This is a genomic window from Collinsella aerofaciens (genome assembly GCF_019131995.1).
GTDB lineage: Bacteria > Actinomycetota > Coriobacteriia > Coriobacteriales > Coriobacteriaceae > Collinsella > Collinsella aerofaciens_S.
The window spans coordinates 1-49,568 of the sequence record NZ_JAHONA010000015.1 but is presented as its reverse complement, the minus strand read 5'-3'; the positions used below and the strand labels follow the sequence as shown (position 1 = coordinate 49,568).

Here is a 49,568-nt window from a genome sequence, read left to right as displayed (position 1 = left end):
ACGCGCATAAAGAAAGCCTCCCATTTCTCATGTCCAAGAAATGGGAGGCAGTTCATTGCGCCCGGGAGGGCCGCATATGAAGTTTCCTGCTCTACAGTCCTGCGCAAGACGGAAAGCACATTAAGTGCTTTCCTTTGCGTGCGGAACTCGCGATAAACTTCATATGCGGCCCTCCCGGGCGCAAGCAAAAGGGCTGGTTAGTGCCGCTCGCTATTTAGTTAGACAGTCTATTCAGTAGTCAGATTTCAGATCAGTAGATAGACACAGCAGTATTTCCCCTGATAAAACCTACCAAAATAAACCTATCTCATATTGGCAGGTCAGGGCTCAGCGGCCCCGGCACGGGCTAAGTTTATCGCGAGTTCCGCACGAACAGGAGGCCACTTATGTGGCCTCCGTCGTGAGCAGGACTGTAGAGCAGGAAACTTAGCCCGCGCCGGGGCCGCTGAGCCCTGACCGGCGGGATACACAGGTTCAGATGGGGCTTTGATGCATGGGTGGTCTGTTGTTGTGCAAATGGGTATCATACTGTGGTTATTGCATCGACTCTGTGATGCATGTTTGTACGTTCCCGGCGGTCGGTTTGCCAGAAGCGCCCCGTCGGTTGTTTCAGACCCGTTTCGAAGAAAGGAAACAACACTAACCTATGGCAGCTAAAAAATCATCTCCCTTGAAGATCATCCCGCTCGGCGGCCTTGACGGCATCGGCAAGAACATGACGGTCTTCGAATGCGGCGACGACATGGTGCTCGTTGACGCTGGCCTCATGTTCCCCGACGATTCCCAGCCCGGTATTGACCTGGTGCTTCCCGACTACACCTATGTTCTGGAGAACGAGGAGAAGCTCCGCGGTATCGTCGTCACCCACGGCCACGAGGACCACACCGGTTCGCTTCCGTACCTGCTGCAGGACCTCAACAACAAGGTGCCCATCTTCTCGAGCAAGCTGACGCTTGGCTTTATCGAGGGTAAGCTCTCCGAGTTTCGTATTCGTGCACCCAAGTTCCGTGAGGTCAAGGGCGGCAGCCACGTCAATCTGGGTGGCATTTCGCTCGACTTCTTCTCGATGACGCACTCAATCCCGGGCGCTCTGGGTGTGTTCATCCGCACCAACCAGGGCACTGTTATGCACACCGGCGACTTTAAGCTCGACCAGACGCCCATCGACGGCGTCACGCCCGACTATGCCGCTATCAGCCGCTTTGCCAAGCAGGGCATCGACCTGCTGCTGTCCGATTCCACCAACGCCACGGTCCCCGGTTTTACCAAGTCCGAGGCCGAGGTTGGCCCCAATCTGCTGCATGCCATCAAGAATGCTCCGGGCCGCGTGTTCGTCGCGTCGTTCTCGAGCCACATCCATCGTCTGCAGCAGATCTGCGACGCCGCCCGCAAGTGCGGCCGCAAGGTTGTCGTGACCGGTCGTTCCATGCTCACCAACACCCGCGTGGCGCGCGAGCTCGGTTATCTCAACATCGATGACGCCGATATCATCGATGCCTTCGATATTGACAACCTGCCCGACGACAAGATCGTCGTCATGTGCACCGGTTCGCAGGGCGAGCCTCTGTCGGCCCTTTCGCGCATGGCTAACGGCGAGCACAAGACGCTCTCCATCCACGAGGGCGATACCGTCATCCTCTCGGCAACGCCGGTCCCCGGTAACGAGAAGGCCGTTCAGCAGGTCGTCAACAGCCTTGCCAAGCTTGGCTGCGACGTGTGGGATAAGAACCGCGCCCTCGTTCACGTCTCGGGTCACGGCAGCCAGGAGGAGCTCAAGCTCCTGATGGCCATGGCCAAGCCTACGTACTTTATGCCGGTCCACGGCGAGGCCGTGCATCTACGCGCCCATGCTCAGCTTGCACGCAAGATGGGCCTCAAGGACGATCACATCTTTATCCTCGACAACGGAGATACGCTTGAGATGCGTGGCGGTATCGTCAAGCGCGGTACGCCTGTCGAGTCTGGCGTCGTCTATGTCGACGGACTGCGCATCGGTGATACCGACCCCATCGTCCTGCGCGATCGTCAGAAGCTTGCCAACGACGGTATGGTCACGGCTGTCGCTATCGTTTCGCTCAAGCACAAGAAGATCGAGGCTATCGAGTTCTCGGGCCGCGGCGTCTCCTTTGCCATCGACGATCAGTTCTCCGAGGATGCCTCCGCATCCATTATGAAGACGATCGAGAAGGGCAAGTTCAGCTTCACCAGCAGCGGTTCCGATGCCATTCGCAAGGCCGTGCGCGACTCACTCTCTAACTTTATCTGGAGCCGTACGCGCACTCGTCCGATGATCATCCCGGTCGTCATGGAGGTTTAGTTTGGCGCGCGGATCTGCACAAAACGCCAAAGGCAATAAAGCCAACAACCAACCGGCATCTGCTAAGGGTGCCGGTTCCCATCTTCGTGCCAATAAAGGTCACGAGGCCGACTTCGACGATTTTGAGCCCCTGGTCGAGCCTTCGGCCAACCGCGATATCGCCGGCGTGGTCATTGCCGTTTTGGCGATTGCGTCCTTCATTGCCGTGATTTCGCCGGCGACCGCACCCGTTACGGCTGCGGTTGCCGGTTTCTACCACCTGGGCTTTGGTCTGGGCGCCTACGTGCTGCCGATTGTCATTTTGCTGTTTGCCGCCACGCTCTTTTTAGGCGAGGATTCGCCGCTCAACGTGCGCTCTGTTGCGGGCGGTGCCGTGGTCTTTATCGCCGTCGTCTCCATTCTTTCGCTGATGGTGCCGGGTACGAGCGACTCGTGCGACCTTATGTTCACGCTGCAAAACCTGTCCGCCTCGGGTGGCTACATCGGTGCGTTTATTGCGAGTGCATTGCAGAATGCCCTGGGTAAGCCTATCGCAATGGTGGTCCTATTGGGTCTGGCCGTCGTTGGCTTTGTCATCATCGGCTTTTCGGTGGGCGGCGTTTTGCGCTCTGCCCGCGACCGTGCGGCCGATTTTGCCGAGCGCCGTCGTGCCGACGTCAACGCGAGTCCGTGGGGTGACGACGAAGCCCTGTCGGTGCCCGGCGTTGCCCGTCCGCACCTGAGCATTCTTCGTCAAAAGGGCTCCGATATCGCCGTGACCACGGTGATGGGCAACGATGATGACCTGGTTTTGGACGATGACGACGAGGACGAGGATCCGTTTGTCGACGTGTCCGATGCCGTGGAGGCCGAGCGCGCCAAGACGACGCTGCTGCCGCGCCGTCATGCCAAGAAGAGCAAGACGGCTCCCAAGCTCAATACGAGTGAACCCGACCCGTCTTGGTCCGAGAGCGAGATTGAGCTTACCGAGGGCGATGACGAGGACGACGAGGCTCCGATCGAGACTGCCAAGACGACCTTGCTGCCGCGTCGCCATGCCAGGCGCGGCCAGGTGACCGGCCAGCTTTCGATGGAGGACGATCCGGACAAGGTCGACGAGTCCGAGCCGCCGTTTGCCGTGAATCCCGTCTCGGCCGCCCCTCAAATTCCTGATTTCCTCAAGCATCCCAAGGTTGCCGATGCGTCTGTTGCGAGCGCTGCCGAGGCGTCTACTTCGAGCGATGGGGGAGCGGACAATGCCCCCGCGGATAACGAGGGCGAAGAAGAGGACGGCCTTAAGCTTCCGCCGCTCGAAATCCTGCATGCAAACCCTCAGTCCGCTTCTGCCGCATCTTCGGACAAGGAGCTGGAACAGACCGCCGAGTCGCTGCAGTCCACGCTGCTTGAGTTTGGCCGTAGCGCTCGCGTTGTCGGCTGGATTGCCGGTCCCACGGTGACGACCTTTAAGCTGCAGCCCGGCGAGGGCGAGCGCGTGAGCAAGATTTCGAGCCTTGAGGACGACATCGCGCTGTCGCTTGCTGCTCAGTCCGTGCGTATCTTTGCGCCGATTCCCGGCACCTCGCTCGTGGGTATCGAGATTCCCAATCGCAAGCGTCAGAACGTCAACTTGGGCGACGTGCTGCCCTATGTTAAGGGCGGTCCGCTCGAGCTTGCCATCGGCCGCGACGCAGAGGGCACGCCGGTCGTCGCTGACCTCGCCAAGATGCCCCACCTGCTGATCGCCGGTACCACGGGTTCCGGTAAGTCGGTCATGATCAACTCCATCATCACGACCCTGCTCATGCGCGCGCTCCCCGAGGACGTTCGCTTGATCATGGTCGACCCCAAGCGCGTCGAGCTCGCAGGTTATAACGGCCTGCCGCATCTTTACGTGCCCGTAGTGACCGAGCCCAAGCAGGCCGCGAGTGCCTTGCAGTGGGCGGTGTCCGAGATGGAGCGCCGCCTGAAGGTCTTCGAGCGCCTGAACGTGCGCAAGATCTCGACCTATAACGAAAAGCAGGCCGCCGGCGAGTTTGAGCATTACGATAACCCGCCGCAAAAGATGCCCTACCTGGTCATCATCATCGACGAGCTTTCGGACCTGATGATGGTTGCCGGCAAGGACGTCGAGGCGTCGATTGTGCGTATCGCCCAGCTGGGCCGTGCCGCCGGTATCCACCTTATCGTGGCGACCCAGCGTCCGAGCTCTAACGTGGTGACGGGTCTCATCAAGGCAAACATTACCAACCGTATCGCCTTCAACGTCGCAACGGGCATCGACTCCCGCGTCATCATCGACCAGATGGGTGCCGAAAAGCTCACCGGCTTGGGTGACATGCTGTTCTCAAAGGTCGACTGGGGCAAGCCCCGCCGTATCCAGGGCTGCTTTGTTTCGGATGACGAGATCAACGAGATTGTCGAGTTCGTCAAGTCGCAAAGCGAGCCCGACTACCATGAGGAGATTCTGTCGGCTGTGGCACCTGCCTCCATGTCCATGGCAGGTGGCGGCGGGATCGTGCGCACCGGCGTTGCCGAGCCTCAGGACGACGATCCGCTTATCTGGGAAGCCGCCCATATTGTGGTGGAATCGCAGCTGGGCTCCACATCTGGCCTGCAACGCCGCCTGAAGGTTGGCTATGCGCGCGCCGGGCGTATTATGGACATGCTGGAAGAAAAGGGTGTCGTCGGACCGCCCGACGGTTCCAAGCCGCGCGAGGTCCTACTGGATGAAGAAGGCCTTGCCGCGCTGGAATCCGTCGACGCCGAGATGGCACGTGAAGATCGTGAGTTTGGAGGATTCTGATGGCTGCACGCTTTGGTGACATGCTGCTCGAGCAGCGTCGCCGAATGGGCCTTTCCATTCAGCAGGTCGCCAACACCATCAAAATCAGGCCGCAGATCATCGAGTTTTTCGAGAATGGCAATTTTGCATCGATGCCTCCGCGCGGCTATGCGCAGGGCATGATTTCGAGCTATGCGCGCTTTTTGGGCCTCAATCCGCGGGAGGTCGTCAACGCTTATTTTGACGATCTGATGGCATATGAGCGCGAGACGTCGCAGCAGGGCGGTCGTTTTCAGGACGCCGCCGGCTACGTCAATTCGCGTTCCTCGGTCGACAACGGCCGCTTCCTGATGGTTCAGGGTGGGCGTTCGACACGTTATGGCCAGCGCCCTCAGCAGGCTGGCTATGTTACCGAGACGGGTTCGAGCGAGGAGATTCGTTCCCAGCGCGATCGCTTTCGCAGCACGCCGGCGCCCGAGGAGCGCGCACTCCCCGCTGCCCGCGGTGTCGCACGTGACCCTCGTGCCGGCTACGGCGATGGTGGTTATTCCGATCGCGGGTACCGTGGCGCTTCTTCCGTTCGTCCGCGCGGCTGCTATGCAGACGCCGATACTACGCAGGTGACGCCTCGCCTTCGCTCTCAGTCGCAGACCTTTAGCCAGCGCTCCTCGGCGCCTCGTTCGGGCCAGCGTGGCTATCAAGGCCGCGGTGAACTTGCGCCCCGCTCGGGTCAGCGCAGCCTTCAGGGCCAGGGTGGCTATCGCGGCCGTTCCGATAGCAATCGTGGTCGTATGCCTCAGGGAGGCGGCCGCAGCAGTTCCAATCGTGGACGCGGCGGATCACGTACTCCTCAAAACAACGGGCTCGATCCGCGTATCGTCTACGCCGGCATCGGTGCCGTTGCGCTGTTGTTGATTGTGCTCATCGTGGTGCTTCTGCGCGGCTGCGCATCTTCGGCGCCCGAGACCACGCCCGAGACGCCCACTGCTACCAAGACGACGACCAAGAAGTCTTCTAAGAAGACCGAAACGGTCGACGAGGACGAAGACACCGATGAGGCGACGGATGAGTCGACTGACTCGGACGCTACCAAGACGACGGCCAAGAAGGAAGAGAACGAGGTCACGAAGGTCAAAGTCTCCGTTGCCAAGGGAAAGACCGCGTGGATTGAGGTCAAGGTCGACGGCAAGTCGGTCTATGGCGCCCAAGCGACTGGCCCCTTTGAGCAGGAGTACTCGCCCGAGTCCTCGATCGAGATCACCACGTCCAAGCCTTCCGATGTCACCGTTACCAAGAACGGTGAAAAGGTTCGTTACGATACCAAGACCTCGGGCGTGGCGCGTGTGACGATCACCGTTCCCAAGAAGGAGACGACTGATTCCGAGAATGGTGAAAGTTCTGATGGTACCGACACCACCGATGGTACCGACACCACCGACGGCACCGATGCCCAGTCCACGGATGGCGCCGATACCGCATCTGACGGTCAGACGCCCACCGATTCTACCGACTATTCGTACGATAGCTATTAAGCAGCTCGTACGCGAAAGGAAACATCATGGCTAAAGATTCCAGCTTCGACGTCGTGTCCGAGGTCAACATGCAAGAGGTCGACAACGCCTTCCAGCAGACCACGCGCGAGATTTCCCAGCGCTATGACCTTAAGGATTCCGGCGCCACGATCGAGCTTTCGAAGGGCGACAAGCTCTTTACGATCAACGCCCCGGCCGACTTTGTCTCCAAACAGATTGTCGACGTGCTGAGCTCCAAGCTCATCAAGCGCGGCATCGACCTCAAGGCTGTCTCGTGGGATGCTCCGCAGGCGGCATCGGGCGGCACCGTGCGCGTGCTCGGCCATATCGTCGAGGGTATCGACCAGGCGACCGCCAAGAAGATCAACAAGGACATCAAGGATCAAAAGCTCAAGGTCAAGGTGACCATCGAGGCCGATAAGCTGCGTGTTTCCTCTGCTTCGAAGGACGCGTTGCAGACCGTGATCCAGTTCCTGCGCGACCAGGACTACGGCCAGCCGCTGCAGTTCACCAACTACCGCTAATATCAATCGAAAGGACTGCTCTCCAACATGGATACACCGTTGGGCTCCGTGCTCTACATCACCCTCGGGTGCGCTAAGAACGAGGTTGACACCGACCGCATGCGTTCTCTTTTGACCGCCGCGGGCTACGAGGAGGCATTCGACCCGCAGGATGCCGATATCGCCATCGTCAATACTTGCTCGTTCCTCGCCTCCGCAACGTCCGAGAGCATCGAGACCACGCTCGAGCTCGCCAACGAGGTTCAGGACGGCGTTCGTTCTTGCCCCATCGTTATGTGCGGCTGTGTGCCGTCGCGCTATGGCGACGACCTGCCTGACGAGCTGCCCGAGGTCGCTGCCTTTGTGAAGGCCGACGAGGAGGACGGCATCGTGGCGGTCATCGATGGCGTGCTGGGTGTCGTGCGTGAGATCGCAGCCTATATCCCTCAGGTCAAGCGTACCGTCGAGGGCGCCGTTGCTTACGTCAAGATTTCCGATGGCTGCAACCGCTTCTGCAGCTTCTGCATGATCCCCTATATTCGCGGTCGCTATCATTCGCGCAATGCCGAGAGCATTATCTCCGAGGTACGCGACCTGGTTGCCGGCGGTGTGCGCGAGATCGTGCTGATCGGCCAGGACACGGGTATTTGGGGCACCGACTTTACTGACGAGGATGTCGCCGAGGGCTCGCCGCGCAATCTGGCGCAGCTGCTGCGTGCCGTCGCCGAGGCCGTGCGCCCGCACAACGTCTGGGTCCGCGTGCTCTATCTGCAGCCCGAGGGCATGACCGATGAGCTTATCGATACGATTCGCGATACGCCCGAGGTGCTGCCCTATATCGATATCCCCGTGCAGCACTGCGACGCGCGCATCCTCAAGGCTATGCGCCGTTCCGGTTCGCGCCAGGAGCTCGAGGACCTGTTCCGCGATCTGCGTGAGCGTATCCCCGGCATCGTGATCCGTTCCACGGCTATGGTCGGCTTCCCGACCGAGACCGACGACGAGTTCCGCGACCTTATCGACTTTATGGACACCGTCGGCTTTGACTACACGAGCGTCTTTGCCTACTCGCAGGAGGAGGGCAGCCTGGCCGCTAAGATGGAGGGTCAGGTCGACGAAGAGGTCAAGCTCGAGCGCGCCCAGGAGGCCATGGACCTGGCCGAGTCGCTCGGTTTTGCCGCCACCGCCGCACATGTGGGCGAGCGCGCCCAGGTGATCGTCGACGGTATCGAAGAAACCGAGGACGGCGCCGAGCTGATCGGCCATGCCTGGTTCCAGGCGCCCGATTCCGATGGCGCGGTCCACTTGGACGCCAGCGAGGCGTCCGTGGGCGATATTCTGACTGTCGAGTTTACCGATAGCTTCTGCTATGAGCTTATCGGCCATGTTGTGGAGTAGGAGAGCATCGTGGCAAACGAGAGCAATAAGGAACTGACGAGTGTTTGGACGCCCGCCAACATCGTGACGTGCGTTCGCATCGTCTTTATCCCGGTGTTCATGATCGTGTCGGCGCTTTCTCACACGAGTGTTGCCGGTACGGATTGGAGCACCTTCGACGGCCCGCTCGCCGCCGCTGCCTTCATTCTGTATGTGATCCTGTCGTGCACCGATAAGGTCGACGGTTATCTGGCGCGTTCGCGCAACGAGATCACCGACTTCGGTAAGTTCTTGGACCCCATCGCCGATAAGCTGCTCGTGTTCTCGGCCCTGCTGCTGTTCTTGGATTTTGGCGCGGTGACCGTGTGGTCCGTGTTCATTATCCTGTTCCGTGAGCTTCTGGTGAGCGCCCTTCGCATGGTCGCGAGTGCGGCCGGTGTGGTCGTTGCGGCTGATAAGCTCGGTAAGTACAAGACGGCAACCACGATGGTCTCCATTTGCGGTTACCTGTGCGTTTTTGCTATGGCCGGCTTGCACCTTGGCCCGGTGGCGCTGACGCTCGGCATCTACTCGGTGTCGCGCTTCCTGTACGCCGTTGCCGTTGTCCTGACCGTTATCTCGGGCGCCCAGTACTTCTGGAACTGCCGCAAGATCGTCTTTTCGGTCTAGGTCCTGTTGGGTATGACGGACTCTTTTGAGCAGATTTCCGCACATAACGAGGAGCTGGCGCGCGATATTGTCGAGCGTGCAAGTTTACGTGGCGTGACGGTTTCGACGGCTGAATCTCTGACAGCTGGCATGATCGCCTCGACGATCGCCGATATCCCTGGTGCCTCGGCGGTGCTGCGCGGTGGTGCGGTGACGTACTGCGATGAGATTAAGCATCGCGTGCTGGGTGTTGAGCAGGAGACGCTCGACCGCTACACCGCGGTGTCGCACCAAACTGCGCGCGAGATGGCGTCGGGTTCGCTGGAGTTGTACCAGAGCGATATTGCAGTGAGCGCAACGGGTTATGCCGGCCCCGGCGGTGGTACTGAGGACGATCCGGCGGGCACTTTCTATATTGGCTGGGCGCATCGTTCTGCCGATGGGGGCGTGCCGGTTGTGGACTCCATTCGTTGTCGCTATGAGGGCGATCGTTCGTGTGTTCGTGCCCATGCGGTCGCGGAGGCACTGGGTCGCATTGTCTGCGTGCTCGATTCTATGGAATAGACGTGTTTTAAGGGGCCTCCGGGCCCCTTAATTGTGGAGATAGGGACCTTAGGCTCATTTGGCGTTTGTGCTGGTTGTAGATGTAATTTTGCCTGCCTTGTTCATATTTGGTCCTTTGTGGTCAAGCATTTGGTCAGTGTTTGGTCGGCGTTTGGTTGGTTTTTGGAAAGACCGCCTGCATATGATTTATTTGAACGGTTGACCACGAACAGCCGTTCGTTTATTATCGATGCAGGTTGTTAAGAGGAGGGCTATTCATGGCCAAGAATTCAGGTCCCGTACGTACCGTTCATGCTCGCACGACGGGTAAAGAGCGCGATGAGATGATCGCCACCACCAAGGCCGAGATCGAGAAGAAATTCGGCCAGGGTTCCATCATGAGGTACGGCGACGGTGGCCCCGAGCTCGAGGTCGAGGCCATCCCTACGGGCGCTCTGGCACTCGATGCCGCTCTGGGTATCGGCGGTGTGCCGCGCGGCCGAATCGTCGAGATCTACGGTCCCGAGTCCTCCGGTAAGACGACGCTTTCGCTCGAGATCTTGGCCGAGGCCCAGGCAATGGGTGGCGTTGTGGCATTTATCGATGCCGAGCACGCGCTCGATCCCACGTATGCCGCGCGCATCGGTGTGGATATCGACGAGGTGCTCATTTCCCAGCCCGATACGGGTGAGCAGGCGCTCGAAATCGTTGACATGCTTGTGCGTTCTGGTGCCATCGATGCCATCGTCGTCGACTCCGTCGCCGCGCTGACCCCGCGTGCCGAGATCGAGGGAGAAATCGGCGACACTACGGTCGGTCTTCAGGCTCGCCTGATGAGCCAGGCGCTCCGCAAGCTCGCCGGCTCGCTGTCCAAGTCCAACACGACGTGCATCTTCATTAACCAGCTGCGTGAGAAGATCGGCGTCATGTTCGGCAACCCCGAGACTACGACGGGCGGCCGCGCCCTTAAGTTCTTCTCTTCGGTTCGTATCGACATTCGCCGCATCGACAGCATTAAGCTTAAGGACGAGGTTATCGGTAACCGCGTGCGCGCCAAGGTCGTTAAGAACAAGGTGGCGGCTCCGTTCCGTTCTGCTGAGTTCGACATCATGTACGGTACGGGCATCTCTAAGGAGGGCTCGATTCTGGACATGGCTGTCGAGTGCGGCATCTGCAAGAAGATGGGCTCCTGGTTTGCCTATGGCGAGGACAAGCTCGGCAACGGTCGCGAGGCCGCCAAGGCGTTCCTGCGCGAACACCCCGATTGTGCCGACGAGATTGAGCATAAGGTCCGCCTTGCCTGCGGACTTGAGTTTGATGACGATGCTCCGTCCGAGGTCGAGCTGACCGATCAGCCTGCGCCTGAGGAGTTTGACGAGCTTTACGCCATCGATGGTTCCGCCATGCTCGATGATGACGACGAGTAGCGGTTACGCTCATGTCGTATACGGTGACCGAGGCCACGGTCGTCTTTCCCGACAAGAAGGCGGCCTCCTCGTTCTCGAGCGGGTATGCGTCCAAAAAGCCTTGCGCACATATCGATTGTGAGCTTGAGGGCGGTTTTGAGCGGTCCATTTGGATTCCCGTGCGGGTCGCGCGGCTGTATGTCAAAAACCGCCCCGATCTTCCCTGTGATTGGGACAACTTTCGTGAGGCGGTGCAGCTCATCGAGCGTAAATGTGCGCTTACCATGGTGACCGAGATGTTATCGCGCCGCGACCATGCGACGGGTGAGGTCCGTGACAAGCTGGCTCGCTACGGCTTTCACCAGCCCGCGATCGATTTCGCCGTCGAGCGCGCCACCGAATATCACTTTTTAGACGAGAACCGCTTTTGCTCGTACTTTATCGAGGAGCGCAAGCGGCGCGGTTGGGGACAGCGCAAAATCGAGACCGAGCTCAAGCGCCGTCATGTCGTGCTCGATGACATTCCCGGTTATCCCGAGGATTATTTTGCCGTCGAAGACGATTTGGCGCGTGCGTCAGCCCTACTCGCCAAGCGGCGTGTTCCAGAGACGCGCGGATTCGAAAAACTGGTTCGGTTTTTGATGGGCAAGGGCTTCTCGTATCACATCGCCGCCGATGCCGTTAAGGCACGCCTCGATGCCGAACGCGAGGAATGTGCGGTTTAGGCGTATGCGTTTTGTGGCCCTGCCGTTCACCGCGTTTTAGCCGCCGTGCCGGGGCCATTTATTTGACAGTTGTTGTGGTTCAACGTACGATAAACACTGTCATTTGCTTTGTGATATGTGCTCATCTGTGATGAGTTTGTTTATATGTTTATCTGTATCCGACCCGCATAAGCTGCGCCCATATTACTCAAATGTCGCGAGCCGTTCGTAAGGACGGTTCGCTTTGTTGTGTAACGAATCCATAAAAAGGAGTGAGCATGCCTATCATCGCAGCGCTCGTTGGCATCGTTTTGGGTGCCATCGCCGCCATCGCCTACATGCGCACCGCCAAGCAGGGTAGTCTTCACGAGGCCGACGAAAAGATCCAGTCGGCACACGCACAGGCTGAGTCCCTGATCGGTGATGCTAAGCGTCAGGCCGAGACCCTCAAAAAAGAGGCTCTGCTCGAGGCTAAAGAGGAGATCATCAAGAACAAGCAGGCCGCCGAGGCCGAGGACAAGCAGCGTAAGAGCGAGATTCGTACGCTCGAGAACCGTGTGATGCAGCGCGAGGAGTCCCTCGATCGCCGAAACGACGCTCTTGACAAGCGTGAGCACCAGCTGTCCAGCCAGGCCGGTCAGGTCGAGAAGCGCTCCCGTGAGCTCGAGGAGCTCTGCGCAAAGCAGACCTCCGAGCTCGAGCGTATCGCCGACCTTACCCGCGAGGATGCCCACAAGGAGCTCCTCGATAAGGTTCGCGGCGAGGTCACCCACGAGGCCGCCACGATCATTCGCGAGTCCGAGCAGCAGGTTCGCGCAGAGTGCCACAAGACCGCCCAGGAGATTCTGTCCCTGGCGATTCAGCGCTGCGCTGCCGACCACACTGCCGAGGTCACCGTTACCTCCGTGCACATTCCCTCTGATGACCTCAAGGGCCGTATCATCGGTCGCGAGGGTCGCAACATCCGCACCTTCGAGCAGGTTTCCGGCGTCAACCTCGTGATCGACGACACGCCCGAGACCGTCGTTCTTTCGAGCTTCGATCCGGTCCGTCGTGAGACCGCCCGTGTTGCCCTCGAGAACCTCATTGCTGACGGCCGCATTCATCCCGCCCGCATTGAGGAGATGTATCACAAGGCTGCCGACCTGGTTCAGCAGCGCGTGCGCGAGGCTGGCGAGCAGGCTGCCTTCGATACCGGCATCCACGACCTGCACCCCGAGATCGTCAAGACCCTTGGTGCCTTGCGCTACCGTACTTCGTTTGGTCAGAACGTGCTTCAGCACTCCCTCGAGGTCTCTGATCTCTGCGGCGTGATGGCTTCCGAGCTTGGCCTGGACGTTGTGACCGCCAAGCGCGCCGGCCTGCTTCATGACCTGGGCAAGGCAATCGACCATGACGTCGAGGGGCCGCATGCCGTCATCGGCGCTGAGCTTGCCCGCCGTTATGGCGAGAAGCCCGTTATCGTCCACGCTATCGAGGCTCACCATGCCGATGTCGACCCCAACACGGTGCTCGATGTCCTGGTGCAGGCCGCCGATGCTGTCTCTGCCTCTCGCCCCGGTGCCCGTCGCGAGTCTGCCGAGAACTACATCAAGCGTCTTGAGAAGCTCGAGGAGATCGCCAACTCTCATGACGGCGTCGAGCGTACCTATGCCATGCAGGCCGGTCGCGAGGTCCACGTCATGGTTCAGCCGGACAAGATCTCCGATGCCCAGTCCACGGTTCTGGCTCACGATATCGCCCATCAGATCGAGGAAGAGATGGAGTATCCCGGTCAGGTGCGCGTCGTCGTGATTCGCGAGAGCCGCGCTGTCGATATCGCTAAATAATATGAGCGACGCGAACGAGCTCATCTCATTTATCGCGTCGATGTCGGGGGAGGGCAACCTTCGCGTCGAGGAGAACCTTGGCGAGGGGTATGTCCGCCTCCGCGTTTCGGAGGCCGAGCGGCGCCAGGCAAAGCACGACATTCAGCATGTCGAGGATATCGTCATCGAAATGCTCCGTAATGCTCGCGATGCCGGCGCCGACAAGGTCTATCTCGCCACGACCAAGGAAGATGGCGTCCGCACGCTTGTCTTTCTGGATAACGGCTCGGGTGTTCCGCAGGATATGCAAGAGCGAATCTTCGATGCTCGCGTTACCTCAAAGCTCGAGAGCATGAAGATGGACCGTTGGGGCGTTCACGGTCGTGGCATGGCATTGTTTTCGATCAAGCAGAACACCGACGAGGCCCGCGTGGTCACGTCTGGTGTCGATCTTGGCTCAGCCTTTAAGGTGAGCGTTGCGGCCGACCGCCTCAGCGAGCGTGCCGATCAGTCCAGCTGGCCCCAGGCCGTCAAGGATGAGGACGGACGTTATGTCTGTGCTCGCGGTCCGCATAATATTATTCGCGCTGCCTGTGAGTTTGCGCTCGAGGAGTTGCGTGGTTGCGATGTCTATCTTGGTTCTCCGTCTGAGATTGCCGCGACCCTTTATGCTCAGGCGTCAAGTCGGCTCGATACGTCTCGTCTCCTGTTTATTGATGATGAGAGCGAGCTTCCGGTTGTCGATCGTTTAGGCCTTGCCTCTGATGCCGAGGACTTTATTCGTATTTGTTCGGGTTTGGGTCTTGAAATGTCCGAGCGCACGGCCCATCGCATTTTGGCAGGGCAGATTAAGCCCGTTCGCGGTGTGACTGCGCGTCTGCTGCGCGAGCGTGACTCATCCTCGCATGCGCCGGCTCCTGTCGATCTCGCGAAGGATCGTCGTGGGCTGCGTATTGCCAAGGATGACATGGCACAGTTTTCGCGTGCTGTGGAGCGCGACTTTAATGACCTTGCCGCCCGGTACTATCTCAATCTTTGCGGCGACCCAAAGATCCGTGTTTCGCGTGATCGTATCACCGTGACCTTCGATCTTGCCAAAGAGGAATAGTGCCTTTACCGAGTCCACTCGGTACGATAAAGTTATTGCAGTTAAAACGTACTTTTAAACGCAGGAGTTTCTTCATGGATTGCCTGAAGGTATCAAGCAAATCATCGCCCGCGTCCGTTGCCGGCGCCATCGCCGGCATGGTCAAGGATGGTGTACCCGTCAACATCCAGTGTGTCGGTGCCGGTGCTGTCAACCAGGCCATTAAGGCCGTTGCTATCGCGCGCGGTTTTTTGATTCCAACCGGTTTTGATATTTCCTGCGCGCCTGTGTTCTCCGACATCCTCATTAACGGGGAGTCGCGCACGGCCATCCGCCTTTCTATCTACGTTCACCAGATCAATCGAGCTGCTATGGATAACGTCGTCATGGATGATGTTAAGCCTGTGGCATAGCTTCTGCTTGCCTCGTTTCGCTCCCCATCGTTAGGACTTATGCACATGGACCAGCGTTCCGTACGCGATATTCTTGCCGGTAAAACCTACTTTATCCGCACCTTTGGCTGTCAGATGAATCAGCACGACTCCGAGCGTGTGAGCGGTCTGCTCGATTCGCATGGTTGCCTCATGGCGCTCGATCCCGAGCATGCCGATATTGTTGTCTTCATGACATGCTGCGTGCGCGAGGCCGCCGATACTCGCCTGTACGGCCAGTGCAATTCCTGTAAAAGCCTGCCGCCTTCGCCTTCGGGCAAGCGTGTGGTTGCCGTTGGTGGTTGCATCGCGCAGCGCGATGGCGAGGGCCTGCTCACCAACGTCGATAACGTCAATGTCATCTTTGGTACGCATTCCATCGCACATGTGGCAGAGCTCATTGCCGAGGCGTTCCTTGATGGCAAGCGTCATATCCGCACCAATGAGCATGAGGATACGGATGCCATGAGCATGCCGTGGCATCGCGAGACCCAGTATCACGCTTGGGTGCCCATCATGACGGGCTGCAATAATTTCTGTACCTATTGCATCGTTCCGTACGTGCGCGGTCGCGAAAAGAGCCGCTCCTTCGAGGAGATTGTCGACGAGGTGACCGGTTTGGTGCGCCAGGGCGTGCGTGAGATTACGCTGCTGGGCCAAAACGTTAACTCATATGGTCGCGATCTGTTTGGCAAGCCGCGTTTTGCCGATCTGCTGCGTGCCGTGGGCGATACGGGTGTGGAGCGCATCTTCTTTACGTCTTCGCATCCCAAGGATCTGCTGCCCGAGACCATCGACGCCATGGCCGAGACGCCTGCTGTTATGCCGCAGCTGCACCTGGCCGTCCAGTCAGGTTCGACGCGGATCCTCAAAGAGATGAATCGCCGTTATACACGCGAGGACTATCTGGGCCTGGTCGATCGCATTCGCAACCGCATGCCCGATATCGCGCTCTCGACTGACATTATCGTTGGCTTCCCGGGCGAGACTGAAGAAGACTTTGAGCAGACGCTTTCACTTGCCGAGACGGTCCGCTATGCCCAGGCCTATACCTTCATCTATTCCAAGCGCGCCGGTACCCCGGCCGCAGAGATTGACGATCCTACGCCGCATGAGGTTATTCTCGGGCGTTTCAACCGCCTGGTTAAGGTTATCGAGACCACGGCACATGAGTATAACCAGGGTGAACTTCATACTGTGGTTCCGGCGCTCATTGAGGGAACGAGTAAAAAGAACGACGCGGTCCTGCTGGGCAAGAGTCCCAAGAATCAGACCGTGCATGCGCCTATCCCCGAGGGTTACAGCATCGATCAGCTTGTTGGCAAGATCGTTGATGTTGACGTTGACGTTGCCAAGACCTGGTATTTGTCCGGCTCCGTTGTGGGCGAGCCGCGCTAATGGTTTCTTCCGGGGCAGGTCTTTCCGCCGTTGCGATCGTCGGTCCGACGGCGGTTGGTAAGAGTGATGTTGCCGACCGTTTGGCCGCTCGTCTTTCGTCCGAAGTGCTGTCGTGCGATGCGATGCAAATCTATCGCGGCATGGACATCGGTACCGCAAAGATGACGCCCGATGAGTGTACGGCGCCGCTACGTCTCGTCGACATTGTAGAGCCGGGTGTGGCATATTCTGCTGCGCTTTATCAGGCTGACGCTCGCGCGCATGTTGAACGTCTCATTGGTTCGGGTTGTCTGCCGGTTTTTTGCGGAGGTACGGGGCTATATCTCAAGGCCGCCCTGGATGAGATGGATTTTCCCTCGGGCGAGCTTGAGGACGATCGTCGCGCGGGGTATCAGGAACTTGCCGAGCGCATAGGCGAGGAAGCGCTGCACGCGCTGCTTGCCGAGCGTGACCCCGAGTCCGCTGCGGTCATCCACCCCCATAATGTTCGTCGCGTGATTCGGGCGCTCGAAATGCACGATGATGGTGTGTCCTACGCGCAGCAAAAGTCGCAGTTTAGTGTTCCGCGCGAGCATTATCATGCTCTATGGTTTGGTCTGACGCGTAATCGCGAGGTTCTCTACGAGCGCATTAACCTGCGTGTCGATCTGATGTTTGAGCAGGGTCTTGTCGATGAGGTCCGCGGTCTTATGGACCAGGGGCTGGGAGATGCCCTGACGTCGATGCAGGCAATTGGTTATAAAGAGATCATTGATGCTTTCAATGGCGTGATTTCTATGGATGAGGCTCGCGAACTCATTAAGATGCGTTCGCGTCGCTATGCCAAACGTCAGCTTTCGTGGTTTAAACGCGATGACCGCGTCGTGTGGTTCGATATGGACGAGTTTACGATCGATGAGGTCGTTGAGGACATCCTGCATCGTATTGAGGCTGCCTAATGGCCCGTTTTCCCCTTGTTTCCACGGCACCCGAGCCCGAGCGTGCCATATTAGTTGGTGTTGAGTGGCGCGACAATGCGTGGCCGCTTGATCGTTCGCTTGACGAGCTTGAGCGCCTAGCCCATACGGCTGGCGCCCAGTGTGTGGCGCGTTTGTCACAGCGTCTGGTTAAGCCGTATCCAAAATCGTTTATCGGTTCCGGTAAGGTTGAAGAGCTGTGCGGCCTGGTGCATCGTATGGATGCCGATGTCGTTATTTTTGACGACGACCTGACGCCCTCGCAGCAATCCTATTTGGAGAAAGCCGTGGGCGAGCCGGTAAAGATTATCGATCGTACGGCACTGATCTTGGATATCTTTGGCCTTCATGCTCAGACGCGTGAGGGACGCCTACAGGTACAGCTGGCACAGCTTCAATATCTGTTGCCTCGTCTGCGTGGCATGTGGAGCCACCTCGCCAAGGAACAGACGCGCGGCGGCATCGGCTCACGCTTTGGTCAGGGCGAAAGTCAGCTCGAGGTCGACCGTCGCCTCATTCGTAATAAGATCGCTGCGCTTCGTCGTGAGCTCAAGCAGGTTGAACAGCGTCGCGATGTTCAATCCAAGAGCCGCATTGAGTCACCGGTGTTTCGCGTCGCGTTAGCCGGTTATACCAATGCCGGTAAATCGACGTTGCTCAATCGTCTGACCGGCTCTACGGTACTTTCGCAGGACAAGTTGTTTGCTACGCTCGACCCGACGACGCGTTCGTATCGCCTGCCCGGCGGTCGCGGCATGACGATCACCGATACCGTCGGCTTTATTCAAAAGCTGCCGCATGGTCTGGTCGATGCCTTTAAATCGACACTGTCCGAGGTGTTGGGTGCCGATCTAATTCTCAAAGTCGTAGATGCGTCTGACGAGGACTATGAGCGGCAGCTGGAGGCTGTCGACCGCGTGCTTGATGAGATCGGTGCCGGCGAGCGTTTGACGCTTACGGTGTTCAATAAAACCGATCTTCTCGATAGCGTTGATCGATTGAGTTTCCGTCGTCGCTATCCCGAGGCCGTTCTGTTCTCAGCCCAGACGGGCGAGGGACTCGACGATCTCGTCGATCGCATTGCTCGCGAGGCAGCTGCCACCGATGTACTGCTTTCAGCCGACATTCCGTATCGTGAAGGTGCGCTCATCACGCTCGTGCATGAGCAGGGGACCCTTTTGCACGAGGAATATCTTGAGGATGGCGTTCGTATTGTGGCGAAACTGCCGGCTCGTATTGCACCGCGGCTCGAGCGTTATCGCACCGAGTAGGCGAGCTCCAAAATGCCCAGTATGATGGGCTGATGCAGCAGATAAAAGGGGAGTGCATGACGTCCAAGGCTGGCGAGCGCCGGGACGGGATTGGCGTAGGCCCAGCTTGGGGCGGGATGTTCACATCTTTGAGCGGTGCGCGCAGCAAAGTATCCTGTGAGGTACATGAATATAAACGGGATGATTGGATAATAGTCGCCTGAAACGAACCAGGGGCCGGGAAATCCTAGCCACGCCAAATAGGAGAATGAATAGGTCGATTTCGGGATGCCCCATGTCGCTGCGAAGAGAGCGAGGCATATCGTAATGCCCCACGTGCTAGGCACTTTCTTAAGCATCGGTCGTGCTACGGCTGCCACAGCGGTACACGTCGCCATGCAATAAATGATGCCAAAGTTCACTGAATCGTCGACCGATACGAGCGTTGTTGCAATCCAGACGACCAAAGCTGCGGCAGCGTATTTGGCCGCTCGTTTAGCATTGTTGCGCGAAAGGGTGCACATCCAACCCGCGATAAACAAAAATACCCAGCTGATGCTGGCGCGCCAGATGTCTTGAAAGACAGTCTGGGTAAACCAGGGCATATCCCAGTCGTACAGGTAGGCGAGATCGTAGCAAGCGTGAAAACCTGCCATTGAAATCATCGTAAACCCGCGGACGGTATCAAAGATAGTGATGCGTTTTTGCATTACGAGAACCGGCGCATCAAGCCGACGACTTTGCCCAAGATAACGGGATTCGTTGCATAGATAGGCTCCATGGTGTCATTCTCGGGCTGCAGGCGTACGCGTCCCTGCTCCTTGTAGAACGTCTTGACGGTCGCTGAGCCATCAATCATGGCCACGACAATTTCGCCGTTCATGGCACTCTTTTGTTCACGGACGATGATGTAATCGCCATTGAAGATGCCGACATTGATCATTGAGCTCCCATGCACCTCAAGGATAAAGGAACCCTGATCGGTGGCGATTTCGGTCGGGATAGTAAAAGTGTCTTCGATATTCTGCTCGGCCAGAATGGGAATCCCAGCCGCGACGCGACCAACGAGCGGTAGCGAGACCGTTCCGCGAGGCGCGGTGGGCTCGTCAGATTTAGAAATTGAGACAGAGGAACCGTCCTCGTTAAAGAGTTCCAGGGCGCGCGGTTTGGTGGCATCGCGCTTGAGTAGCCCGCGCGCCTCCAGAGCAGATAGATGGGCGTGCACGGTGCTGGGGGAGGAAAGGCCCACGGCAGAAGCCATCTCGCGCACGCTGGGCGGATAACCCTTCTCCTGCTGATATTCCTTGATGAAGTCGTAAATTTGCTGCTGACGCTTGGTAATTTTGCGAGCCATCAGGGCATCCTCTCTACCCATGTCAAACAAATGTTCGAATTGTGCTTGACAGGAACAACTGTTCGAAGATAATAATAACCGAACATTCGTTCTCGCGCTAGACATTTTTGTCCGCGCGGCTTGATAAAACTGTTCTCAGCAAAACACGCGAGAGGAGAACATGATGAACGCAACGAATATGGTCCAGGGAAACCTCGCCCTTAAGCTCGAGACGCCTGCCGCGCCCGCTTTTACTGTTGTCAAGGGTGGACGTTCCGGTTATCAGCCTTTGCCCGTAAAGTCTGCTCGCACTCAGTATGCTGTTGCCGCGCCGACTCCCGCTGCCCTGAAGGTCTCGACGATTGTTGCCGTCGCCGTTTCGCTCACGCTCTTTTTTGTCCTCGCTACGTCGGTCTTTAGCGCTCGTCACGCCGCGTATGCCGAGTCCGTTTCCAACGTTACCTACGAGACCATTCGCGTTCAGCCTGGTGATTCTCTTTGGTCGCTTGCCGAGGAATATCCAATCGAAGGCCTTTCCACGCAAGAGACTTCCGACATGATCCGTAACGTCAATCATCTGGAGCATGGTTCGCTCGCCGCCGGTGCGCATCTTAAGGTTCCTGCTCGTTCGTAATCATTATCGCGCTGCGCATGCTACCCTTGTTATCGTTTAAGAGGAGGTACCATGCGCTGTCCTAAATGCGGCAAGGCACATACCCGCGTCGTTGATTCCCGTATGCAGGAGTCAAATAACACTATTAAGCGCCGTCGCGAATGTTGCTCGTGTAACTACCGCTTTACAACGTTCGAGCGATGCGAAGACCCAATTGAGGTCATTAAGTCGGACGGAACTAAGCAGCGGTTCGATCGCAATAAGCTGCTCGTCGGCTTGATGCGCGCCACCATCAAGCGTGATATCGACACTAAGAAGCTCAATGAGATTATCGACGACATCGAGGTCGAGCTGCGCTCTCGCACGCTGACGGCCGTCACGTCGCATGAGTTGGGTGACATGGTGCTCAAACGCTTGGCCAAGATCGACAAGGTGGCGTACATCCGCTTTGCCTCGGTCTACCGCGATTTCAAAGACGTCGATGAGTTTCTGCAAGAGCTCGACAAGCTAAGGTGATTCCATGTCCAACATTACCCTCAACATAAAGCGTCTCGATCCCACCGTCGAGCTTCCCAAATACGCCCATCCCACCGATGCCGGCTTGGATCTGCGCTCCAACGAGGACTGCGTCCTGAAGCCCTTCGAACGCCGTCTGGTCTCTACCGGGCTGGCCATCGCCCTGCCCGATGGCTACGCCGGCTTCGTCCAGCCCCGCAGCGGCTTGGCCATCAAGCAGGGCTTGTCTATAGTCAACACGCCGGGCCTCATCGACGCCCACTACCGAGGAGAACTCAAGGTTATCCTCATCAACCTGGATCCCTCCAACAACATTCAAATCAACAAAGGCGACCGCATAGCCCAACTCGTCATCCAAGAAGTCCCCACGGTCAACCTCATAGAAGTAGAAGAACTAGACGAAACCGACCGAGGCAACGGAGGCTTCGGCTCCTCCGGCGTCGCCTAGGGGCGCTCGTATCCCTCCCGCCCGCCTCTCACACATATCATTCCATGCTCAAACATTCTTGCTTCGCTTCGCTCGCTGCGAAACTGCGCGTGGAACGATATGTGTGAGAGGCGGGCGGGCGGCTACTCGCTTGAAACAATATTTACTTTTCTAGTAAGCCGACGCTACAAAGGGACCGTCCCCTTGTAGCGTCGGCTTACTGTATTTATATTTTTGGTTCCCCTTTGCAGATTTTACTGGTGGGGAATCTGGTATAGCTGCTAGTACGTTAACGCAGCTAGCCTGCGGGAGGCCCTATATATCGTCCCGCGCGCAGTTTCGCAGCGAAGCGAGAATGTTTGAGCACGGGATGATATATAGGGCCTCCCGCAGGCTAGCGGACATTAAGACCCTAGCGAATATGCGCGGGTTTATCGCCCCAGTAGAAGCGGCAGAAGGCTCGTTTGCGCTTTTGGGGTTTGCCTACGAGCTCCATGGTTGCGATGGCGATGTCCTCCGCTGCGCGTGGACGGCGTAGTACTTCGCCGTTGATGAGTAGGGCTTTGAGCGACTCAGGGTGGTCGTGCAGGTGACGAAGCGTCACGATGAGTTCTCGTGCGGTGGTGACATGCATGCTGGCGCCCATGCCGGTGAGCATTGTGGTGTTGGCCTTTTCCTGACCGTATGATTTGCCCAGCAGGATCATCGGCAGATGAGCGCACAGGCACTCGGTGACCGTGAGTCCGCCTGATTTGAGGATTGCCAGGTCGCAGCCGTGCATGAGGGCCGCCATGTCGTCCACGTAGTCCAGAACCGTGACGTTGTCGAGCTTCATGGCGTCGAAGAGCGTCTTGAGTCGGGCGGCGTATTCCTTATCTTTGCCCGGTAAAAAGACAAAGTGCATGTCTTCAAAGCTGCGTAAGAAGGGGAGCGTGTGGTCCATCGCGGCACGGAAACGCACGTATGGTTGGGGCAAACTGGCGCCGGCCATCACCAATACGACGGTTTTGTCTATGGGGAGATTGAACTTGCTCAGCTCATCCTCGCGTTTGTAATCGGTATCGAAACCGGCTCGGATGGGGATGCCCGTTATGCGGATCTTTGACTCGGGAACTTTGCGCGGACGCAGCGTTTCGGCCATAAACTCGTTGGCCACGCAGAACAGGTCAGTGTCCTTGTGGGGCCAAAAGCCTTCGACTTCATAGTCTGTTGGTACGCAGATGACCGGATAATCGATACCCGTAATTACGCGGGCGCCCACAGCGACGTTGGCTGCCGTAATGTGTGTTGCAACCACGGCTATGGGCCTGCGGGTGCGGACATATTCGTTGAAGGCAGGGAACATAATACGTGACCATGCTGTGCCGCCACCCCAGAGAAGATGTCCCGTAAGCGTATATCGCCAGGTCAGGTCGTAAATGGGACGCGTGGCGCCGGTAAATGACGCTGCTGTTTTATTACCATCGAACCTAATGCGTCCAAAATCGAGGATATCCAGGACTTCGATCTCAACATCCTCAGGGATTCCCTTGGTGCCGCGGATAAGGTCAAATGCTTGTGCAATTGCGTTGGCGGCGGCTTTATGGCCCGATCCAACCGATGCGTGCACAATGGTTACTAGGGGTTTTTGTGCAGGTGAAACGGTCATTTTCTCCGGTTGGGGAGTGGCTTGCATGGGCAGGGGAGCGCTATTGCCCGTCTGCGTTTGATCCATCGATAACTCCCCTTCAGCTTTGTTACGCGATTTATCATTGTAGTGCATGAGTGTCATGTTCACGTAAATTTGGGTATGAGCGCAAAGAACGTCAATGTATCGACGAGAGGATATTCCATGACTACCCATCATCCGATCGATGTTGCGATTATCGGTGGCGGCCCTGCGGGCTATGCTGCGGCCATTTATGCGGCGCGCTCCAACCTAACGACGACCGTGTTTGAACAGGGCATGTCGGGCGGACAGATCGCCACGACCAATGAAGTCGAGAACTATCCGGGCATTCCGCTCTTGAGTGGCGCCGAACTCGGCGAGCGTTTTCAGCAGCATGCAGAGGGCCTGGGAGCGCAGGTCGCATGGAGCATGGTTACGGGTATCGATTACGATGCCGATGCAGCGCTGTTTACGGTGCATCACGACATGGGCGATACGCTGGCCTCGAGCGTTATCGCTTGCATGGGTGCCACGCCGCGTCCGGCAGGTTTCGTTGGCGAGGATACGTATCGCGGTCGTGGCGTTTCGTATTGCGCAACATGTGACGGCATGTTCTTCCGCGGCAAACAGGTCTTTGTAATCGGTGGTGGCAATTCGGCATGTGAAGAGGCGCTGTTCCTGTCAGACATTGCCAGCAGTGTGACCATTGTGCTGCGCCGCGACCAGTTCCGTGCGCCTGATGGTGTTGTTCAGAAAGTACTCGAAAAGGACAATATTACAGTTAGGTACCAAACTAGTATTGTGGAGCTCTCGGGCGAAGCCATGCCAACGACGATCGCCTTTAAGGACAATTCATCCGGGGAAATTCATACCGAGTCATTTGAACCCGGCTCTTTTGGCATCTTTGTCTATACCGGGACGCAACCCCATACCGAACTTGTTGAGCATCTAGTCGATCTGGCGCCTGATGGCGGCATTCTGACTGATGAATCCATGGCGACCCGCACGCCAGGTCTATTTGCCGCTGGCGATATCCGTTCCAAGCGTTTACGCCAGGTTGTGACCGCCGTTTCTGACGGAGCCATAGCGGCAACCAGCGCATACGCGTTTCTCCGCGGATAAGTACGATAATATATCTTATGTAAGGTTGCTATCAATTAACTAAATGGCGGGATGATGCATCAGTGCACTATCCCGCCATTTATCTTGCCGGCTATATGGTATGCAAAACTAGATAACCTAGAATACAATATAGCTAATGAACGGAGGATCCTTATGAACCACGCCAAACGCGTTATCCCGATGTCCGATACATCGGTCAGCATTAAGCCTGAGGATATTCAGCCCACTGTGCTGCCCGATGCATTTATTCAGTCCGATATCGTGCGCAAACTTAATACGTTGAGTCTGCCGCGCTATAACCAGTTGCCCAATGTGACGCTCTACCGCGACCAGGTTATTGAGTATGTTGCGCTGTGGATGGAGCCGCTGTCCATTTGCGTTGAGCAGCCTGTCATTACGCCATCGATGATCAATAACTACGTGAAGGTCGGCCTGGTGCCTGCTCCGGTCAAAAAGCAATATGGCCGCGAGCAGATTGCCCGCCTGATCGCTATCTGCATCTTTAAGCAGGTGCTACCTATTGCTGCGGTGCAGGCACTCTTTAACATTCAGCGTTTGAGCTACGATGCCCCGACGGCCTTTGATTATGTGGTCGATCAGCTCGAGGCATCGATTCGTTCGGCGTTTTCCGTCGAGCAGACGCCGGTTCCCGATACGGCGCATCAGGTAACGCGTGAGTCGCTGCTTGTGCGCAGCGCGGTTTCATCCTTTGTTTCGAAGGCTTACTTGATGAGCTATCTCAAGTTCAACGGGTTTAATAGCTAGCCGACGTATAAAACGGGCGGGACAAAGAGCCATCTGTCGCTTTGTCCCGCCCGTTTTTTTGCTTGGTTGGACTTTATTTGCCCGAAGCTACGCCCATGCCGTAGCCGATGATCAGGCCGTGCATCTCGGCGTAATAGGAATCCAGGCCGTTGCAGGGCATGATGATGGTCTTGGAGCAGGGCCAATGTTCGACTATGCGATCAGTAAGCGCCTGGGCTCCAGCTTCGTTCTCAACGTGATCGATGATGACCTCACCGCCCGTAAAGCCCTCGGCTTCCATAGTGTCGATGATCTTGTTGAGCATCTTCTTTTCGCCACGCGTGTGTCCGACGAGTTCGATTTTACCGGCCTCACTCGCCGTGCCCAAAATGCGGATATTGAGCTTGTTGGCAATGACGCCGGCTGCCTTAGGGATACGTCCGGCTTTGGCGAGGTTTTCGTAATTGCACAAACTGAAGAGGATTTTGCTGTTCTGTTCAAGGCTATCGAAGTATGCGCAAGCATCCTCGAATGAGACATTCGGATTGCTTGCAAGATAGCGGTCGAACAGCAAGAAAATGAGGTCCATTTTGCCGCCAGCTGCGCGTGAATTGACTAGATGAATCTGTCGGTCGGGCTCCTCGGCAAGAACCATATCGCGAGCCGTGGCTGCCGCGTTGTAGCTGCCCGACACGCCCTCAGAGATCGGCATGCAGATGGTCTTGTCTGCCAATTTGAAGAGCTCGGCCCACTCCCCCACGCTGGGACAAGCGCTCGAAGAGGCATTCGTCTCCGCCTGAACAGCGCAGTTGAGCTCATGAACATCGAGCGAAAGGTCATCGACGAATTCACGCTCCCCCACTCGAATTTTGAGGGGAGCAAATGCAAAGGTGGTATGGGGTGCGATCGGTTGCCAATCGCGGAGGTTGCAGCTTGAATCGGAGATAAGTGCCCAGCTCATAGAGGGTCCTTTCTAATCGTTCCCATTCAATTATAGCCATCTTGCAGACCGATTGGGCCGCTATCTAGTATTCAAAACTAGATAGCGGACTGCACTAAAGGCAAAAGAATGGACCCCATGACTCAAAGCCACGAGGTCCATATCCGTTTGCTTTATCTGAATACTTAGTAGCGCACGAAAATGTAGTTGTTGTTCATGCCGGCGGCAACGGAGCTGATGATAACACCCGTGTTGTAGTCGGAAGCATGAATCATCTGACCACCACCGATGTAAATGCCGGTGTGGTACGAGTTGACCACAACGTCACCGGGCTGCGGATCGGACACACGCGTCCAGCCCATAAAGGTGCCCGTGGTGCCCAGGCGGCAATAGCGACCAGTGAGGCAATAGCTAACAAAACCAGAGCAGTCGAAACTGTTCGGGCCAATTCCGCCCCAGGAATAGGCGCAACCAAGCTTGCTGTATGCACGCGAGACAACAGAACCGCCATCGACGGACTGGCTCGGAGCAGAAGGCGTCGGAGCCGGGGCAGGCGTGGAGGGCTGCGGTGTCGGAGCAGGTGCCGGCGTAGGAGCCGGAGTGTTGCCGCCCTGGTTGTTGTTATTGCTGGTCTGGCCACCGTTGTTGGTGTTCTCGGTCGCACCGGCAGTCTCGTTGCTCACCGTGGCCTTCTCGGCGGTACTGGCGTTGATGCCGGCCTGCAGCGCGGCGTTGGCCTCGGCCTCAGCGGCAAGCTCAGCCTGCAGCTGTGAATCCAGAGAGTTTACGACGTTCTGTGCTTCAGCCTGCTGGGCGTTAAGCTCGTCGACCTTCTTTTGCGTGGTGGCGACGTTCTTTTCCTGCTCGGCCTGCTTATCGGTGAGCTGCTGTTTGAGCTCCTTGACCTCTTGAATGGTCTGAGCCTGCTTATCGGAAACTTTGCCGTAGTAGAACAGACGGTTGAGCATATCGCTCAGGTCATCGACGCCCGTCAGAACCTGAAGCAGGCTCAGACCGCCGGTTTTGTACTCGCCGGCGACATAGGTCGAGAGCTTGGCCTGACCATCGGCGATCTCCTGCTGCTTTTGCGTGATCTCGCCAGCAGTCTGATCGAGCGCCTGCGTCTGCGTGGCGAGCTCATCGTAAATCTGCTGAGTTTGGGTACCGATCTGCTCGAGCTTCGTACGAGCAGCGGCAAGGTCGGATGCGGTATCGGCGTAGGCAGGAGCCGCGAGGCCCAAGCCCAAAACACAAGCGAGGGTTGCCGTAGCAGCGCAGCGTGCCATGTTTTTGTGCGTGTTTGCTGTGCGCATGTAGCTTCCTTTCCAGTAACTAAGGGTAACGGCTAGTCCACCGTCACCAGGCTAAAGAGCTCCACATCGTCATTAGACGGTGTGAGCTTCTCGCGCGGGTTGAGAAACGCAAGCTCAAGGATACAACCGTAACCGACAAGCTTTGCGCCCATATCTCGCACCAGTTTACCTGTTGCCTCGACGGTTCCGCCCGTCGCGACCAAGTCGTCCAGAATCAACACGGTATCTTTAGAGCTGATAGCGTCGACATGGATCTCAATTGAATCGGTGCCGTACTCGAGCTCGTAGCTCTGACTTACGGTCTCGCGCGGTAGCTTGCCAGGTTTACGTGCGGGAACAAAGCCGGCGCCAAGGGCTACAGCCACCGGTACGCCAACCATAAAGCCGCGAGCCTCGGGACCCACGACCTTGGTGATTCCCATGCCGGCAAAGTGCTCGGCGAGGGCATCGGTCATGGCTTTGAGCGCCTCGGGATTGCCAAAGAGCGGCGTGATGTCTTTAAAGATGACTCCGGGCTCGGGATAGTCGGGGATGTCGACGATTTGAGATTCGAAGTCGTACATTGCATGACCTTTCAATGGGTTGCCGGATAAGCGGCAGCTGTTATTTGCCCGCGGTGGCGGTGCCGGATTGCGAAGGGGTGACGACCTTGAGCGGCTTTACGAGGGAATCCTCGTGCGAAGCCGGCGCGCCTATCTCTTCGTTTTTGGCCTTGGTTGACTCGGAGCGAGTGATTTCCTCATCGAGTGCATCGATGTCGGCGTCCTCGACCACGGCGTTGAGCGACTCAAAAACGCGGTTCTTGAGCAGCGCGGTGTGCACGCCCTCCGTCAGGTCGTGAAGCTTCTTAAACGCACGCTCGAGCTTGGCGTCGCGCTCGTCATCGGAGGTGTCCATGCCGAGCATGCTCACGAGCACCTGCTCAAACATCGAGGACTCGCGGTTGGCGGAAGACACGTACTGACGCAGGTTGCGCGGCTCGATATGGAAGCGTGACAGCTCGGAGCAGTAGCGGATGATCGGGAAATCGCGACCATCGACGAGCTCACGATTTTGCGGACTCTTGATGATGCGAATGAGGTCGTTCTCGGCGAGCGAGCGGATAAACGAAATCTCGACGCCCAGCATATCGGGAATGGTCTCGATAGGATGCAGCTTTTGCTTAGTCTCCTTGGGCTCCGTCTTGAGCGGAACATCGGACAGCAAGCCCACCTCGTAAGCGAGCGTTGACAGGTCCGTGGCGTTTTCCAAGCGCTGCTTAATCACGTTGAGTGGCATATAGCGGGTCTTCTGCAGGTGCAGAATGACCTCCAGGCGATCAACGTCCTCCTTGGAGTACTGACGGTATCCCTTAGGCGTACGATGAGGGGTAATGAGCCCCTCATCCTCTAGAAATCTAATTTTTGAGTTCGAAAGATCGGGGTATGCGCCTCGAAGTAGGTTGACGACTTGGCCGATACTCAGATAGTTGCGTTCGGCCATGCCCTACTCACCGGTTTCGATGCGCTCCGGCGTGCTCTCGTGGTAGATGAGCGTAAACGTACCGATCTGGACGGAAGAACCGTCGTGCAGCGGGGCTGCATTGACGATGGCACCGTCGACCCAGGTGCCATTGAGCGAGCCCAAGTCCTCGATGCGAGCGCCGAGGCCCTCGCGAATAATGCGCGCGTGGCTGCGCGAAACGGTCATGTCATTGAGGAAGATGCCGTTCGCGGGATCGCGGCCAATGGTGGTCACGTCATCCTCGAGCTCAAAAGCGGCACCAGTCTGCGGACCCTTGACGATGGACAGAACGGGGGCGGTGATGCGCACGTTGGCCATGAGGTCGGGAACGGTGACGTCGCTTGAAGGCACGCGGAATACGCAGGTAGCGTCAGCAGTCTTATCATTCTGAGGCATATTGTTAACCATGTTGTCCATGACAACCCCTAACTTATCGCGGACGTGCCGCAAATAATGAACCGTACGTAATCATACCCCAACGAATCAGTCTTCGATTTCAGGGTTCAGAAAGTCGATGTCCTCGTCCTCGGGATGCGTGAGAGCCTGTTTAATGGCCGCTCCGCCCTTAATGGAGTAGATGACAGCGGTGAGCATGGAGAAGATCACGCCGCCGTACACAAAGAAGATGCCGAGGGGCATCGAGCTTCCGTTGAGGCCCGGGAAGGCCGTAAGGGCTGAAGGTAAAAGATGCAGGCCGTCAATAACGGGGAACCCGAGCAGCATGAGCGAGAAGCCGGTCATGAGCAGCGCTGTGGCAATCTTTCCGGGGAAGACAACATCGATGGGGCGACGGTGATAATGGCGCACGATAAGCGTGCCGATGCCCAGATAGATGTCGCGGCCAATAATGAGCACGCAGACCCAGATGGGCAGCTCTCCGCGGACCACCAGCCCCAAGACGCCGGTGAACAGCAGCGCACGGTCGCAAATGGGATCCATGACCTTGCCGAGCCATGAGACCGTCTTAGTCATGCGAGCGATCTGACCGTCCATCCAGTCGGTGGAGGCGGCAACGGCGTAGATAACGATGGCGATGACGCGGTTGTTGTCCGTCACAAACAGGTACAGAAATACCAGGGTGAGGATCAGGCGCGTAAAGGTGATGAAATTGGAGATCGTAAAGATCTTATTCGACGGGTAATCGGAAGTGCCGATAAGCTCCTTTTTGATCTTCTTTTTGATGCCCACAGGACTCCCCGCTGGTTAACGACAAAACTTTCGATACTATACCCGTTCCGGCGATGTCTATCCAGCGTAAGCATAGAGAGTCCAGACATGTGGAGGGCGCTTTTAGGCGGCGGGGATTTCGCATTCGTGTACATCAGCCTCCAAACATGTCGAATATTGCATTGGTAAAACCATATTTTAAGACGATTTGCTTTACCCTGCTTCTGCCGATTGTGTTTGCCGCAATCAATCGTTCTTTACTGACAGGGGTATCATTTGCTATGTGCTTTATTGCCATGACGACGGGATATACCTTTTCCATCACAGAAAAAAACAGTATGGATCGGCTGTTTGGTATTTTTCCGAGTTCGTGAGAAGGGCCGCGTTCGAGAAGGCTGAGGACATGGCGGACATCGAGGCCTACAACGAGGCTTTGGACGGGGACGGCGGCACTCGCTACCCGATGGAAGAGGTCGTGCGCATGGCGGTGGAGGCTGAGTGATTGTCCACACGCGTTGTCTGTCTCGGCTCTAAAGGCTTCTCTTGGGCGGGGTTCGGCTTATAGCCGGGTCCCGCTTTTTTGCGGCTTTCAGTTGTCTTTCTGAAGGTATGAAATGGCTGCCTCGATATGAATACGGTCGGCATTCGAAGCGGACGTTATAGCCGCGCTAATAGCGCATGACTTTCTCCCCTGCCGTCATCGTTGCCGCAGCGTCAAGACCGTTGCAAATACTTGGAATAGCCCTACGCTCGGCTCGTATTGCAAACCCCGAGTGAAGGGAGCCGTATATGCATGCAGCGGCAATTAACCTTCGGGGGGGGGTCGCTCCTGAAACGACCCGCTTCCGAAGGCAATCAATTATCGAGTACGTCCTGATCATTGCCGTCATCGGCCTGGTCATCGTGTTCGCGGGACCCGGCGTGGCCGGAGCCATCCGAAACCAGTCCAACCTGGTCGGCAACACGGTGAACAATGGGACGGTCGGCGGCGTCGAGGGAGGCGCGTCCGGTGGCGGCTCCGCAGGCGCCGATTCCGCGGCCGTCTAGGTGGCCATCGCCAAGGATGCGAAGGACTGGACCCTCGACGAGCAGGAGGCGGTTGCCAAAGACATTGCCAAGAACGGTACATCGTCTATCGCCTACGCCAAGGCCAAGGCCGCCATGGATGCCGGCACCAAGTTCTCGATGAAGCTGACCAATGGCAAGACGCTCGAGTACCGTATCATCGGCATCAACCACGACGACTTGGCCGATGGTAGCGGCATGGCAGGCTTGACGTTCGAGGCGACCAACTCTGCCTTGGGTAGCCAGAGAATGAACGCTACGGACACCAATGCCGGTGGTTGGGATAAGTCCGAGCTCCGTACCCGCCTCAACAGCGGTGACCTCTGGTTGCTCCTGCCCAGCGAGCTCCAGTCAAAGGTGAAACCCGTCACAAAGACAACCGATAACGTTGGCGGTAACGGGGGCGGTGCCCCCTCGGCGACGACCGACAAGGTTTTTCTGCTCTCGGCAACCGAAGTATACGGGGATATGCAATCTGACGGCATCCAGTACGAGTGCTACAAATCCAAGGGCGTGACGAGGTCGAACTATTCCGGTGCATCAGGCTATAGCCACTGGACTCGTTCCGTGAGACCGCGCAGCTCCACATCCTTTCGCTATGTTCAAAGCGGCGGTATTTGCTACAGCTACAGCGCGACGGACTCGTTTTATGTCCTCCCCGCTTTCTGCTTCTGATCTCTTTCATCGCAAAGCCCTCGCAATCCTGCGAGGGCTTTTCTTTTGGCGATTACTCAAACAATTCGAGGTTCATTGTACAGGTAATCGGGTTGAGGAGAAATGGGGGCATACAGCGGCTCTCAGAGCGCCTGCCGCACTTCCCCGCCATTACCTTTGCGGCATCCTCGTATGGAGTCCATCCTGGTTGGCGTTTTGTTGTAACCGCTCACTTGTCCACAGATCAAGTGAACTGCTGGAATAAATACAGCGACACACTAGTTCGTTACAGTCGCCATATCTGCGTAAATCGCCGCGATAAATACAGCCTGTACTCGTCTGTATACCAGCTACGCGTATGTAGATTCATGTCGCGTTAATAAATCGGCTCAAGCGCGTGCAAAACGCGCAAGTAACCGCAAAAAGCGATTATCGCGCAGGTAGTTTTTTGGCACCCTGTTGCTTAATCAAAATTAAGCAATTGCTTAAAACAAAAAAGGTCAGGCACTAGGTGCCTGACCTGCAAACTTCTGGTCGGGACGACTGGATTCGAACCAGCGACCCCTTGACCCCCAGTCAAGTGCGCTACCAAGCTGCGCCACGTCCCGAAGCTTATGTTTGTTGCTCTGCTCTCGCTTGCAACAGGGAGTATATTAACCCGAAACTTTAGACTTGTGCAAGAACTTTTTTATAAATTTTGAAGCAAGTCCAAAATTGTATCTGCGAGCTGGGGTTTTGTTAGCACGGGAAGTTCTTGCGTCCCCGTTGTGCTCACAATCCAGGCCTTGTTAGTGTCGGTTCCAAAGCCCGAATCGGCGCGCGAGACATCGTTGGCGATAATGGCATCGCAGCCCTTGCGGGCCAATTTGCGCTCGGCGTACTCGACAACGTTATCGGTCTCGGCCGCAAATCCGATTACGCACCGCTTGCCCTTCTGGCGCGAGAGCTCGGCCAAAATATCGACCGTTTCGACAAGCTCGATGCGATCCAGGCGTTCGTTGGCCTTTTTGAGCTTATGGTCCGCAGGGGTGGCGGGGGTATAGTCGGCGACGGCGGCCGCACAAATTGCCGCATCGGCCGTCTGGAAGGCGCTGAGCGCTGCCTGCAGCATTTCAGCGGCGGTCTGCACGCGCACGCACTCCACGCCGCGGGGGACATCGAGCGATGTCGGTCCCAGCACAAGCTTGACCGCAGCACCGCGGCGAGCGGCCTCCCCTGCCAGGGCGATGCCCATCTTGCCTGATGAGCGGTTGCCAATGAATCGCACCGGGTCGATTGGTTCGTGCGTGGGGCCGGCAGTGATGACGACGCGCTTGCCTGCCAGGTACTGAGGCACGGGTTTGAGCACCTCACAGACAGCCTCGACGATGTCCTCGGGCTCGCTCATGCGTCCCGTGTCCACGTCGCCGCAGGCAAGGTAGCCGCTGCCGGGTCCCACAACATGGACACCGCGCTCGCGCAGCGTGGCCATGTTGGCCTGCGTCGCCGGCGCCTTCCACATGCCGTTGTTCATAGCGGGTGCGATCACGATGGGTCGCGGCGTCGCAAGCAGCGTGGTGGAAATAAGGTCATCGGCGATGCCGTTGGCCATCTTGGCGATGATATTGGCCGTCGCGGGCGCCACGACCACCAGATCGGGCTCCTGCGCAAGCGAGATATGGTGGATGGGGTCAGACGGGTCGTCGAATAGCCCAACCGCGACCGGCTCATTGGTGAGCGCGCGGAACGTGAGCGGGCCCACGAACTCCGTGGCATGCTCGCTCATAACGACTTTGACACGTGCGCCGCGCTTTTGCAGCAGGCGCACGATATTGCACGACTTATAGGCGGCGATCCCGCCGGTAATGCCCAGCAGGATCGTTTTTCCCTCAAGTTGCATTGAATTGTTGGATGCCGCCGTCATCGCTAGGCTTCCTTGCTCGGGAGCACCAGGAGGCGGTGGCAGTACGGGCAGTGCGTAATTGACCTACCGTCGTGGTTGAGGTCGCTCATGGACGATGCCTGCAGCGCGGTGTGGCAGACCGTGGGGATGTTGCCCTGGATGGTCTCGACGGCCAAGCCGCGGAACTGCTTGAGCAGACGCTCGTAGTCGGTGAGCACGTCGGCCGGCAGCGTGGCGGCAAGAGCGGTGCGCTCCTTAGTGGCGGCTTCGATCTGAGCCTGCAGGTCGGCAGCCTTGGCGCGGGCGGCGTTGGTATCGGCCTTCACGCCCTCCTCGAACTTGGCGATGATGGCCTGCGCGCGGGTCTCGCGGTCGAGCGCCTCCTTATGGGCGACAACGACATCCTTGCGGGTGTGCTCAATCTTGTCCAGGCGCTTGGCCAGGGTGGCGAGCTCGTTTTCCAGGTCCTGTACCTCGCGGTAGTCGGAGCCGTCAACGTGGCGCTTCTTAGCTGCCTCGATGGCGTTATTGGTCTGGATCTCGGTGGTGTTGAGATCGTCGAGCTCAATGTCCAGATCCTTGCGCTGGGCGTAGAGCTTGGTCATCTCGGACTTGAGCTTCACATAGGTCTTGCGCTTGGAAGCGAGCTCCTTGAGCTCCGGCATATTGGCAAGTTCGCTCTTGTTGCGGGCGAGCTCCAAATCGATCTGTTGCAGCTTGAGTAGCGTAGCGCCGGCGCTCATAAGTTCTCTCCTTTTGTCACAGTCCACCATTGGCAAGGGTTCTGTATTTTAATCGCATGACGGGGGTTGACCCCGGCGTCAACTGCAGAGTTCATCAATATATCAACGAACGGCTCCTCGGAGCGGTCGTGGCCGAGCAAGATGACGCCCAGACCGCGCAGAGCGAGGTCCTGCGCCACGTGATAGCCCGCCTCGCCCGTCACGACGACATCCGCACCCGCGGCGATGGCGAGCTCGCCAAAGTCGCCCAGGGAGCCGCCCAGAATGGCGACGGTGCGGCACGGGCGCTCGGCATCGCCCCATACGCGCGGGTCGCTTCCGAAGGCCGTGGCAGCACGGGCGGCAAGATCGCGCAGCGTATACGGGTCGTTGAGCGTTGCAAGCGCGCCCAGGCCGGTGGCTTCGGGGTCGTCCACGTGCTCCAGTGAGCTTACGGGTGCAGCACCCAGCAGCTTGCTCAGGCGGACACGGGCTTCGTGCGAGCGGTCCAGGTTGGTGTGGAGCGATATGATGCTCACGCCGCAACGCGCTGCCTCGTAGAGCGCCGCGCTGCATTGGGGACGTGTGGCATCCGCCGGACAAAAGGCCTCGGGTGCCTTGATGTATATGGGATGATGCGTCAGCAGCACGTTGGCGCTTGCTTCTTGGGCGCGGCGAACATTAGCCTCAGTCGCATCGAGTGCGCAGGCAACGCCGGTGATCTCCGCGGCCGGATCGCCAACGGAGAGTCCTACGTGGTCCCAGGGCTCGGTGTCCGTCTTGGGATAGCGTGCCAGTAGCGCGCGCTCGAGCTCGGCGACGATCATGCGGCACCTGCGATCGAGAGCAGCGTCTGGGCAAACTCGTCCAGATCGTCCGGATTCACGCGGTCGTCAAAGGAAATGCGCAGTGCACCTAGTGCCTGCTCGCGACCAATGCCCATGGCGCTGAGCACATGGCTCGGGTCCATGCTGCCGCTCGAGCACGCCGAGCCGGCCGAAACCTCAAAGCCGGCGGCATCGAGCTTGACGATGAGCTCCTCGGAGTCCATGCCATCAACGTAGATCGACACCATGCCCGGCAGGCGATCGGCCTGTGCGTAGTCGCCCATGGTGGCGTGAATGCGCTGGTGGGCCGTAAGCGTGGCGTAGAGCTTGTCGGAAAGGGCTTGCAGCTTCGCGCGCTCCTGAGCCACATGGGGCGTCAGAGACGAGGCGGCAGCGGCAAAGGCGAGCTGCGTTCGCAGGTCTTGCGTGCCGGCACGACGACCGGCCTCCTGTCCGCCGCCAAAGATGCGCGGGCGCAGCGGCGTGCGGTTCTTAAGGTAGAGTGCGCCAGATGCCACGGGACCGCCAATCTTGTGGGCTGCGACGGACATGGCGTCGACGCCCAGCTCGGTGACATCGAGCGGAATATGCAGATACCCCTGGATGGCATCGGTGTGGAACAGGGCGCCAACGGTATGCGTGGCCGCGGCAAGCTCGCGGATGGGCTGCACCACGCCGGTCTCGTTGTTGGCAACCATGATGCTCACGAGCGCCACGTCGTCGCCTAGCAGCTCGACAAGCGTGGCAGGCTCAATGTAGCCCATGCGGCAGGGCTGCACCAGGTCGACGGTAAAGCCGGCGGCACGCAGCAACGGCAGGTTGTCCAGAATCGAATCGTGCTCGATGGCCGAAACGATTACACGATCGCGCTTGCGATCGCGCTGACGAGCGCCCTCGGCAAGACCGAGCAGTGCCAGCTGGTTGGCTTCGGTGCCGCCGTTGGTCAGTACAATCTCGGACGGGCGGACGCGCGCGCCAAAGCTGCGGGCGATCTCGCGACGTGCAACCTCCAGACGCGCGGCAGCCTTGCGGCCGAGCGAATGCAGCGAGTTGGGGTTGACGCCGGCAAGCTCGCTGTCGTCGTACTCGCGCTGCGCAAGGAGCGCCTCGGCGCGCATAGGCGTCGAGGCGGCGAAGTCAAGATTCACGGGTATGCGGTTTTGACCTGCGGTCATAAGGGTTTATGCCTCCTGTGCGGCCTCGTTGCCCAGCTTCTGCAGCAGCGCAACCTCGGCGGCGGGATCTTCGGACTTAAATACGGCGGAGCCGGCAACGAGCACGTTGGCGCCGGCCTTGACGACCTCGGCAATGTTCTTGGAAGAGATGCCGCCGTCGACCTCGATGAGGGGCGAAACGCCGTGACGCTCGCACATCGCCTTGAGCTCGTGGAGCTTAGCGATGGTGCCCGGGATAAAGCTCTGGCCGCCAAAGCCGGGGTTCACGCTCATCAGCAGCACCATATCGACGACGTCGATGATGCTCTCGAGAACGCACACGGGGGTGGCGGGGTTGAGCACCACACCGGCCTTGACGCCGCGCTGCTGCAGATGCGTGAGCGTGCGGTGCAGGTGCGTGGAGGCCTCGTAGTGCACGGTGATCATATCGGCACCGGCGTCGGCGTACCAATCGACCGTTTCGTCGGGGTTCGACACCATCAGGTGCGCGTCGACCGGCACATCGGTGGAGCGCTTGATGGCCTTGAGGATATCGACGCCAAAGGTCAGGTTGCCGGTAAAGTGACCGTCCATGACGTCGAAGTGCACGTAGTCTGCACCGGCGATCTTGTCGAGCTCGCCCTTCAGGTTGGCCATGTCGGCCGAAAGGACGGACGGAGCGATTTTGATGGAACCCATGGTAGTAGCCTTTCTGCGCTAGTCGGCGAGTCCGTAGAACTCTTGAGAGGGGACGCGGTCGGTAAGGATCTCGAGCGCTCTATCCAAAGTAACACCGTTGTAGAGCGTTTGCTCCACGGCAAAGGTGAGCGGAATGTCTACGCCCAGTGAACGGGCAAGCTCGCTGACGCTGCGGGCCGCGACGGCGCCCTCGACCACCATATGCGTGCGTGCCTGGTACTCGTCGAGCGACACGCCATGGGCAAACTCGAAGCCAAAGGTGCGATTGCGCGAATGCTCGGAGGTACAGGTAGCGATAAGGTCACCCATGCCGGCAAGCCCCATGCAGGTCATGGCCTGGCCGCCGCGGGCGTGCACCAGGCGGCTGATCTCGGCCAGACCGCGCGTCATGATGAGGGCGAGCGTGTTATCGCCCGCACCCGAGCCGGCAGAGATGCCGCATACGATAGCGATGACGTTTTTCATGGCGCCGCAGACCTCGACGCCGGTCATGTCCTGCGACAGGTAGATGCGGAAGGCAGTGGAAAGCAGCAGTTCCTTAAAGGTCTCCCCTATCTGCGGATCTTCGCTGGCAATGACGGCTGCAGAAAGTCCGCCACGGCAGATTTCCTCGGCATGGTTGGGGCCCGAGAGTGCCGCCACGCGCGCCTCGTTGCCGATCTCGCTGGCGATGACCTCGCTCATGAGCAGGCCGGACTCGGGCTCGATGCCCTTGGTGAGACACAGAACCGGCGTCTCGTCCGCGATGAACGGCGCCGCCTGGTGGCAGACGTCGCGCAGGTGCGTCGAAGGCACGGCAAAGATGATGGCGTCGGCGCCGTCGAGCGCCTGGGCCAGGTCCGTCGTGGCGACAACGTTTTCCGGCAGCGTGTAGTCCACCAGATACCGGGGGTTGCGGTGCTCGCCGTTAATGCCGGCGGCCGTCTGCTCGCTATGGGCCCACATGGTCACGCGCGCAGCTCGCGCAGCGGCAAGGCCGGCGACGGCGGTTCCCCAGGAGCCGGAGCCAATCAGCGCAACATTCATGACTCTCTCCTACTTATCGTCGGGCTCGGTGACGCGCTTGGTAAACGAGAGCTTGGACTCCTTACCGGCCATGAGCTTTTGGATATTCGAGCGATGGGCCCACACCACGGTGATGCCGATCATCGCCATGCAAAACTTGAGCCCCAGGCTGCTGTACGGAAAGACCGCGCAGGCAGCGATGGGAAGACCGATGGCGGCGGCAAGTGAGCCCACCGACACGTACTTGGTAATGGCGACAGCCACGATAAACATTCCAAGCAGCGACAGGCCAATGGGCCAGTACCAAGCAAGAATCACGCCCAGGCCCACGGCGATACCCTTACCGCCGTGGAAGTTAAGGTAGGGCGAGAAGATGTGTCCCCAAACAGCAGCCAGGCAAATGACGCCGAGCATCCAGTCGCCGGCGGCACCGGGAGCCATGATGCTCACAGGGAAGCCATAGCCCACGCTCGCGATGAGCGGACGGGCGATAAGGACGCAGATAGCGCCCTTAAGGCAGTCGAGCAGCAGCGTGAGCGCGGCCACCTTGGGGCCGGCTACGCGCAGGGCGTTGGTGGTGCCGATGTTGCCGGAGCCCGCCTTGCGAATGTCCGTGTGGTTAAACACACGGCCCAGGATCAGGCCAAACGGAATCGCCCCGATAAAGAACGAGACCACGGCGCAGATGGCGGTCAGCAGGATCGGATTAAGCATCCTTTTGCTCCTTCTTCCTAAAGAAGAGTCGAATGGGCGTACCGGCGAAGTCGAAGGTCGAGCGCATGCGGTTCTCTACGTAACGCTGGTAGGTGTCGTTGACCAGGTCGCTGTGGTTGACGAAGAACGTGAACGTTGGCGGGTTGACGCCCGTCTGGGTCACGTAGTGCATGCGCAGGCGGCGCTTGCCGTCCACCACGGTGTGGCCAAACTCGCGCAGGTCGGTGAGGAATGTGTTAAGGCGCGAAGTGCTGATCTTTTGCGAACGCGTCTTCTCGGCGGCATCGACCATGCCCCAGATCTTTTCGATGCTGCGGCCGGTCAGGGCAGAGATGCGCAGGTACTGGGCCCAGGGAGCCATGACGCCCAGACGGCGGTCGATGGTCTCCATGCAGGCCTCGCGCTTACGGTCGTCGTCGAGCAGATCCCACTTGTTGAGCAGCACCACGATGGCGCAGCCGCGCTCGATGGCCAAGCCCATGACCTTCTGGTCCTGCTCAGTGACGCCCACGGAGGCATCGACGACGAGCAGCGCCACGTCGGCGCGGTCGATGGCACGCAGGCCGCGGACCATGGAGTAGTACTCGATGTTCTCGTACACAGTGCTCTTCTTGCGGATGCCCGCGGTATCGACCATGCGGTAGTGCTTACCGTTGCGCTCCACGACGGTGTCGATGGCGTCGCGCGTCGTGCCGGCGATGTTGGACACGATAGAGCGGTCGGCGCCCAGGATGCGGTTGAACAACGAGGACTTACCGGCGTTGGGGCGGCCGATGATGGCGACGTTCAGCGCGTCGGGGAACTCGTCGGCGATCTCGTCCTCCTCCTCGGGCAACAGGGCCACGATGTCGTCGAGCAGGTCGCCCGTGCCGTGGCCGTGCAGGGCCGAGAGCGGCGTGGGCTCACCGATGCCGAGCGAATAGAACTCCCAGATGCTGTCGTTCTCGCGATCGGGGTTGTCGAGCTTGTTCACCAGCAGAAAGACCGGCTTGTCGCAGCGCTTGAGCATGCGAGCGACCGACTCGTCCTCCTCGGTGACGCCGGTGCGGCCGTCGACCACAAACAGGATGACGGCGGCTTCCTCGGCGGCGGCGAGGGCCTGGTCGCGAATGGACGTGGCGAAGACGTCATCGCTCTTGAGCGGTTCGATGCCGCCCGTGTCGACGATGGTGAACTCGCGGCCGTTCCAATCGGCCGTGTGGTACGAGCGGTCGCGCGTGACGCCGCGGGACTCATGGACGATGGCGTCCGAGGTCTGGGCCAGGCGGTTAACGAGCGTGGACTTGCCCACGTTGGGGCGTCCGACGACGGCGACGATAGGTTTCATCTGCACTCCTTTAATGGGTAGGGTCAGTGGAAGTGTTAGAGTCGGCAGGCACAATGCCAAGGAAGTGCTCCAGGGTATCGAGCAGCTCATGCGGCATGGTCGACACCACATGAACCTCGGCGCCGCGACTGGTAAGGCTTGCGAGTAAATCGTCACGATGATACTCGTCAAGCGTCATGCCGTCAGCGTTGAACATGAGCTTAGGCACAAAGAGCATAACCCCCGAGAGGTCCTGCGGCAGCTGTTCCAGAATGTCGCAGGCGACGATGAGGCCGGTCACGTCCACGTTGCCGCCAAAGTAGCGATTCTTGATGGCCGTGACGGTGCCGGCGAGCCCCTGCGGCGATTCCACGAAACGTGCCACGGTGTCGCGTGCGCTGGCGCCCGAGAGGCACAGCAGGTGCTGGCTGCGAGCGGCGATGGCCTCGCGGACGCGGGCCAGTCGCTCGGCATCGGCGGCAAGCACATCGTCCGTCTCGTCTAGGTATGAGCGGATCATGCCGATACCGTCGTAGTACTGCGGATAGCCGTCGTAAAAGTCCGCCTCGGGCGGATCGATGCCGGCGTCCAGGTAGAACTCGTCGCTCATCTGGAAGGTGTGGCGGCCAAAACGCTCGAAGGCGCGGTCCTGGTAGGGACGGATCATGGCAATGGTCTCGCGCGCCAGTTCGGGCTTGTCGCTGTATGACCAGCTAAAGCGGTTTTGATGCTTGGTAAAACCGAGCGGCACAATGCCCAGGCTTGTGATTTGCTCGTGCTCCTCGCAAAAGCGCAGGGTCTTTTCCAGCTCCTCGCCGTCGTTCATGCCGGGGCACAACACGATCTGCGCGTGAATCTCGATGCCGGCGGCCATGATGGCCTCGAGTACGTCCATGCCGCGCTGGGCGTTGCGGCCCATCATACGACGGCGGACGTCGGGGCTCACGGCATGGACCGACACGTTCATAGGGCTCATGTTGCGTTGGATGACGTTTTGCACGTCCTCGTCGGTGAGGTTCGTAAGCGTGACAAAGTTGCCCTGCAAAAAGCTCAGGCGGTAGTCGTCGTCGCGAATATAGAGCGTGGAGCGGCCGCCCTTGGGGAGCATCGTCATAAAGCAGAACACGCAGGCGTTCACACAGGTACGCATGCCGTCGAAGATGGGGCCGTCGAACTCCAGACCCCAATCCTCTCCGGGAAATCGATCGAGCTCCACGGGGGTGACGGTGCCATCGCGCGGGTCGAAAACCTCGAGGTCGACCGTGTCGTCGTCTGCCTCCCAGAGCCACACGATCATGTCGGTAAGCTGCTCGCCGTTGACCGTGAGCACGCGCATGCCCGGCTCGATACCCACATCCCATGCGGGCGATTCGGGACGCACGTTCTTAACGAGCGCGCCCTCACCCGGCTCGGGGTCGCGGCTGCGCCCGTAATCGGCCACCTCGGCGGCGTATGCGGGTACGGTCTGGTCCATGGTTAGCAGCAAAGCTCCTTGATGCGCGTGACGGCGCGTTCGATGTGTTCTTGCGGGGTGGAGGCTCCGGCGGTGATACCGATGTGGTGAGCGTCGGTAAACCACGCGGCCTGGAGCTCGGAAGTTTCCTCGATGTGATACGTGCGCTCGCAGGCGTCTGCGCAAATCTGCGCCAGGCGGCGGGTGTTGCCCGAGTTCTTGCCGCCCACGACTACCATGCAGTCGCAGCGGTTGGCAAGTGCGGCTGCTGCCTGTTGACGCTCACTCGTGGCGGCGCAGATGGTGTTGATCACACGCAGCTCCTGCACGCGCGGGGTGATAGCTGCCACGACCTCGGCGAGGTTCTGCGCGGTCTGGGTGGTCTGCACGACGAGGCCTACCTTGCCCTTGAGCGACAAGGCATTGGCGTCGGCGGCACAGCTCACGACCTGTGCATCTTTGCCGGCGTGGCCAAGAATGCCCTCGACCTCGGGGTGACCCGGCTCGCCTACGACCACCACGCGGTAGCCCTCGCGCACCAGGCGCTCGGCTGCCATATGGACTTTCTTCACGTAGGGGCAGGTGGCGTCGACCACGTTTAGGCCGCGCTTGCGGGCAGCATCGATTACCTGCGGCACCACGCCGTGGGCGCGGATGATCACGGTGCCGGTTGCGGCGTCATCCAGGGTTTCGGCCAAGCCAACGCCTGCCTCAGCGAGCTCGCGTACCACGATGGGGTTATGGATGAGCGGACCCAAGGTATGAACCTGAGTGCACTCCCCTGCCTGCGGCGCGGCGGCCAGCGCCATATCGAGCGCACGCTGTACGCCGTAGCAAGTGCCGGCGTGTGCGGCGATCTCGATGGTAGGCGCTGTTGCCTGGTCGGACGCGGTCGCGGCAGTGTTCGTAACGTTCTCGCTCATGGCTAGAACCTGCCCGGATGCTCGGCGCACAGCTCGTCTCGCATAGCGTAGACGCGGTTCATGGCCTCGGACTCAAACCATTCCAGGCGCTCCGTGCGCTTAAGCCCAGCCGGTGCGTCGGAAAGCGAGACGGCCTTGCCGGCGCGGATCCAGCACTTCTTGGGACGCATGAGCTTTTTGCCTGCGGGCGTGATGTCGGACCAGCCGCAGATGGCGAGCGGGTTGACGGGCGCCTTGCCCATCTGGGCGATGAGCGCAAAGCCGCCGTGGACCTCGGGCTTGATCTCGCGCGAGCGGATGCGTGTGCCCTCGGGGAAGATCAGGACGTCCTCGCCGCGCTGCAGCGCATGCTGGGCGGCGCGCAGGCACTTCATATCGGCAGTACCACGCTCGACGGGGATGCCGCCAACGTGGCTAAAGGCCCAGCGCACAATCTTGCTCTTGGCGAACTCGGACTTAAAGATGGGACGAATGCGGCGGCCCCCAAAGAACAGCGCCGTCTCCACGGCCAAGAGCTCGGCCATCGAGGTGTGGTTGCAGATGACCACGCTGCCGCGGCCTTCCTGGCGCTCAAACAGAAGATCGGCGTCCTCGACCTTCCAGCGCCACATGAGCTTGGAGAAGGCCCAAAGGATGGCCATGACTACGACGACGGTGCCGCGGATGAGCGCTGGAAACTCGGCGTAGGGGGCGTTGTAATAGTCCTCGGGCGTCTGCTGAAACAGGCGCATGGGCTACCTCCTTTGGTTGATAAGGTCCTCGATTATCGAGACGACCTCGTCGATGGTGTGGGCGGTGGAGTCGACGTGCACGGCGTCCTCGGCGGGCACGAGCGGGGCGACCTCGCGGCTGCTGTCAAGCTTGTCGCGCTGCTTAAGGGCGTCGAGGGTCTCGTCGACCTCGGCCTCGAGCTGCGCTGTGCTGAGCGGCTGGGCGTCGTTTTGGTGACGCTGCAGCACGCGGCGGCGGGCGCGCTCACGCGGGTCGGCGGTCAGGAAGACCTTGACCTGCGCGTTAGGGAACACGACGGTGCCGATGTCGCGACCCTCGGCCACGATATCGCGGTCCTCGGCGGCGCGGCGCTGGTGGATGAGCATGGCGGCGCGCACGCCCGGATAGGCCGAGACCTTGGACACGTTGGCGTCGACCTGCGGGGTGCGGATGGCGGCCGAAGCGTCTTGGCCGTCGATGGTCAGGCGCGTGTCCTCGCCGGTGCCGTTGGTAAAGCAGATCTCAATCTGCTCGGCGAGAGCGTCGATGGCCGCCTCGTTATCCAGATCGATGCCGCGGTCGAGCGCGGCGAAGGTGACGGCGCGATACATGGCGCCCGTGTCGAGCTTGTTAAAGCCAAGCTGACGGGCGATCTCCTTGGCGATGGTGGACTTGCCGGATCCGGCGGGGCCGTCGATGGCGACGATCATGCAATGCTTCCTTTCGATGGTTGACGTGCTGGTATGGTTCGCGGGCGTTGGGGCGCGGCGGGTTTGCCTAGCCCGTGTAGCGCTCGCGGTAGGTGTTGCGCTTGGGTGCTGAGCCATGGCTGCCGTGGTGACGCGTGCGGCTGGCAGGCGTGTCTTGGGGCTTGCCGCCGTTGCGCTTGGAGCTCGCCTGCTTGGGCGGGATGCCGCCGGCCATGAGGATCTGCACCTCGCGGTCGGTGAGCTCGCGCCACGAGCCCTTGGCCACGTCCTTGAGCTCCAGGCCGGCAAAGTTGCAGCGGTGCAGGCGGATCACCGGGTGGTGGATCTTGCTCAGCATGCGCTTGACCTGGTTCTTGCGGCCTTCGCGGATGATGACCTCCACGGCGGTGGTACCGGGCTTCACACCCTGCGGGGCCACGGCTTCAGCCTCGCGCGCGTTGATGATGCGACAGATTGCCGGCTGGCACGGGCCGTCGTCGAGCTCGATGCCGCGGCGGAGTGGTTCCAAGTCTCGATCGGTCAGTTGGCCATCCACGAGTGCCTGGTAGGTCTTATAGACATGCTTGCTGGGATGCAGCAGGTCCTGCGAAAGGTCGCCGTCGGTCGTGAAGAGCAACAGTCCCGTGGTGTCGCGGTCCAGGCGGCCCACCGGAAAGAGCCCCGGAAAGCGGTCGCGCGGGACCAGGTCGGCCACACAAGGGCGCTCCTGCGGGTCGCTCATGGTGGTGAGGTAGCCGGTCGGCTTGTAGAGCATCAGGTATACGGCGCCCTGGTCGAGCTTGACGGGCATGCCGTCGACCTCAATGTGATCGTGGTCGACATCGACCTTGGTGCCCAGCTCGGTCGCGACCTGGCCGTTGACGGTCACGCGGCCAGCGGTCATCAGGTCCTCTGAGCCGCGACGGCTCGCCACGCCCGCGCGTGCCAAAAAGCGCTGCAGGCGCATGGTGTGCGGATAGACAGGCTGGGCGTCGGTTGCGGGTGCTGCGTTGCCCATGGCGCGCGTCTCCCCTACTTCGTTAGTCCTCGTCATGCAAATCCTCCGAGGTCTCGTCGACGACCAGGGTCTCCAAGTCCTCGACTGCCTCAACATCTTCAACATCGGTATCGAGCAGTTCACGCTCTTCGTCCAGGTCCTCGGCCTGCTCCTCGAGCGTAGACTGAATGCTGCGGCCGCTCAGGCGCTCGCGGATAAACTGGCGCGACTGCTCGTCGGGGGCAAACTGCTCCAGATCGGGCAGGTCGCGGGTGGAGCGCAGACCGAACTTTTCCAAGAAGGCGTTGGTCGTGCCGTAAATGATGGCCTGACCGCGCTGGGGGTCACGGCCGAGCTCGCGCACCAGACCCTTGTCCACGAGCGACGCGATGACGCCGTCTGAGTTGACGCCGCGGATGCCCTTGACCACCTCGCGCGTTACGGGCTGGTGGTATACGATGACGGCCAGGGTTTCGAGCGCCGCCTGGGACAGCTTTTGCGTGTCCCAGCTCAACACATAGGCCTCGACCACGTCGTGGTAGGCGGGGTGCGTGAACAGGCGCCAGCCGCCGGCGACCTCGCGCAGCTGAAAGCCGCGGTTGGCCTCCTCGTACTCAACCTTGAGCTCGGCGAGCAGCGACGCGCACTCGCCGGGGGCGATATCCAGTGCGCCGGCCAGCGCGGGCGCACTCACTGGGTCGCTTGACACCAGCAGCAGCGCCTCGAGGGCGCCTTTGAGGCTGTTTGCCTCCAGCGTGGAAAGGGTTGACATGGTTGCGGCTCCTATTCGGTGAGCTCGGGGCCCTCGCCGGGCACATAGGCCTCGGCGCCTTCGACGCGGTTGATACGGATGGTTCCAAAGATCTCGTCCTGGCTCAGCGTGAGCGAGCCGCGCTTGGCGAGCTCAAGCATAGCTAGGAAGGTGACGACGAGCTGCTCGGTGGTGGCATCGCCGTCCAGTAGCTCGCGGAAGGTGCAGGTTTGGTGCGCCATGGTAAAGCGGTCGACTGAGGCCACCGTCAGGTCGAGCGGAACGCGATGGGGTGCCACGTGCTCGGCCTCCAGCAAGAAGGTCTGTCGCTTCCCGTCCAGGTCGGCGCAGATGACGGCGAGGCCGCGCAGGGTGATGCCGGCCAGGTAGTCGGGCATGAGGCCCAAGAACTCGGGGTCGGGGCCGGCCACACGCGGGTGCATGCGGCTTTCGGCCTGCATGCGGGCACCGAGGGCCGCAGCCGCGCCTTTAAACTGTTTGTAGGCAATCAGGCGTTGGATCAGGACCTCGCGCAAGGCGTCGCCGTCGAGCGTGCTGAGCTCCTCGAGGTCTTCGTCGAACTCGTCATCGTCGTCATCGGCTTTGCGCGGGGCCTCCTGCGGCACCAGAGAGGCAGCCTTGATGTCCAAAAGGGTTGCCGCGACCAGCAAAAAGTCGCTCGCCACGTCAAGGTCCAGCGCCTCGATGCGCTCGGCCTCGGCAAGGTACTGCTCGGCCACCTCGCTGATGTAGATGGCGCCGATATCTACTTTTTGGCGGGTTACCAGCTGCAGCAGCAGGTCGAACGGTCCGCTGTAGACCTGCGTCGACACGCGATACGACATCTTCGACCTCCTTTGACGGCGCCTTCGCGGCGCGGTTTGGGTGCATGTTGCGACCGTTTTGCACGGTCGACCTGTAAGTTTACCTTAGATGCCGGCGATTGCGAAGTTGAGCATCTGCTCAGCGAGCGGATACACGGTAACGTCGAAATAGCGGCCGATCACATCGATGCCGGTCCACATGGGCAGCAGGTACAGCACTAGGATGAGGATGGGCATAGCGTATTGCTGCAGGTGGTAGTAGTTGGTCAGCGCCTTGCCTTTAAGGAACGGCACGATGATAGACGAGCCGTCAAGCGGCGGAATCGGAATAAGGTTAAAGAACGCAAGCGACAGGTTAACCACGATAAACGTGGCGCCGAAGTTCATGATATGAGACGCCACAGCAAAGGACATGCTGGCGTAGAGGTTGCCATAGGCCAGGTGCATGAGGGCTGCAGCCAGGCACGCGAGCGCGATATTCGATGCGGGGCCGGCCGCGCTCACCAGGACCTCGTCGCGCTTGGGGTGCTTGAGGTTGTTGAGGTAGACGGGCACGGGCTTGGCGAAGGCGAACACGGGACCGCCTGCGGCGAGCATGAGCAGCGGCAAGATGATGGTGCCAAACGGGTCGATATGGTTGAGCGGGTTGAGCGATACGCGTCCGCGCGAGCGCGCCGTTTTGTCGCCGAGAGCCCAGGCCGCGGCGGCGTGCGCGCTCTCGTGAATGACGATGCCAACGATGACGGCGACGGCGCTGGCGAGCAGGTTCATGATGTAGCTGCTGGACATGGCGCTCTCCTAGCGGACGCGGCGCGAGGCGCGCGTGAGCAGGTAATCGGCCACAAACAGGATCACAGCGACGATGGCGTAATCCGGGCGGAACACGCCGCCAAAGGGCGACGTGATGACGCCGTAGCCGGCGATGGCGCTCGGCAGCGCGCGCGAAAGCTCAACGACAAAGCCCACGATCTGCAGCTTGGCGGTCAGGCCGCTAAAGCACAGCAGCACGGTCATCGCGCTCATAAAGATGCCGCAGATGCGACAAGCGATAGCGATGATGCTCATCGCCACAGCAGTGGCCTTACGAGAGTTCACGCGCGGTCTCCTCTTCGATCTGGGTGGAAAGCTCCAGCCATTCGTCCTCGAGCTTGGGAAGCTCTTGCTTAAGGCCGTTATATTCCCCCAGCGCCGCGTTGAACTTGTCTTGATCGGCATAAAGCTCTTCGCTTGCCATCAATTCCATAAGCTCGTCATAGCGGGCGCGCTTTTTATCGAGCTCCGCCTCGATCTTCTTGAGCTGGTTGCGCACGCCCTTGAGCTTTTTGTTGAGTGCGGCGCGGGCCTGGGCCTCGGCGCGCTTTTGCTCCTTGGTCTTTTTGCCCTCGGCGGGCTTGGAGGCGGTGGCGGGGGTGTCGGGCTGGGCGGCGCTAGCTTTGGTGGGCTTGGCCGCGGCGGGCGCGCTCTCCCCTGCCGCCTCGGCGGCGGCGCGGGCTGCGAGGTCCTCGCGCTTGTAGAGGTAGTAGTCGTAGTCGCCGTCGTAGACTGTGACTTTGCCATCGCGGATGTCGATGATGCGGTTGGCAACGGCGCGCACCAGGTGCTCGTCGTGACTGATCAGCACAATGGTACCGGGGAAGTTCTGCAGGGCGTTCTCGAGCATGTCCACCGAGTCGATGTCCAGGTGGTTGGTGGGCTCGTCCAGGCACAGGAGCGCCTCGGGGGCCACGAGCATTTTGGCAAGCGCCAGGCGTGCCTTTTCGCCGCCGGAGAGGACGCGTACCTGCTTTTCGATTGCGTCGTTGTCGCTAAACAGGAAGGCGCCCAGCAGGCTGCGCTGCTGCGGCACGGTCCATTTGGGCGTAACGGTGTCGATCTCTTGTAGGACAGTGTTGGACTCGGTCATGCCCTCGAGCGCGTGCTGGGCGTAATAGGCCACGCCCACGTTGGTGCCCAGATCGCGGGTGCCGGTGGTGGGCGGCTCCAGGCCGGCGAGGATCTTCATGAGCGTGGACTTGCCGGCGCCGTTAGGGCCGACGAGCGCCACGTGTTCACCGCGGTAGAGTTTGAGGTCGATGCCGCTGTAGATGTGCTTGTCGCCGTAGGACTTGGAGACGCCCTCCAGGCCCACGACCATATCGCCGGAGCGCGGCGGATCGGGGAACTTAAAGTCGATGTGCTTGTGACCCTCGGGCAGGATGACGAGCTCCTTTTTGATCTGCTCGATCTTGCGAATGCGCTCCTGCGCCTGGGCGGCCTTGGTGGGCTTGTAGCGGAACTTGTCGACGAAGACCTGCATGTGGGCGATGTCGCGCTCCTGGGCGGCGCGCTTGGCGCGCATCTGCTCCAGGTTGTCCTCGCGCTGCTTGAGGTAGCTGCTGTAGTTGCCGGTGTAGGTGGTCACGCGACGGTTTTCGAGTGCGGCGACATGGTCGACGCAGGCGTCCATGAAGGCGCGGTCGTGGCTGACGATGAGGACGGCGCCGTCGTAGTTGGCGATAAAGCCGCGCAGCCACTGGACGCTTTCGAGGTCCAGGTGGTTGGTGGGCTCGTCCAGAAGCAGCAGGTCGGGGTGGCGCAGGAAGAGCTTGGCAAGCGCAATGCGCATCTGCCAGCCGCCCGAGAACTCGGAGCACGGGCGCTCAAAATCGGTGACCTTAAAGCCCAGGCCGGACAGGATTTTGCGCGCGTTGCTCTCGAGCTCGTAGCCGCCCAGGTGCTCAAAGCGGTCCTGGACCTGGCCATACTCGTTAAGGAGTGCGTCGACGTCCTTGCCCTGCTCGGAGAGCTCGGTGATCTGGGCCTGCAGCTCGTTGGCGCGCTCGCCCATGCGGCGGATTTCCTTGGCGGCAGCCATGACCTCGGCAAGGATGGTGGTGTCCTTCTGCTCAAGGTTGGTTTCCTGCTCCAGGTAGCCTACCTGGCAGTCCTTTGCATACTGGACCATGCCGGCGTCGGGGCTGTCGATGCCCATGATGATCTTGAGCATGGTGGTTTTGCCGGCGCCGTTGGGTCCCACGAGCGCAAAACGCTCGCCGGGGTTGATCTGGAAGGACGCGCCACTAAAGAGGACGCGCGCGCCGAAACTTTTTTCGATCTTGTCGACCAGGAGGATCATGGTGCCGCCTTTGACCTTGTGTGCCTATAT

Annotated in this window: 50 protein-coding genes and 1 tRNA gene; 23 read left to right on the top strand and 28 right to left on the bottom strand. The window is 59.4% G+C overall.

The features are described 5' to 3' along the window. Positions 1–646: 646 nt before the first annotated feature. The 15 genes from KSY82_RS06335 (at position 647) to hflX (ending at position 18,742) form a co-directional block, all read left to right on the top strand. Positions 647–2,317, top strand: a complete 1,671-nt coding sequence (locus KSY82_RS06335; RefSeq protein ID WP_022094702.1) for a ribonuclease J — start codon at positions 647–649, stop codon at positions 2,315–2,317. A gap of 1 nt (position 2,318) precedes the next feature. Then, the gene (locus KSY82_RS06330) at positions 2,319–5,099 is read left to right on the top strand and encodes an FtsK/SpoIIIE family DNA translocase (protein WP_254881747.1); all 2,781 of its coding nucleotides are present in this window, start codon (positions 2,319–2,321) and stop codon (positions 5,097–5,099) included. Beyond that, complete coding sequence (locus tag KSY82_RS06325) at positions 5,099–6,610, top strand: RodZ domain-containing protein (RefSeq protein ID WP_217750530.1); 1,512 nt, start codon at positions 5,099–5,101, stop codon at positions 6,608–6,610. The genes KSY82_RS06330 and KSY82_RS06325 overlap by 1 nt, the downstream gene beginning before the upstream one ends. Before the next feature lie 26 nt (positions 6,611–6,636). Further along, positions 6,637–7,134 (top strand): YajQ family cyclic di-GMP-binding protein, encoded by a 498-nt coding sequence (locus tag KSY82_RS06320; protein WP_006235971.1) that lies wholly within the window; start codon positions 6,637–6,639, stop codon positions 7,132–7,134. A 27-nt stretch (positions 7,135–7,161) separates the two neighbouring features. Beyond that, positions 7,162–8,511, top strand: a complete 1,350-nt coding sequence (gene rimO / locus KSY82_RS06315; protein ID WP_217750531.1) for a 30S ribosomal protein S12 methylthiotransferase RimO — start codon at positions 7,162–7,164, stop codon at positions 8,509–8,511. A gap of 99 nt (positions 8,512–8,610) precedes the next feature. Continuing rightward, on the top strand, positions 8,611–9,159 hold the full coding sequence (gene pgsA / locus KSY82_RS06310; RefSeq protein WP_006235973.1) for a CDP-diacylglycerol--glycerol-3-phosphate 3-phosphatidyltransferase: 549 nt from the start codon (positions 8,611–8,613) through the stop codon (positions 9,157–9,159). Between the two features lie 12 nt (positions 9,160–9,171). Continuing rightward, on the top strand, positions 9,172–9,702 hold the full coding sequence (locus KSY82_RS06305) for a CinA family protein (RefSeq protein ID WP_217750532.1): 531 nt from the start codon (positions 9,172–9,174) through the stop codon (positions 9,700–9,702). 257 nt (positions 9,703–9,959) lie between these two features. Beyond that, positions 9,960–11,108 (top strand): recombinase RecA, encoded by a 1,149-nt coding sequence (recA, locus tag KSY82_RS06300; protein WP_022094695.1) that lies wholly within the window; start codon positions 9,960–9,962, stop codon positions 11,106–11,108. An 11-nt stretch (positions 11,109–11,119) separates the two neighbouring features. After that, entirely contained in the window at positions 11,120–11,812 is a 693-nt protein-coding gene (locus tag KSY82_RS06295; protein ID WP_217750533.1) for a regulatory protein RecX, read from the top strand. 257 nt (positions 11,813–12,069) lie between these two features. Next, positions 12,070–13,620 carry a ribonuclease Y gene (gene rny, locus KSY82_RS06290; RefSeq protein ID WP_115596193.1) on the top strand — a complete coding sequence of 517 codons (1,551 nt, stop codon included), beginning with the start codon at positions 12,070–12,072 and terminating at the stop codon, positions 13,618–13,620. Between the two features lies 1 nt (position 13,621). Next, positions 13,622–14,707, top strand: a complete 1,086-nt coding sequence (locus KSY82_RS06285; protein WP_006235981.1) for an ATP-binding protein — start codon at positions 13,622–13,624, stop codon at positions 14,705–14,707. A 74-nt stretch (positions 14,708–14,781) separates the two neighbouring features. Beyond that, positions 14,782–15,099 carry a stage V sporulation protein S gene (locus KSY82_RS06280; RefSeq protein ID WP_006235982.1) on the top strand — a complete coding sequence of 106 codons (318 nt, stop codon included), beginning with the start codon at positions 14,782–14,784 and terminating at the stop codon, positions 15,097–15,099. A 45-nt stretch (positions 15,100–15,144) separates the two neighbouring features. After that, complete coding sequence (gene miaB, locus KSY82_RS06275; protein ID WP_217750534.1) at positions 15,145–16,515, top strand: tRNA (N6-isopentenyl adenosine(37)-C2)-methylthiotransferase MiaB; 1,371 nt, start codon at positions 15,145–15,147, stop codon at positions 16,513–16,515. Beyond that, entirely contained in the window at positions 16,515–17,453 is a 939-nt protein-coding gene (gene miaA, locus KSY82_RS06270) for a tRNA (adenosine(37)-N6)-dimethylallyltransferase MiaA (RefSeq protein WP_217750535.1), read from the top strand. Before miaB ends, miaA begins: the two co-directional genes overlap by 1 nt. Then, complete coding sequence (gene hflX, locus KSY82_RS06265; protein ID WP_217750536.1) at positions 17,453–18,742, top strand: GTPase HflX; 1,290 nt, start codon at positions 17,453–17,455, stop codon at positions 18,740–18,742. Before miaA ends, hflX begins: the two co-directional genes overlap by 1 nt. Here hflX and KSY82_RS06260 read toward each other — a convergent pair. Further along, positions 18,727–19,431 (bottom strand): heparan-alpha-glucosaminide N-acetyltransferase, encoded by a 705-nt coding sequence (locus KSY82_RS06260; protein WP_217750537.1) that lies wholly within the window; start codon positions 19,429–19,431, stop codon positions 18,727–18,729. The genes hflX and KSY82_RS06260 overlap by 16 nt on opposite strands. Continuing rightward, positions 19,431–20,075, bottom strand: a complete 645-nt coding sequence (lexA, locus tag KSY82_RS06255) for a transcriptional repressor LexA (protein ID WP_040359862.1) — start codon at positions 20,073–20,075, stop codon at positions 19,431–19,433. Before lexA ends, KSY82_RS06260 begins: the two co-directional genes overlap by 1 nt. Before the next feature lie 163 nt (positions 20,076–20,238). On the opposite strand from lexA, the gene KSY82_RS06250 reads away from it, so the two are divergent. Genes KSY82_RS06250 through dut form a run of 3 tightly spaced genes read left to right on the top strand, consistent with a single transcriptional unit; the run spans position 20,239 to position 21,631 of the window. Next, complete coding sequence (locus KSY82_RS06250; RefSeq protein WP_217750538.1) at positions 20,239–20,688, top strand: LysM peptidoglycan-binding domain-containing protein; 450 nt, start codon at positions 20,239–20,241, stop codon at positions 20,686–20,688. A gap of 51 nt (positions 20,689–20,739) precedes the next feature. Beyond that, entirely contained in the window at positions 20,740–21,183 is a 444-nt protein-coding gene (gene nrdR / locus KSY82_RS06245; protein WP_022093781.1) for a transcriptional regulator NrdR, read from the top strand. Positions 21,184–21,187: 4 nt separating this feature from the next. Further along, on the top strand, positions 21,188–21,631 hold the full coding sequence (gene dut / locus KSY82_RS06240; protein WP_217750539.1) for a dUTP diphosphatase: 444 nt from the start codon (positions 21,188–21,190) through the stop codon (positions 21,629–21,631). 391 nt (positions 21,632–22,022) lie between these two features. On the opposite strand, the gene KSY82_RS06235 is transcribed toward dut, so the two are convergent. Next, positions 22,023–23,324, bottom strand: a complete 1,302-nt coding sequence (locus KSY82_RS06235) for an MGDG synthase family glycosyltransferase (RefSeq protein ID WP_254881746.1) — start codon at positions 23,322–23,324, stop codon at positions 22,023–22,025. Between the two features lie 117 nt (positions 23,325–23,441). Here KSY82_RS06235 and KSY82_RS06230 point away from each other — a divergent pair, with 117 nt between their 5' ends. Beyond that, complete coding sequence (locus KSY82_RS06230; protein WP_217750541.1) at positions 23,442–24,380, top strand: NAD(P)/FAD-dependent oxidoreductase; 939 nt, start codon at positions 23,442–23,444, stop codon at positions 24,378–24,380. 153 nt (positions 24,381–24,533) lie between these two features. Further along, entirely contained in the window at positions 24,534–25,145 is a 612-nt protein-coding gene (locus KSY82_RS06225; RefSeq protein ID WP_171021459.1) for a DUF1836 domain-containing protein, read from the top strand. Positions 25,146–25,218: 73 nt separating this feature from the next. Here the strand turns inward: KSY82_RS06225 and KSY82_RS06220 are convergent, their stop codons facing one another. From KSY82_RS06220 to KSY82_RS06195, 6 genes are all read right to left on the bottom strand, one after another. Beyond that, the gene (locus tag KSY82_RS06220) at positions 25,219–26,085 is read right to left on the bottom strand and encodes a DegV family protein (RefSeq protein WP_138112615.1); all 867 of its coding nucleotides are present in this window, start codon (positions 26,083–26,085) and stop codon (positions 25,219–25,221) included. A gap of 164 nt (positions 26,086–26,249) precedes the next feature. Further along, on the bottom strand, positions 26,250–27,377 hold the full coding sequence (locus KSY82_RS06215; protein ID WP_138374201.1) for a coiled-coil domain-containing protein: 1,128 nt from the start codon (positions 27,375–27,377) through the stop codon (positions 26,250–26,252). A 32-nt stretch (positions 27,378–27,409) separates the two neighbouring features. Next, positions 27,410–27,940, bottom strand: a complete 531-nt coding sequence (locus tag KSY82_RS06210) for an adenine phosphoribosyltransferase (RefSeq protein WP_217750542.1) — start codon at positions 27,938–27,940, stop codon at positions 27,410–27,412. A 40-nt stretch (positions 27,941–27,980) separates the two neighbouring features. After that, the gene (gene ftsR / locus KSY82_RS06205; protein WP_138112611.1) at positions 27,981–28,859 is read right to left on the bottom strand and encodes a transcriptional regulator FtsR; all 879 of its coding nucleotides are present in this window, start codon (positions 28,857–28,859) and stop codon (positions 27,981–27,983) included. 3 nt (positions 28,860–28,862) lie between these two features. Then, on the bottom strand, positions 28,863–29,297 hold the full coding sequence (locus tag KSY82_RS06200) for an FHA domain-containing protein (protein ID WP_006236002.1): 435 nt from the start codon (positions 29,295–29,297) through the stop codon (positions 28,863–28,865). Between the two features lie 66 nt (positions 29,298–29,363). After that, positions 29,364–30,068 carry a CDP-alcohol phosphatidyltransferase family protein gene (locus KSY82_RS06195; RefSeq protein ID WP_138374202.1) on the bottom strand — a complete coding sequence of 235 codons (705 nt, stop codon included), beginning with the start codon at positions 30,066–30,068 and terminating at the stop codon, positions 29,364–29,366. Between the two features lie 262 nt (positions 30,069–30,330). Between KSY82_RS06195 and KSY82_RS10625 the strand changes: the two genes are divergently transcribed. The 3 genes from KSY82_RS10625 (at position 30,331) to KSY82_RS10550 (ending at position 31,787) form a co-directional block, all read left to right on the top strand. Next, positions 30,331–30,549 carry a DUF6290 family protein gene (locus tag KSY82_RS10625; RefSeq protein ID WP_438265358.1) on the top strand — a complete coding sequence of 73 codons (219 nt, stop codon included), beginning with the start codon at positions 30,331–30,333 and terminating at the stop codon, positions 30,547–30,549. A gap of 287 nt (positions 30,550–30,836) precedes the next feature. Further along, positions 30,837–31,094 carry a hypothetical protein gene (locus KSY82_RS06190; RefSeq protein ID WP_161161951.1) on the top strand — a complete coding sequence of 86 codons (258 nt, stop codon included), beginning with the start codon at positions 30,837–30,839 and terminating at the stop codon, positions 31,092–31,094. Next, the gene (locus tag KSY82_RS10550) at positions 31,095–31,787 is read left to right on the top strand and encodes a DUF6273 domain-containing protein (protein ID WP_161145413.1); all 693 of its coding nucleotides are present in this window, start codon (positions 31,095–31,097) and stop codon (positions 31,785–31,787) included. It abuts the gene before it with no gap. A 510-nt stretch (positions 31,788–32,297) separates the two neighbouring features. Here the strand turns inward: KSY82_RS10550 and KSY82_RS06180 are convergent. From KSY82_RS06180 to KSY82_RS06090, 19 genes are all read right to left on the bottom strand, one after another. Beyond that, a tRNA-Pro gene (locus KSY82_RS06180) sits at positions 32,298–32,374 on the bottom strand. Positions 32,375–32,454: 80 nt separating this feature from the next. Next, the gene (gene coaBC / locus KSY82_RS06175; protein WP_254881744.1) at positions 32,455–33,669 is read right to left on the bottom strand and encodes a bifunctional phosphopantothenoylcysteine decarboxylase/phosphopantothenate--cysteine ligase CoaBC; all 1,215 of its coding nucleotides are present in this window, start codon (positions 33,667–33,669) and stop codon (positions 32,455–32,457) included. 2 nt (positions 33,670–33,671) lie between these two features. After that, positions 33,672–34,391 (bottom strand): zinc ribbon domain-containing protein, encoded by a 720-nt coding sequence (locus tag KSY82_RS06170; protein WP_217750543.1) that lies wholly within the window; start codon positions 34,389–34,391, stop codon positions 33,672–33,674. Beyond that, the gene (locus tag KSY82_RS06165) at positions 34,388–35,197 is read right to left on the bottom strand and encodes a Nif3-like dinuclear metal center hexameric protein (RefSeq protein WP_217750544.1); all 810 of its coding nucleotides are present in this window, start codon (positions 35,195–35,197) and stop codon (positions 34,388–34,390) included. Before KSY82_RS06165 ends, KSY82_RS06170 begins: the two co-directional genes overlap by 4 nt. Then, positions 35,194–36,372 (bottom strand): cysteine desulfurase family protein, encoded by a 1,179-nt coding sequence (locus KSY82_RS06160; RefSeq protein ID WP_217750545.1) that lies wholly within the window; start codon positions 36,370–36,372, stop codon positions 35,194–35,196. The genes KSY82_RS06165 and KSY82_RS06160 overlap by 4 nt, the downstream gene beginning before the upstream one ends. 6 nt (positions 36,373–36,378) lie before the next feature. Next, positions 36,379–37,050 (bottom strand): ribulose-phosphate 3-epimerase, encoded by a 672-nt coding sequence (gene rpe / locus KSY82_RS06155; RefSeq protein WP_117861906.1) that lies wholly within the window; start codon positions 37,048–37,050, stop codon positions 36,379–36,381. An 18-nt stretch (positions 37,051–37,068) separates the two neighbouring features. Next, complete coding sequence (locus KSY82_RS06150) at positions 37,069–38,076, bottom strand: NAD(P)H-dependent glycerol-3-phosphate dehydrogenase (protein ID WP_217750546.1); 1,008 nt, start codon at positions 38,074–38,076, stop codon at positions 37,069–37,071. Positions 38,077–38,085: 9 nt separating this feature from the next. Continuing rightward, on the bottom strand, positions 38,086–38,769 hold the full coding sequence (gene plsY / locus KSY82_RS06145; protein ID WP_217750547.1) for a glycerol-3-phosphate 1-O-acyltransferase PlsY: 684 nt from the start codon (positions 38,767–38,769) through the stop codon (positions 38,086–38,088). Further along, the gene (der, locus tag KSY82_RS06140) at positions 38,762–40,096 is read right to left on the bottom strand and encodes a ribosome biogenesis GTPase Der (RefSeq protein WP_217750548.1); all 1,335 of its coding nucleotides are present in this window, start codon (positions 40,094–40,096) and stop codon (positions 38,762–38,764) included. Before der ends, plsY begins: the two co-directional genes overlap by 8 nt. Positions 40,097–40,106: 10 nt before the next feature. Beyond that, positions 40,107–41,549, bottom strand: a complete 1,443-nt coding sequence (locus KSY82_RS06135; RefSeq protein ID WP_217750549.1) for a DUF512 domain-containing protein — start codon at positions 41,547–41,549, stop codon at positions 40,107–40,109. A gap of 2 nt (positions 41,550–41,551) precedes the next feature. Then, on the bottom strand, positions 41,552–42,451 hold the full coding sequence (locus tag KSY82_RS06130; RefSeq protein ID WP_148346665.1) for a 4-hydroxy-3-methylbut-2-enyl diphosphate reductase: 900 nt from the start codon (positions 42,449–42,451) through the stop codon (positions 41,552–41,554). A gap of 2 nt (positions 42,452–42,453) precedes the next feature. After that, the gene (locus KSY82_RS06125) at positions 42,454–43,182 is read right to left on the bottom strand and encodes a lysophospholipid acyltransferase family protein (RefSeq protein WP_055309923.1); all 729 of its coding nucleotides are present in this window, start codon (positions 43,180–43,182) and stop codon (positions 42,454–42,456) included. A gap of 3 nt (positions 43,183–43,185) precedes the next feature. Further along, positions 43,186–43,872 (bottom strand): (d)CMP kinase, encoded by a 687-nt coding sequence (cmk, locus tag KSY82_RS06120; RefSeq protein ID WP_217750550.1) that lies wholly within the window; start codon positions 43,870–43,872, stop codon positions 43,186–43,188. A 67-nt stretch (positions 43,873–43,939) separates the two neighbouring features. Then, the gene (locus KSY82_RS06115) at positions 43,940–44,869 is read right to left on the bottom strand and encodes a pseudouridine synthase (RefSeq protein WP_217750551.1); all 930 of its coding nucleotides are present in this window, start codon (positions 44,867–44,869) and stop codon (positions 43,940–43,942) included. A gap of 22 nt (positions 44,870–44,891) precedes the next feature. After that, positions 44,892–45,620, bottom strand: coding sequence for an SMC-Scp complex subunit ScpB (scpB, locus tag KSY82_RS06110; RefSeq protein WP_217750552.1), 729 nt, complete (start codon positions 45,618–45,620; stop codon positions 44,892–44,894). An 11-nt stretch (positions 45,621–45,631) separates the two neighbouring features. Further along, positions 45,632–46,444: a segregation and condensation protein A gene (locus KSY82_RS06105; RefSeq protein WP_217750553.1), complete on the bottom strand. Its 813-nt coding sequence runs from the start codon at positions 46,442–46,444 to the stop codon at positions 45,632–45,634. 84 nt (positions 46,445–46,528) lie between these two features. Then, positions 46,529–47,212: a site-2 protease family protein gene (locus tag KSY82_RS06100; RefSeq protein WP_217750554.1), complete on the bottom strand. Its 684-nt coding sequence runs from the start codon at positions 47,210–47,212 to the stop codon at positions 46,529–46,531. A gap of 9 nt (positions 47,213–47,221) precedes the next feature. After that, entirely contained in the window at positions 47,222–47,518 is a 297-nt protein-coding gene (locus KSY82_RS06095) for a hypothetical protein (RefSeq protein WP_368042041.1), read from the bottom strand. After that, entirely contained in the window at positions 47,505–49,538 is a 2,034-nt protein-coding gene (locus KSY82_RS06090) for an ABC-F family ATP-binding cassette domain-containing protein (RefSeq protein WP_217750555.1), read from the bottom strand. Before KSY82_RS06090 ends, KSY82_RS06095 begins: the two co-directional genes overlap by 14 nt. Positions 49,539–49,568: the final 30 nt, after the last annotated feature.

Bases quoted from the DNA above. Each gene is read 5' to 3' on its own strand.
- KSY82_RS06160 (WP_217750545.1), bottom strand. From the start codon at position 36,372: ATGACCGCAGGTCAAAACCGCATACCCGTGAATCTTGACTTCGCCGCC.
- KSY82_RS06210 (WP_217750542.1), bottom strand. From the start codon at position 27,940: ATGTACGACTTCGAATCTCAAATCGTCGACATCCCCGACTATCCCGAG.
- coaBC (WP_254881744.1), bottom strand. From the start codon at position 33,669: ATGACGGCGGCATCCAACAATTCAATGCAACTTGAGGGAAAAACGATC.
- recA (WP_022094695.1), top strand. From the start codon at position 9,960: ATGGCCAAGAATTCAGGTCCCGTACGTACCGTTCATGCTCGCACGACG.
- KSY82_RS06250 (WP_217750538.1), top strand. From the start codon at position 20,239: ATGAACGCAACGAATATGGTCCAGGGAAACCTCGCCCTTAAGCTCGAG.
- miaA (WP_217750535.1), top strand. From the start codon at position 16,515: ATGGTTTCTTCCGGGGCAGGTCTTTCCGCCGTTGCGATCGTCGGTCCG.
- rny (WP_115596193.1), top strand. From the start codon at position 12,070: ATGCCTATCATCGCAGCGCTCGTTGGCATCGTTTTGGGTGCCATCGCC.
- scpB (WP_217750552.1), bottom strand. From the start codon at position 45,620: ATGTCAACCCTTTCCACGCTGGAGGCAAACAGCCTCAAAGGCGCCCTC.
- KSY82_RS06215 (WP_138374201.1), bottom strand. From the start codon at position 27,377: ATGCGCACAGCAAACACGCACAAAAACATGGCACGCTGCGCTGCTACG.
- KSY82_RS06305 (WP_217750532.1), top strand. From the start codon at position 9,172: ATGACGGACTCTTTTGAGCAGATTTCCGCACATAACGAGGAGCTGGCG.
- KSY82_RS06100 (WP_217750554.1), bottom strand. From the start codon at position 47,212: ATGTCCAGCAGCTACATCATGAACCTGCTCGCCAGCGCCGTCGCCGTC.
- rimO (WP_217750531.1), top strand. From the start codon at position 7,162: ATGGATACACCGTTGGGCTCCGTGCTCTACATCACCCTCGGGTGCGCT.
- cmk (WP_217750550.1), bottom strand. From the start codon at position 43,872: ATGATCGTCGCCATCGACGGCCCCGCCGGATCCGGCAAGTCCACCATC.
- KSY82_RS06260 (WP_217750537.1), bottom strand. From the start codon at position 19,431: ATGCAAAAACGCATCACTATCTTTGATACCGTCCGCGGGTTTACGATG.
- KSY82_RS06170 (WP_217750543.1), bottom strand. From the start codon at position 34,391: ATGAGCGCCGGCGCTACGCTACTCAAGCTGCAACAGATCGATTTGGAG.
- KSY82_RS06105 (WP_217750553.1), bottom strand. From the start codon at position 46,444: ATGTCGTATCGCGTGTCGACGCAGGTCTACAGCGGACCGTTCGACCTG.
- KSY82_RS06295 (WP_217750533.1), top strand. From the start codon at position 11,120: ATGTCGTATACGGTGACCGAGGCCACGGTCGTCTTTCCCGACAAGAAG.
- der (WP_217750548.1), bottom strand. From the start codon at position 40,096: ATGAAACCTATCGTCGCCGTCGTCGGACGCCCCAACGTGGGCAAGTCC.
- KSY82_RS06225 (WP_171021459.1), top strand. From the start codon at position 24,534: ATGAACCACGCCAAACGCGTTATCCCGATGTCCGATACATCGGTCAGC.
- miaB (WP_217750534.1), top strand. From the start codon at position 15,145: ATGGACCAGCGTTCCGTACGCGATATTCTTGCCGGTAAAACCTACTTT.
- KSY82_RS06090 (WP_217750555.1), bottom strand. From the start codon at position 49,538: ATGATCCTCCTGGTCGACAAGATCGAAAAAAGTTTCGGCGCGCGCGTC.
- KSY82_RS06280 (WP_006235982.1), top strand. From the start codon at position 14,782: ATGGATTGCCTGAAGGTATCAAGCAAATCATCGCCCGCGTCCGTTGCC.
- hflX (WP_217750536.1), top strand. From the start codon at position 17,453: ATGGCCCGTTTTCCCCTTGTTTCCACGGCACCCGAGCCCGAGCGTGCC.
- KSY82_RS06320 (WP_006235971.1), top strand. From the start codon at position 6,637: ATGGCTAAAGATTCCAGCTTCGACGTCGTGTCCGAGGTCAACATGCAA.
- KSY82_RS06235 (WP_254881746.1), bottom strand. From the start codon at position 23,324: ATGGATCAAACGCAGACGGGCAATAGCGCTCCCCTGCCCATGCAAGCC.
- KSY82_RS06325 (WP_217750530.1), top strand. From the start codon at position 5,099: ATGGCTGCACGCTTTGGTGACATGCTGCTCGAGCAGCGTCGCCGAATG.
- KSY82_RS06115 (WP_217750551.1), bottom strand. From the start codon at position 44,869: ATGGGCAACGCAGCACCCGCAACCGACGCCCAGCCTGTCTATCCGCAC.
- KSY82_RS06130 (WP_148346665.1), bottom strand. From the start codon at position 42,451: ATGAGCGAGAACGTTACGAACACTGCCGCGACCGCGTCCGACCAGGCA.
- KSY82_RS06150 (WP_217750546.1), bottom strand. From the start codon at position 38,076: ATGAATGTTGCGCTGATTGGCTCCGGCTCCTGGGGAACCGCCGTCGCC.
- KSY82_RS06230 (WP_217750541.1), top strand. From the start codon at position 23,442: ATGACTACCCATCATCCGATCGATGTTGCGATTATCGGTGGCGGCCCT.
- KSY82_RS06125 (WP_055309923.1), bottom strand. From the start codon at position 43,182: ATGCGCCTGTTTCAGCAGACGCCCGAGGACTATTACAACGCCCCCTAC.
- nrdR (WP_022093781.1), top strand. From the start codon at position 20,740: ATGCGCTGTCCTAAATGCGGCAAGGCACATACCCGCGTCGTTGATTCC.
- KSY82_RS06335 (WP_022094702.1), top strand. From the start codon at position 647: ATGGCAGCTAAAAAATCATCTCCCTTGAAGATCATCCCGCTCGGCGGC.
- plsY (WP_217750547.1), bottom strand. From the start codon at position 38,769: ATGCTTAATCCGATCCTGCTGACCGCCATCTGCGCCGTGGTCTCGTTC.
- KSY82_RS06190 (WP_161161951.1), top strand. From the start codon at position 30,837: ATGCATGCAGCGGCAATTAACCTTCGGGGGGGGGTCGCTCCTGAAACG.
- dut (WP_217750539.1), top strand. From the start codon at position 21,188: ATGTCCAACATTACCCTCAACATAAAGCGTCTCGATCCCACCGTCGAG.
- rpe (WP_117861906.1), bottom strand. From the start codon at position 37,050: ATGGGTTCCATCAAAATCGCTCCGTCCGTCCTTTCGGCCGACATGGCC.
- lexA (WP_040359862.1), bottom strand. From the start codon at position 20,075: ATGGCTCGCAAAATTACCAAGCGTCAGCAGCAAATTTACGACTTCATC.
- KSY82_RS06200 (WP_006236002.1), bottom strand. From the start codon at position 29,297: ATGGACAACATGGTTAACAATATGCCTCAGAATGATAAGACTGCTGAC.
- KSY82_RS06285 (WP_006235981.1), top strand. From the start codon at position 13,622: ATGAGCGACGCGAACGAGCTCATCTCATTTATCGCGTCGATGTCGGGG.
- pgsA (WP_006235973.1), top strand. From the start codon at position 8,611: ATGATCGTGTCGGCGCTTTCTCACACGAGTGTTGCCGGTACGGATTGG.
- KSY82_RS06220 (WP_138112615.1), bottom strand. From the start codon at position 26,085: ATGAGCTGGGCACTTATCTCCGATTCAAGCTGCAACCTCCGCGATTGG.
- KSY82_RS06165 (WP_217750544.1), bottom strand. From the start codon at position 35,197: ATGATCGTCGCCGAGCTCGAGCGCGCGCTACTGGCACGCTATCCCAAG.
- KSY82_RS06135 (WP_217750549.1), bottom strand. From the start codon at position 41,549: ATGGACCAGACCGTACCCGCATACGCCGCCGAGGTGGCCGATTACGGG.
- ftsR (WP_138112611.1), bottom strand. From the start codon at position 28,859: ATGGCCGAACGCAACTATCTGAGTATCGGCCAAGTCGTCAACCTACTT.